The 57,671-nt window shown below is 44.5% G+C and carries 43 protein-coding genes (2 of these 43 only partly in view); 3 read left to right on the top strand and 40 right to left on the bottom strand.

Annotated features, from left to right (window positions below; genetic code table 11):
• The 31 genes from H509_RS0113160 to H509_RS0113015 all read right to left on the bottom strand — a co-directional run.
• Nucleotides 1-907, bottom strand: partial view of a glycoside hydrolase family 88 protein gene (locus H509_RS0113160; protein ID WP_051287065.1) — the 5' portion only. It extends 281 nt beyond the left edge of the window; 907 of the gene's 1,188 nt are visible here — the first part of the coding sequence; it begins with the start codon at nt 905-907; its stop codon lies beyond the left edge, outside the window.
• A gap of 119 nt (nt 908-1,026) precedes the next feature.
• On the bottom strand, nt 1,027-2,859 hold the full coding sequence (locus tag H509_RS25235; protein ID WP_245596036.1) for a DUF2264 domain-containing protein: 1,833 nt from the start codon (nt 2,857-2,859) through the stop codon (nt 1,027-1,029).
• A gap of 133 nt (nt 2,860-2,992) precedes the next feature.
• Nucleotides 2,993-3,799: a gluconate 5-dehydrogenase gene (locus H509_RS0113150; protein WP_028545493.1), complete on the bottom strand. Its 807-nt coding sequence runs from the start codon at nt 3,797-3,799 to the stop codon at nt 2,993-2,995.
• Nucleotides 3,800-3,834: 35 nt separating this feature from the next.
• On the bottom strand, nt 3,835-4,665 hold the full coding sequence (gene kduI / locus H509_RS0113145) for a 5-dehydro-4-deoxy-D-glucuronate isomerase (RefSeq protein WP_157277719.1): 831 nt from the start codon (nt 4,663-4,665) through the stop codon (nt 3,835-3,837).
• 219 nt (nt 4,666-4,884) lie between these two features.
• The gene (locus H509_RS25230) at nt 4,885-7,419 is read right to left on the bottom strand and encodes a glycoside hydrolase family 95 protein (protein WP_051287063.1); all 2,535 of its coding nucleotides are present in this window, start codon (nt 7,417-7,419) and stop codon (nt 4,885-4,887) included.
• A gap of 296 nt (nt 7,420-7,715) precedes the next feature.
• Entirely contained in the window at nt 7,716-8,357 is a 642-nt protein-coding gene (locus tag H509_RS0113135; RefSeq protein WP_036697033.1) for an L-fuculose-phosphate aldolase, read from the bottom strand.
• Between the two features lie 192 nt (nt 8,358-8,549).
• Nucleotides 8,550-9,215, bottom strand: coding sequence for a bifunctional 2-keto-4-hydroxyglutarate aldolase/2-keto-3-deoxy-6-phosphogluconate aldolase (locus tag H509_RS0113130; protein WP_028545490.1), 666 nt, complete (start codon nt 9,213-9,215; stop codon nt 8,550-8,552).
• Between the two features lie 60 nt (nt 9,216-9,275).
• Nucleotides 9,276-10,238, bottom strand: coding sequence for a sugar kinase (locus H509_RS0113125; protein ID WP_028545489.1), 963 nt, complete (start codon nt 10,236-10,238; stop codon nt 9,276-9,278).
• Between the two features lie 120 nt (nt 10,239-10,358).
• Nucleotides 10,359-14,498 (bottom strand): polysaccharide lyase family 8 super-sandwich domain-containing protein, encoded by a 4,140-nt coding sequence (locus tag H509_RS25225; protein ID WP_051287061.1) that lies wholly within the window; start codon nt 14,496-14,498, stop codon nt 10,359-10,361.
• Between the two features lie 134 nt (nt 14,499-14,632).
• Nucleotides 14,633-16,012 (bottom strand): ABC transporter substrate-binding protein, encoded by a 1,380-nt coding sequence (locus H509_RS0113115; protein ID WP_028545488.1) that lies wholly within the window; start codon nt 16,010-16,012, stop codon nt 14,633-14,635.
• A 154-nt stretch (nt 16,013-16,166) separates the two neighbouring features.
• A complete protein-coding gene (locus tag H509_RS0113110; protein ID WP_157277663.1) occupies nt 16,167-17,003 on the bottom strand; it encodes a carbohydrate ABC transporter permease in 837 nt (278 codons plus the stop codon).
• Between the two features lie 17 nt (nt 17,004-17,020).
• Nucleotides 17,021-17,968: a carbohydrate ABC transporter permease gene (locus H509_RS0113105; protein ID WP_028545486.1), complete on the bottom strand. Its 948-nt coding sequence runs from the start codon at nt 17,966-17,968 to the stop codon at nt 17,021-17,023.
• Nucleotides 17,969-18,142: 174 nt separating this feature from the next.
• Entirely contained in the window at nt 18,143-18,472 is a 330-nt protein-coding gene (locus H509_RS27680) for a hypothetical protein (protein WP_157277660.1), read from the bottom strand.
• 11 nt (nt 18,473-18,483) lie between these two features.
• The gene (locus H509_RS0113100) at nt 18,484-18,801 is read right to left on the bottom strand and encodes a transposase (protein ID WP_028545485.1); all 318 of its coding nucleotides are present in this window, start codon (nt 18,799-18,801) and stop codon (nt 18,484-18,486) included.
• Between the two features lie 623 nt (nt 18,802-19,424).
• Nucleotides 19,425-20,876 (bottom strand): 4-hydroxyphenylacetate 3-monooxygenase, oxygenase component, encoded by a 1,452-nt coding sequence (hpaB, locus tag H509_RS0113095; RefSeq protein WP_028545484.1) that lies wholly within the window; start codon nt 20,874-20,876, stop codon nt 19,425-19,427.
• Nucleotides 20,877-21,105: 229 nt separating this feature from the next.
• Nucleotides 21,106-25,707: an S-layer homology domain-containing protein gene (locus H509_RS26800; protein WP_245596070.1), complete on the bottom strand. Its 4,602-nt coding sequence runs from the start codon at nt 25,705-25,707 to the stop codon at nt 21,106-21,108.
• Nucleotides 25,708-25,793: 86 nt separating this feature from the next.
• Complete coding sequence (locus tag H509_RS0113085; protein WP_028545483.1) at nt 25,794-27,050, bottom strand: ABC transporter substrate-binding protein; 1,257 nt, start codon at nt 27,048-27,050, stop codon at nt 25,794-25,796.
• A gap of 111 nt (nt 27,051-27,161) precedes the next feature.
• Nucleotides 27,162-28,766 (bottom strand): response regulator, encoded by a 1,605-nt coding sequence (locus tag H509_RS0113080; RefSeq protein WP_028545482.1) that lies wholly within the window; start codon nt 28,764-28,766, stop codon nt 27,162-27,164.
• Nucleotides 28,763-30,559: a sensor histidine kinase gene (locus tag H509_RS0113075; RefSeq protein WP_028545481.1), complete on the bottom strand. Its 1,797-nt coding sequence runs from the start codon at nt 30,557-30,559 to the stop codon at nt 28,763-28,765. Before H509_RS0113075 ends, H509_RS0113080 begins: the two co-directional genes overlap by 4 nt.
• 120 nt (nt 30,560-30,679) lie before the next feature.
• Nucleotides 30,680-31,381, bottom strand: coding sequence for a beta-phosphoglucomutase (gene pgmB / locus H509_RS0113070; protein ID WP_211234335.1), 702 nt, complete (start codon nt 31,379-31,381; stop codon nt 30,680-30,682).
• Nucleotides 31,374-33,731 carry a glycoside hydrolase family 65 protein gene (locus tag H509_RS0113065; RefSeq protein ID WP_028545479.1) on the bottom strand — a complete coding sequence of 786 codons (2,358 nt, stop codon included), beginning with the start codon at nt 33,729-33,731 and terminating at the stop codon, nt 31,374-31,376. The genes pgmB and H509_RS0113065 overlap by 8 nt, the downstream gene beginning before the upstream one ends.
• Before the next feature lie 39 nt (nt 33,732-33,770).
• Nucleotides 33,771-34,586, bottom strand: a complete 816-nt coding sequence (locus H509_RS0113060; protein ID WP_028545478.1) for a carbohydrate ABC transporter permease — start codon at nt 34,584-34,586, stop codon at nt 33,771-33,773.
• Entirely contained in the window at nt 34,587-35,537 is a 951-nt protein-coding gene (locus H509_RS0113055; RefSeq protein WP_051287057.1) for a carbohydrate ABC transporter permease, read from the bottom strand.
• A gap of 274 nt (nt 35,538-35,811) precedes the next feature.
• The gene (locus H509_RS25215) at nt 35,812-37,275 is read right to left on the bottom strand and encodes a HAMP domain-containing sensor histidine kinase (RefSeq protein WP_036697029.1); all 1,464 of its coding nucleotides are present in this window, start codon (nt 37,273-37,275) and stop codon (nt 35,812-35,814) included.
• Nucleotides 37,251-37,952, bottom strand: coding sequence for a response regulator transcription factor (locus H509_RS0113045; protein WP_028545476.1), 702 nt, complete (start codon nt 37,950-37,952; stop codon nt 37,251-37,253). The genes H509_RS25215 and H509_RS0113045 overlap by 25 nt, the downstream gene beginning before the upstream one ends.
• Before the next feature lie 17 nt (nt 37,953-37,969).
• Nucleotides 37,970-39,265 carry a hypothetical protein gene (locus tag H509_RS0113040; RefSeq protein WP_245596068.1) on the bottom strand — a complete coding sequence of 432 codons (1,296 nt, stop codon included), beginning with the start codon at nt 39,263-39,265 and terminating at the stop codon, nt 37,970-37,972.
• 271 nt (nt 39,266-39,536) lie between these two features.
• Complete coding sequence (locus tag H509_RS0113035; protein ID WP_028545474.1) at nt 39,537-40,154, bottom strand: DUF3298 and DUF4163 domain-containing protein; 618 nt, start codon at nt 40,152-40,154, stop codon at nt 39,537-39,539.
• A 205-nt stretch (nt 40,155-40,359) separates the two neighbouring features.
• Nucleotides 40,360-41,091, bottom strand: a complete 732-nt coding sequence (locus H509_RS0113030; protein ID WP_028545473.1) for a phosphonate ABC transporter ATP-binding protein — start codon at nt 41,089-41,091, stop codon at nt 40,360-40,362.
• Nucleotides 41,092-41,305: 214 nt separating this feature from the next.
• Nucleotides 41,306-42,487, bottom strand: a complete 1,182-nt coding sequence (locus H509_RS0113025; protein ID WP_028545472.1) for an MFS transporter — start codon at nt 42,485-42,487, stop codon at nt 41,306-41,308.
• Between the two features lie 283 nt (nt 42,488-42,770).
• The gene (locus tag H509_RS0113020) at nt 42,771-43,112 is read right to left on the bottom strand and encodes a hypothetical protein (protein WP_028545471.1); all 342 of its coding nucleotides are present in this window, start codon (nt 43,110-43,112) and stop codon (nt 42,771-42,773) included.
• A gap of 31 nt (nt 43,113-43,143) precedes the next feature.
• Complete coding sequence (locus H509_RS0113015; RefSeq protein ID WP_028545470.1) at nt 43,144-43,404, bottom strand: DUF6794 domain-containing protein; 261 nt, start codon at nt 43,402-43,404, stop codon at nt 43,144-43,146.
• Between the two features lie 146 nt (nt 43,405-43,550).
• Between H509_RS0113015 and H509_RS0113010 the strand changes: the two genes are divergently transcribed.
• Both H509_RS0113010 and H509_RS0113005 read left to right on the top strand, forming a co-directional pair.
• The gene (locus H509_RS0113010) at nt 43,551-44,465 is read left to right on the top strand and encodes an ArsR/SmtB family transcription factor (protein WP_028545469.1); all 915 of its coding nucleotides are present in this window, start codon (nt 43,551-43,553) and stop codon (nt 44,463-44,465) included.
• A gap of 89 nt (nt 44,466-44,554) precedes the next feature.
• Nucleotides 44,555-45,331 carry an HAD family hydrolase gene (locus tag H509_RS0113005; protein ID WP_028545468.1) on the top strand — a complete coding sequence of 259 codons (777 nt, stop codon included), beginning with the start codon at nt 44,555-44,557 and terminating at the stop codon, nt 45,329-45,331.
• A gap of 86 nt (nt 45,332-45,417) precedes the next feature.
• Here H509_RS0113005 and H509_RS0113000 read toward each other — a convergent pair whose 3' ends face one another.
• The 8 genes from H509_RS0113000 to pdhA all read right to left on the bottom strand — a co-directional run bounded on the left by H509_RS0113000 (nt 45,418) and on the right by pdhA (nt 56,270).
• A complete protein-coding gene (locus H509_RS0113000) occupies nt 45,418-47,772 on the bottom strand; it encodes a type IA DNA topoisomerase (RefSeq protein ID WP_028545467.1) in 2,355 nt (784 codons plus the stop codon).
• A gap of 234 nt (nt 47,773-48,006) precedes the next feature.
• On the bottom strand, nt 48,007-49,494 hold the full coding sequence (locus tag H509_RS0112995) for a glutamate synthase subunit beta (protein ID WP_028545466.1): 1,488 nt from the start codon (nt 49,492-49,494) through the stop codon (nt 48,007-48,009).
• Between the two features lie 242 nt (nt 49,495-49,736).
• Complete coding sequence (locus H509_RS0112990; RefSeq protein ID WP_028545465.1) at nt 49,737-50,225, bottom strand: dihydrofolate reductase; 489 nt, start codon at nt 50,223-50,225, stop codon at nt 49,737-49,739.
• A gap of 93 nt (nt 50,226-50,318) precedes the next feature.
• The gene (gene thyA / locus H509_RS0112985) at nt 50,319-51,113 is read right to left on the bottom strand and encodes a thymidylate synthase (protein WP_028545464.1); all 795 of its coding nucleotides are present in this window, start codon (nt 51,111-51,113) and stop codon (nt 50,319-50,321) included.
• A 279-nt stretch (nt 51,114-51,392) separates the two neighbouring features.
• Nucleotides 51,393-52,808 (bottom strand): dihydrolipoyl dehydrogenase, encoded by a 1,416-nt coding sequence (gene lpdA / locus H509_RS0112980; RefSeq protein WP_028545463.1) that lies wholly within the window; start codon nt 52,806-52,808, stop codon nt 51,393-51,395.
• 4 nt (nt 52,809-52,812) lie between these two features.
• Nucleotides 52,813-54,111, bottom strand: a complete 1,299-nt coding sequence (locus H509_RS0112975; protein WP_028545462.1) for a dihydrolipoamide acetyltransferase family protein — start codon at nt 54,109-54,111, stop codon at nt 52,813-52,815.
• Between the two features lie 35 nt (nt 54,112-54,146).
• Nucleotides 54,147-55,124 (bottom strand): alpha-ketoacid dehydrogenase subunit beta, encoded by a 978-nt coding sequence (locus H509_RS0112970; RefSeq protein WP_028545461.1) that lies wholly within the window; start codon nt 55,122-55,124, stop codon nt 54,147-54,149.
• Between the two features lie 78 nt (nt 55,125-55,202).
• Nucleotides 55,203-56,270, bottom strand: coding sequence for a pyruvate dehydrogenase (acetyl-transferring) E1 component subunit alpha (gene pdhA, locus H509_RS0112965; RefSeq protein ID WP_028545460.1), 1,068 nt, complete (start codon nt 56,268-56,270; stop codon nt 55,203-55,205).
• A gap of 304 nt (nt 56,271-56,574) precedes the next feature.
• On the opposite strand from pdhA, the gene H509_RS0112960 reads away from it, so the two are divergent.
• Nucleotides 56,575-57,306, top strand: a complete 732-nt coding sequence (locus H509_RS0112960) for an alpha/beta hydrolase (protein ID WP_028545459.1) — start codon at nt 56,575-56,577, stop codon at nt 57,304-57,306.
• 241 nt (nt 57,307-57,547) lie between these two features.
• On the opposite strand, the gene H509_RS0112955 is transcribed toward H509_RS0112960, so the two are convergent.
• On the bottom strand, nt 57,548-57,671 hold the 3' end of the coding sequence (locus H509_RS0112955; RefSeq protein WP_028545458.1) for a low molecular weight protein-tyrosine-phosphatase. 356 nt of this gene lie beyond the right edge of the window; the window shows 124 of its 480 coding nt (coding positions 357-480); its start codon lies off the right edge, out of view; it ends in the stop codon at nt 57,548-57,550.

Below are 57,671 nucleotides of genomic sequence, written 5' to 3'. Positions count from 1 at the left end.
CTACAATCGCGGAAGCTGAACTATCACGATACGTACTAGCCGTTACAGGCGCATTGAAATCCCAGTAAGCAACACTGTCCTCAGGTAAATGTGCAAGGAAATAACGCGCCATCCGCTTAGCCGTGTCCAAAAATGCCGCATTTCCCGTATAACGATAAGAAAGGGCAAAGCCATATACGCCCCACGCTTGCCCGCGCGTCCATGTCGAACCGTTGCTGTAGCCCTGATGAGTAGCACCGCCGATGGGAACCCCGGTTTCTGGATTAAAGAAAAACGTATGATACGAGCTATCATCACCTCTAACGATATAACGGCGCGTTTTCTCTGCTTGGTTTTCTGCTATATCTCGATACTTAGGATCACCCGTCTGCTCGCTTGCCCAGTACAGTAAAGGTAAATTAAGCAAGCAATCGATAATGATTCGTCCTGCTTCTTGCTCGTTATTTTGCGCTCCCCAAGCCTGAATATAGCCACTGCCATCGCTTGTGTTCCGCCAGCGTGTCAAGAGATGATCTGCCGCTGCCAATGCCAGCTCACGAGATTGCTCATCACCTGTAATGATCCACTGCGCTTTGGCAGATAAGCTATACAAAAATCCTATATCGTGATGATCCAACACTTTTTTTTGCTGAAGCCGCTCTCGAAAACTAGCTACCGTAGCTTCTGCTGCCTGCCGATAACGTTCGTCTTGTGAGTACTCGTAGCACAACCACAAAATGCCAGACCAGAAGCCATTTGTCCAGTCGTCGTTGTCATTCAGTTGATATTTTCCATCAAGACTAATGTGCGGAAATTGAGCGCCGAACTTATCCATATTCATTAGCGTTTTCGCTAAAATATCTTCAATTGCTTGTGTGTAACGTTGATTAAGTTGTATATCTATTGTTTGTACTCCCTCTGTAGACATTTGCAATTCCGTCCTCTCTTTCGAAGTATACGTAATGCTTACTATATGATAGCGGAAACACACCGACACATGTAAGCGTTTTTTTATGCGAAAGTGTGCACAATTTTTACCTTTTGAAATTATTCGCTCGTCTGCTGTCCTTTGATCACCGTTGTTATTTGCCCGTTGTAGTGTACAATTATACGATCTTCCATCAGCTCTACAACTGGCAATTGCGACTCGCAGCCCGTAGGAATTCCCGCCATAACACTGACTAATACATGTGTGCCTGGCTGAAGTTCAGCACGCAGTGCAGGCATTAACGTGCGCTCGTAAAATAAATTGGTGTTGGGCTCAACGCGAATCATCTCTGCTTGTGTGAATCCTGTAATTGCCTTCGCCATCGTGTGACCGACGGGCGAATGGTAGCTTGCCCAATTCGTCTCGACTGCGGTTGAGTCTTCACTGCTTGACGCGACGAACGGCGCAGAGAAACTGGCATCGTAGGCAATGATGGCACGGCTCGTCTCCAACTCGTGAATACGCACGTGGCTGTCCCCACAAGGAACAATCGTACTGCGAATCGTAACACCCACTTGTGGCTGCCAGTTATGGACAAGTCGATCTTCATGCAGCTCATAGCTCGTATCTAGCGGTTTATCCCGAAAATGTACACCATCCTCACTAACTGCAAGCACACTGTCAAACGCACCCTCATAGTAGTAATAATTACTGCGTGGCACACTAAAGCCAAATACTGTCGAGTAAACAAATTTAGAGTATTTCGCACAAGCATGGTTCTGATAACCGATAAATTGACCTACTGGATACATAAGTGCATGCTTCGAATGATGCGTATGCTCTATCATCGCCTTCATGCTCGCAAGCGCAATTCGGCTTTGCAATACCTCTTGTTCAACTTCCTCTGCCTGCCAATAAGGATGGTCATCTGCCACAGCAAGCAACAAGAAACTTTTGAACGCCCAGTACGGGGAACCCGCCCCATTGTAGCCCTCACCCATTACTAAGTTCTGATAATGATAACCTACACTGAGCACACCATCTGCCGTAAAAATAGGATGATTCATCCAACTGCGCATATTACGTGCATACAAACCTTTAATTACACCCCAAGGCAGCGCTTCAACATCGGCCAGCACCAACGCACTCCAGAAGCTCGCTTGCGCAAAACGATAAGCCAAACTACGGCCGAATGGAATTGCCTCTCCGTTGCGATCGAACCAATACTGATAGCTGCGCGCAAACAGAATCGCTCGTTCTTTTAACCTTGCCGCCCGCTTTGGATCTTCCTCTGACATAAACGTAACATAAATTAAGCTATAGTAATGAAACGCCCAAGGAATGTAATAATCAAATTGCTGATCTACCCCGTCAAAATACCAGCCATCGCCGACATAACACGACTCTATCAGCTCAAAATCTTGCTCAATCAGCTCCTGTGAATAATTCATACCTAATCGTTTCAGCGCCACATTAACTAAAATACGAAAGAAATGCCAGTTGTTTGGTGGCAAACGATGCTCGTTAATTTGAAATAGCCAGTCTGCCACATGCTGCTGCTCCGTCTCGGACAACACATCCCAAGTTTGGTGTGGTGCAAGCAGCAGTGTAGTTGCGATAGATGCCATCTCAACTAACAATTGATCGCCATCCATCGTCTTGCCATAATAATGTTTGCTGTGCGGATTGCAGCCTGCCGCTAGTCCGTGCACCCATTGCTGCTGAAGCTGCTCGTCATCATAATGGACGAGAAAAGGCCCGATTCCCCATAACATTCTTAGAAATCCTTCCGCATCTCGGCGATTTTCCGTATAGATCGTGCCGTGGGTTCCTAAAGCCAAGTGTCCAGGTTGTTCTGCGAACTTCGACTGTAGCGGCTGCACTAACGCCTGTAATGCAGCCGCTATCTCGTCACGCTCATTCCACTGCATGCTGCCTATTTCCTTTATCACGATGATCTCCCTCTCTCAATCCGCATTGACCGCACAACAAACGTCAGCACTTCAGCTGCACGTATAATGAAAGTACAAAGACTAACAGTTGCGTGCTCCTGTTAGTCTTTGTACTTGGTTTTCCTATTCGAAATTAAGGCTGCTTGCCAATATAGGCCAAAATTCCACCGTCAACATATAAAATGTGACCATTGATAAAATCACTAGCAGGCGAAGCTAGAAATACCGCAGGACCTGCTAAATCATCCGTTTCGCCCCAACGCTCAGCAGGGGTCTTGGCAATAATAAAGGAATCAAACGGATGACGGCTGCCATCCGCCTGACGTTCACGCAACGGCGCTGTTTGTGGCGTTGCAATGTAGCCCGGGCCGATACCGTTACATTGGATGTTATATTTTCCATATTCAGAAGCGATATTACGAGTTAGCATCTTGAGTCCGCCTTTGGCAGCTGCATATGCAGATACCGTCTCCCGCCCTAATTCGCTCATCATGGAACAAATGTTAATAATTTTACCGCCGCCTTTGTTCATCATTCCAGGAATAACGGCTTTAGAGACAATAAAAGGACCGTTTAAGTCAATATCAATAACTTCACGGAATTCCTCCGCGCTCATTTCTATCATTGGAATTCGTTTAATAATACCAGCATTGTTAACTAGTATATCAATAACGCCCACTTCAGCTTCAATCTGCTGCACCATCGCCTGTACACCTGGCTCGTCGGTCACGTCACATACATAGCCGTGAGCCTCAATTCCCTGTTCCTTATAAGCAGCTATCCCACGAGCTACACCTTCTGGTTTACGATCATTAAATACAACTTTTGCACCCGCACGCGCCATTGCGCATGCCAATTCAAATCCTATCCCATACACCGCACCTGTAACGAGAGCTATCTTACCATCAAGTCGGAACCGATCAACCGAAAATTGTGACATGTTCTTACTCCCCTCTATTTACGATATCAATTGATTTACTTCAAATCGTTCATAGCGACCATATCCATATCGGTGTATGTGATATTTTCGCCGCACATGGCCCAAATAAACGTATAATTGCTCGTGCCCACACCAGTATGAATCGACCAGCTTGGACTAATAACTGCTTGCTCATTACCTACAACGAGATGTTTTGTCTCTTCTGGTTTGCCCATAAAATGAAACACTTTGTTGTCCGCTTCCAAATCGAAGTATACATACGCTTCCATCCGGCGCTCATGCGTGTGGCATGGCATCGTGTTCCAAGCGTTCCCCTCTTCCAAGTGCGTATAGCCCATTTGCAGCTGACATGACTGACATACATTCGGATGGATGTACTGATAAATTTTGCGCTTATTCATGGTGTTGTCCGCACCTGTCTCCATTGGCTTAATATGATCAATGGAAATCCGTACATTCGGATATTTATGATGAGCTGGACTAGAAGCAACATAAAATTTTGCTGGGTTACTCGCATCTGCGCTCGCAAACAGTACTTCTTTCGTCTCTTTTCCGATATAATAGCCATCCTGATTGTTCATCGCTTCACGTATACCATCAATCGTTATATATCCAGGGCCACCGATATTAATTACACCTAGTTCACGACGCTCCAAAAAATAATCCACACCTAAATCTTTACTCAGCTTAATTTCCAACGGCTCTTTCGCAGGGGTTACGCCACCAAAAATCAAACGGTCATTATGCGAGTAAGTCAAGCGAATTTCACCGGGAACAAACACCTGCTCCACTAAAAACTCCTTGCGCAATTCTTCTGTTGTCATGCGTGCGATTGATTGTGGCGCATACGCGTAGCGTGTCTCCATAGTTTGCATATTTTCTAGTTCCTCCCGATTTCATAGACTTGGAATCATCACAACGAACAATGCGATCATTCGATATTGGATCTACCACCATCATAGTGAATGCCCTTGGCAATAGTAAGCTAATTATTTTGCTCGGTTGTGAACTATTTTGACTTTATTGCCCGGTATTACACGTCTACTTCCTTATTTCTTTGTTTTGTAGTCCAAATTAATGAAAAACTACGCTAAGCTAACTGTAACTGTAGCTCCAAGCGGAATATTGAGCTGATACGTATGTGGCGTGGGCTTTGTTACGTCCACTGTCGTTGATGACTTCCCTTTGCACCGATCGGGCACTTGCTCCTCCATGTGGTCATCGTTATGCTCGTCATCCCCCCTACAAGTACGATTCATACTAAAAGCTAGGGGAATCTCGCTATAAATGATACAGGGCTTGCCAAGCGTAGACGTGATCTGCGCCTGCTGCAGCTTGCCCGCCTCCCATGTTATAGCAATAGTAAAGCCGCCACGGGCACGTAACCCCGTTACTTTTCCCCGAGGCCATGCGTGCGGCAATGCTGGCAACAAGCGAATTTCATCTCCGTGTGACTGCAATAACATCTCATGGATCGCTGCTGCCCCGCCAAAGTTAGCATCGATTTGGAATGGAGGGTGGTCACCAAACAAGTTCGGATGCACCGCTTTACTTAATAGACGACGTAAACTTTGATGCGCCTGATCTCCTTCATCTAACCTTGACCAGAAGTTTGCAATCCATGCTTGACTCCAGCCCGTATGTCCTCCGCCATTAGCTAGACGCCGCTGCAACGTGAACTTGGCTGCTCGTCCGAGGTCGGGGCTGCGATGAGGAATGATCTGTTCTCCAGGATGTAGGGCGAATAGCTGGGAAATATGCCGATGTCCTAGCTCTACTTCCTCGTAATCGACAGCCCACTCCATTATTTGCCCGTGGCGGCCAATTTGCGGCTGTGGCAACTGGCTGCGTACTTGCTGCCATTGTTGGATCAGCTGCTTTTCCTCTTGGAGCCATTGTTCCGTATGCCCTTCCACATCCTGTTGCAACAGCTCGCTTGCCCGTATACATGCAGTAAACAGCGCATACAAAATTTGCGAGTCCATTGACGGACCATAACATAGCGCCCCGACTTCACCCTGTTCGCTCCGATACGAGTTTTCTGGTGATAACGAGGGTACGGTCACTAGCTGTCCGGACGGTAATTCCAATAAGAAGTCTAAAAAAAATAATGAAGCTTCTTTTAATACGGGATACGCACGTTCACGCAAAAACGAAAGCGAGCCATTATACCCATAATGCTCCCACATGTGCAGTGCTAGCCATGCGCCCCCCATTGGCCACATATTGGCGCTCACATATTCACCATAGATGCCTGTATCCGCCCACATATTGCTGCTAGTGTGGGCGACAAATCCGCGTGCACCATAGATATTACGTGCGGTTTGTCGTCCCTTGATCACTAAACGTTCAATAAAATCAAATAACGGCATGTGACATTCGGCTAAATTTCCCGTCTCGGCAAGCCAGTAGTTCATTTGCAAATTTATGTTTAGATGATAGTCCGATTCCCACGGAGGCGTATAGCTATCGTTCCAAATCCCTTGCAAATTAGCAGGTAAAGTACCTGGTCGGGAACTGGCAAGTAGTAAATAACGACCGTACTGATAAAATAACGCCTCCAGTCCATTGTCAGGCGCACCTTGCCGGTATCGTGCCAGTCGCTCTGATGTGGACAAGCATTGCGCGCTAGGTAGCGGCTGCTCCAGTTCCGCCCCTTCCTCCGCTTCTAAATTCAGCGTCACGCGGTTAAAAAGCGGCTTATAATCCGCCAAATGCCGCTGCTTTAATGTGTCAAAGCTCACTTTAGCAGCTTGTTTTGCTTGTTGCCAAGCTACCGCATAAGCATCAACACAACGAAATGAAGTCTGTGCTGCTACAATAAGAGTCACTGCACGAGCTTGACGAATATCCATGTAATTGCCCGCCGTCTGACATTGTCCGCCCTCAATGACAGCCCGCAGCACAACGGCATATCGTACGCCATCTGCTCCTAATTGTCCTTGCATCGCAATAGCCTGCATATCAGCTGTTTGCACAACTTGACCGTTAAATGGTCTACGGTCAAGTTTAGCTGCAAAGGTTAAGCCGGCTTCCGCAGTTGTAGTCATCCGAATGACAAGCACTTGATCAGCGGCACTAGCAAATATTTCGCGGCTGTACGTAATGTCATCCTGCTGACCTTCATCCGTTGCCTTAGTTGGCAATGCTCCTTCCTTCGCTTCGTTTCCTGTTTCATAATCGACTTGCACCATTCCCTGATCCAAATTTAACTCACGACAATAACGCTTAACGGTGTGAGCTTCGTTATCGGTATCAAAATCCAGGAACAAGTTGCCCAAAGTCTGATAAGGGTTAAAATATTGCGGTACGTTTGTCATATGCTTTAATACTAGCTTTTCTGCCTTGCGTACGTTACCCTGTAGCAACAAGCTTTTTATATTCGGAAGTTCGGCTTGCGCCGACCTATTATCGTTATCCCTCGGACCGCCATACCAAATGGAATCCTCGTTTAATTGAATCTGCTCGCGCTGTATCCCCCCATAAACGACTCCCCCTAAGCGCCCATTACCAATTGGAAAAGCTTCTGTCCATTTGTTAGCCGCTGATCGCTCCAGTAAATAATTGCCGCTCTTGTTGCTGCGGGTGCATATGTGGCGTTCACACCTTAGATGATTCATAAAGCTACCCTCATTTCTTTAAGAAGACTGTGTCATAGCTCGTAATCTATCTCCATATCGTGCTTTGCCCCATTATATCGACATTGTAGCTCAAAATAGATGCACGATTATGACTATGTATGTGCCGTTTATTGACCTAACGTACACCCTAGCAGCTACTATCTACATCCACTCACATGATGATCCCCTGTTTGTTGCTGGATTCTGCTCACCATGCAGCACAAAAAAATCGGACAAGTCATATATGCTGACTCGCCCGATTCAAGGTCCTCATTTCGAATTATTGGACTGTTATATTATCGTTGCCCATAACATTTAAACTTGTCTGCCATGAGCCGCATTTCGGCATCTGGCAGCACTATCGGCTCACCGACACTTTTCGCTAGTACGTAAATTTGTGCGCAATATTCCAGTTCCTCCACGATGTTAAAAGCATGAAGCAAATCTTGTGCACCCGCCAATACGCCATGATTCGCTAGCATGACAGCTTTACGGCCCTCCATCGCTTTTGTGGCATTAACTGCTAGCTCATGTGTACCGAATGTAGCATACTCGGCTACACGTACGTTTGGACCTGCAACGGCAATCATATAATGGGTAGCAGGCAGTTCCCAGCGCAAGCAACTGAGCACCGTTGCATATATCGTATGGGCATGAATGACTGCATCCATATCATCACGCGTGTTGTATTGCGCTAGGTGCATTTCCCATTCCGAGGATGGCAGGCGTTTACCTTCAACGACTTGACCATCAAGGTCAAGAATGACGATATCTTCAGGCTCAATCTCGTAAAAATCAATACCTGTCGGGGTTATGGCTACAATCCCCTGTTGACGATCGAAGATGCTAAGATTGCCGCCCGTGCCTTTGGTCAATCCGTTCTGGACTAGCTTCTTGCCGTATTTAATCAATTCATACCTTGCTTGCTCCATTAACATCTGTCACTTGTTCCTTTCTATAAATGGATAGTTAAGCTCGTATGTAATCTTTGATGGCTGCTATAGTTTCATTTTGACGGATTGGGATTACGATATGCAAGTAAAAGTCTTACTCACAAACTCATGACCACATAATAGTGCAAAAAGAGCAAGTTACAAGGCGATAAGGCCTTGCAACTTGCTCTTTTTATTTTACACCTGTTTTGCTTGACGATAGGCGTTTACATAGGCGGCGGCTTTCTTTCGAATCAACGACAAATCGTTGTTTTTGACTGCTTCATTCGTTAAATCAGAGCCGATCCCAACCGCAACCGCTCCGGCTTTTATCCATTCACCAAGGTTATCCAGCGACACACCGCCAGTTGGCATAATGTTAGCCTGCGGCAATGGTCCTTTAATCGTCTTGATGACGGACGGCTCATACAGGTTGCCTGGGAACAGCTTAATAATATCGGCTCCAAGCTCAAGCGCTTCATTTATTTCCTTAATGGTCATCGTTCCTGGCATAACCGGTACACGATATCGGTTGCACAACGTTACCGTCTCAGCGCTAAGAGAAGGTGATACGACAAATTGGGCCCCGCTAATAATTGCCGCACGGGCAGTTTCAGCATCCAGCACAGTTCCTACACCAATAATTGCATATGTAGATTCATCTGCTGAATCCCATTTATAAGTGTGTGCCAGTTTCTCAATCGCTTTTAGCGCATATGGAACTGTCATCGTAATCTCTATCACCTTAATTCCGCCGCGTATTGCCTCTTCGGCCATCGCAACCACTTCTTCTGCCGTTTCTCCGCGAAGTACGGCAACGACACCTTCCTCCACAATTTTCTGAATCAGCTGTATTTTTTTCATGACGTTCTCCTCACCTATCCCATTTTCATATCCACATTGATATCTGTTCACTAAACACCTTTATCGCTCCACATGTAACTTACCAGCAAGCAAGTGCTCGATTTGCGCTCCAGTTGGAAGCCCTTCCCAATCCCCGACCGTCTGGATAACTTGCGCGCCGATCAAATTACCGAGACGAACCGCCTCTTCAAGGCTGAAATCCCGCAGCAAACCGGCTAGAAATCCGGCACAGAAGCCATCCCCAGCTCCTACAGTATCGACAACTTGATCTACCTTGTAATAAGGAACCGCTGACCATTTGCCGTTCTCTAAAATATAGGTTTTGTCCTCGCCACCTTTAACAATGCTCACAGCCGACAATTCCCCGAGCTTGGCAACGATCTCATCTATCGATTCTGTCTCGTATAGCAGCTTCAATTCATCTAAACCTGGCAAGAAATAATCCGCTTTTTGTGCCAACGGCAGCAGCACCTTTTGGGCTGCTTTCACATTCCATAACTTTAAACGTAAATTCGGATCGAAGCTCACTTTAACACCGTGCTGCTTTGCGATGTCCATAGCTGCTGCTGCCGTCGCCGCGCAGGATTCACTTAACGCAGGTGTAATCCCCGTAATATGCAAAATCTTTGCACCCGCAATATAGGCCTCGTCCAAATGCTCAGGCGTCATTTTACTGGCCGCCGATAGCTGGCGGTAATAATACACAGAGCTTCTGCCAATTGTATTCTCACGAATCATAAGTCCTGTTGGAGCTTCGTCTGTAAATGAAGTGCGTGTAACGTCTACGCCTTCTCCTCTTACCAGCTTATAAATGCGCTGCCCAAACGGATCATTTCCAAGCCGGCCGCACCAGCCTGCGGAATGTCCAAGCCTTGACAAACCGATCGCGACGTTTGTTTCCGCCCCACCAAATGACGGGGTCAAATTCGATGCATATTCAAGGCCCTTTCCTCCCTCAGTGATCAATAGGGCCATACTTTCCCCGAAGGTGACCACTTCCGGGGAAGTATTTTGCTGTTTCATTCACCTTCACCATCGCTTTCTATTTATCCGATATTTATCGATCATTTTCTGACGCTCGATAACCCAAGCATCAGTCCATCAGTCGATACATAGCACCTTTATACATGAAATGAACTATTGTTATTTCGAAACATTTAACAGTCGTAAAATTAAAGTAATTGCTTCGGCTCTCGTTGTAGCAGCGTTAGGTTTAAATTTACCGTCGCCATTGCCTTGAATTAGACCTGCTTCCACAGCGGCTGCAACATAAGGTTTGGCCCATGCTGGAATTTGATCTGCGTCCCCAAAAGTCAGTGTTACTTTTGGGTGCACTTCAAGCCCACGTGCACGAACGATCAGAACAACGAGCTCACTTCTCGTCATTTGTTTATTTGCACGGAATGTACCATCTTCATAACCTGAAATATAACCCGCTTTAGCAAGCGCTTGAATAAAAGGCTGCGCCCATGCTGGCGTTTGAGCTTGATCCGCAAAACTGAATGCTGCATTCACTCGTTCCAGTTTCAGCGCTCTAGCTAACATAGCTGCAAGCTCACCGCGCGTAATGATGCCATTCGGCCTGAACGTTCCATCCTCATAACCCGTTACAAAACCGAGTTCAGCTGATTTTTGAATAGCAGCCTTAGCCCAATGTTCACTGATATCAGACCAAGCTTGTTTCGTAGGTTCTGGATCAGCAGGTTTCACCGGCTCTGTTGGTTGGCTCGGTTTTGTTGGCTCTGGGTGAGTTGTCGCTGTTGTTGAACCCGATTCTGTTGCACCTGATCCTGTTGATCCTGTTGATCCTGATTCTGTTGAGCCTGGTGCTGTTGTCGTTCCGCCCCCCGTGGAATTCGCTTCTTTATACACCGCTAATACTTTAACTGCTTCGCCAGGCATTACAAACGAATACTTGCTCGTGTTCGTTGTATCCGGGGTTAATGTCAGACTCGTTGGTGTTACGTTCCACTTATCGAACACCTTTCCACCCGGTGTATCCAATGCTACTGTTACGATTTCACCCTTCTTGGCAGCCTGTTTATCAGCTTTTGCCCCGTCCACAGTGACCGTATAGGTCTTTCCGAGATCAAATGTTGCCGTGTACGTTTGGCCAAGTGATCCTGTAGTGTTAACTTCAATGCTAACTCCATCTTGTATCGGGGTAACGTTTATTCCCGCGCTTGCAGTTAGCAACGTCATGTTCGGTTGAAGAACTTCAATCGTCACGCTGTTCTGCTTTTGCGTTGGATCGGATAACGCAATGGTCATTTCACCGTTCTGTTCTTTCATGATGACGGCAGCAGCGGATTTGGCGCTCATCCTGCCCACAGAACCCGCACTCCAGAAATTTGCAGCGGTGATTCCCAACTGCTTGTTACGCGCAGCTTGCACGGTGGATGTATTGCTTAGCACTTCAATTGCTGGTTGCTCACTGTAAGCTTCTGTTTGTGCTGATGTCTTACCTGGAAGCAGCACATACTCGTAATTAGCAGCTTGGGGATGTGTCCCGTGTTCAAAAGATAAGCTTGCGTAATTACGCGTCAGTTGGTCTTTCGATTGACCGTTGTTAATGTCATACCATGCACCTGTTCTCGCCTCGCGTACGACATGTAATGTAGGCGCATTAGGGAAGTAATAGCCCATATCTGCACCAGAACCTGCACGATTGCCCGCCAAATGTGCCCATTGGACATTATTAACGTCTGCTTCATAATCCAATGCGGTAGGCACCTGTACACCGTTAAGCACCAAGGCGTTGTTTCCACTACTATTCAACTTCCGATTGTCTACAATCGTTTCTACCTGCTTTGTAGCGGCTGAAGTTTTACGAATATCTGCACCAAGAGCTACAATTTCATCATCAAACATAAACCATGATTTTTTACCACTTAAATCACTGCCTGTTACTTTGGTTAATGAGAAATCCATGCCGCTAGCACTGTACAAATGATCTAGTGTTGCACCGCCAACATGATTTTTTGAATTGTAATAATAAGCCCATTCGCCAGGCATCTTTCCTTCTCCAGAGCCGTCTGTTGTTGTGCCTGGCAAACGGAAACTGTTCACCGTCGCCCAAAATCCATCGCGATATTGCTGTAAATCTTCGTTATAAATATAGGTCATGCCAAGTCCGGTATCCCAGCCTTTTACATTTTCCTTATTACCCATTTCAAAGGCAGAAATGCGGTCTGAGAACAGACTAAGCCCAAACGTATAATTCGGGCGATGATGCGCAACACGCGCCATACCGTTAAACATGTAGCTGCGCGACAGCTCGCCGCGCGGTGCTACCGAAGTATCGTTCATTACTTTTTTCAGCAGCACGACACTTGAAATCGGCAAACCTTTATAATAATCGTCCCAGGTTGTATCCTTGCTTACCCATTCTTTAACCATGCTTCGAATGTTATCGTTAACTACCGAAGGCGCACCTTCTGCCAAACTGGCTAGAGCTACAATCGTCCCACGAGCTGTACCCGAATCTTTTCTGGAAATCCCTCGTCCGTTCACCATATCCATGTACAGCCCTTTGTAAATAACCGGTTCAAACGTATCACTTACCCACTTATATACGTTTGCTACACGCGGATCAGTCACAGGCCAAGGAGATTGGTTGAGCAAATAAGTGATATCCGCCGTACGGCTGAGCCAAACTGCACCATAACCCGCCGTGTAAGCGATATTCGCATGCTGTACCAATGAGCCATCCTCATATACGCCATCACCACTCGTGACATAGTTGAATTCTGAACCGATGGAATCCCGTCCTTGCGTAATTTTAGCGCTATTTTTACCTATTACACCCCGAACAGTAACAACAAGTGCTTTATCCAGTAAATTGCCACCGGTCTCGATGACGGAGCTATTTTGTACGCGCTTTGTTGGATTAGGACAATATTTATCAATGGTCCGCATAAAGTTGGCTATTAGCTGATCAGTCAACTCATCATACATAAGAATTAAACAGTCATTTAACAGCTGCGGTGCACCAATTTCAAACCCCCACCAGCTGCTGGCACTGCTATAGGATAAACGCTCGTTATATCGCTTAGCGTACATCCAATCCAAGGCCCCTATAATGGCATCCCGCAGCTGTGGATCTTGATAGAAGCGTGAAGACCCTGTGTGATAGGCAGTTGCCATCGTTTTAATACGCGTAAACTCAGTCACGATGTTGTTGGCATGCTTCTCTTTCGTATCAGCGCTATCCGTCAAATCTGACCACAAATAGCTGCGACTGGCATTATTCGCACTAAGTGTATCCAGATAACCGTTCTTCATCGCATTAGATATACTATTGTCCATCTCAGCTACTAACGCTTGAATAGTGGGATCAGCTGCTAGGCTGGCATCTGCCGCACCGACTAACTTCTGCTTCCAGCGTGAACGTAACTGGCTATAAGCAGCTGCTGTTTCTACCGAATCAACACCAATGTTACTTTGTGCCTTTATGAGTTGGTCTGCTGTTGCAACTGTGATGGTTGCCACCCCCGCAGCAACTGCTGTTACATGCCCCATTTGATCCACAGCAGCTATTTGCTCATCGCTGCTGCTCCATACAACTTGGGGGGATGGCATGTTATTGGGCGTGACGGTTAAGGTAAGCGGCTTTGTCTCCCCGACCGTCATCATCCTTGCTGCCGGTTCAAGCGCCAACCCTGTTATACCGTCATATTCCTCCAACAAAATGTTATCAAACCACGCTTTGCCAGTACTATTTTCAAAAAACAATTCAACAAAAAACTTGGCACCGCCTGTTGGAACCGTAATAAAAACTTGCTGCATCGTCCAATCATTTGTACCATACACTTTCGTTGAGCTTGGGCCGTCCATTAATTTGGTATTAGAAGCATTCTGTACAGAGGTGCGAAAATAAACGCCGCTGCCACCTGCAACATTTTCGGTTTTATACCAAACGCGTAACCGATACGATTTACCCGCCACAACAGGTGCCTTTGTATTAATAGACACACGGCTTGACTTAACTGCATCAATCAGCAACGATTGCTGACCATTATAAGGAGTATACGTATCAAGTGATACACTTACTGTCCTGCCAGCGGGCTTACCAGAACCTACAGGAATCCATGTGTCCCACTGAGCAGGTGCAGGATTCGTATCCGTATATTGCGTCCACGTTCCGCTTGGCGCCACTGCCAGTTCGAAATTTCCATTCGGAATTAAATTGTTGGCAGTTGATGCCAGCGCCATATTTGGACCAACAGGTAACAACGTGACTACTATCGTAACTACGAGTAACAAACTTAGTATTTTTTTCATCACTATTCACCCCATACCTAAGCATAGATTGCAAAGGCGTCCCTCTCCACGCTATTTAGGTTATATCTAGCATGGAATATAGAGACGCCTTGTTCAGCGGATTGCTACTTATGATGTTACTTACTGATTGTTACTTATTTGTTTTCTTTTTCCTTAATAATTTTTGTAGCTTCTTCAACCATCCATGCTTGTACTTTTTCAATCGGTTCGTTGCTAAGCATAAATTTGCTGAAGCCATCGCCGATTAATTTTGTTAAATCCGCACTTGAAGTAGTAAGCACTTTGGAAGCATCCAGATACTTAATGTCGTCGCCAAACAGCGTGTACTTCAATGATTCTACATCGTATTTATCTTTGTTTTTACCAATCATACGCTCCAACAGCGCTGTTTGATCTGCTTTTTTCCAGCCAGAGAATTCTTGTCTATTCGTTGAATCTGCTGTAGACATAAAGCGCATCAACTTGTAGGACTCTTCCTTGTGCTTTGTTGTGGAACCCATTGCTAATTGTGAACCCCCAACAAAATATTTGCCGCCCTCATATTGTTTAGGCAATGCATTTTTTGGAGGCAGCGGAACTGGTGCGAAAGCTGTCACAAAATCATGTGGGTACTGCTCAAGATTACCTGGGTCAGGAATTGTAAAGCTTCCTGTCATAATCGTTGCAGCACTTCCACCGAAAAATTCACTGCGGTAGTTAAGCTTAGCCGCTAAAATGTCAGCGTATGCTTTTGCAGACTTATCTACGCTCTCCATATCTTTACGCAGTTGGAAGAAGTACGGATAAGTCGGGTCAGCCAAAATAGTACTGCCGTCGTCATAGCGGAACGGATCTTTCATTACCGTTTGCGCCGGTGCATTCATATACAACTCCCACGTATGGAAGTAAGTACCGTAACGTTTATCGATCCCTTCGCCTTTGGTGAGCTTTTTCGCATATTCACGGTAGTCATCCCATGTCCAACCGAATTTAGGAACAGGCAGCCCAGCTTCGTCCAACGCGTTTTTGTTGAGCATGACATACGTATAGCCGGATGTATATTGCATACCGTAATATTTTCCGTCTACTTCTGGATTTACATAATACTCATCTTGTGCTTTCAAGCCTTCTTTATCATAGAATTCGTTTAATGGCGTAAATGCACTGCGAACCGCTCTTTCAACGACCGCTGATGAATTGGGTAATTGAACGACGTCAACTTCATCTCCTGACGAAATTAAAAAGTCCAATTTCTTTAACATTTCAAGTGAATTACCTGGAACGAGCACGACATGTTCCACTTTAATACCAGGGTTAGCTGCTTCAAACTCACGCAGCATGGCGTCTGTAGCCCCTTCTTGCGACTCATTGTCCCAGTTATAATACTTAAGTGTCACTTCTTTTGCTCCTGCATCTGCATTACCGTTCGATTGTGCTGAATCGTCAGCTTTGCTTCCACAAGCGCTCGTAAACATCATTAAAGCTAGCAGTATGCATGTGGAAATAAGAAGATTACGTTTAGCTTTACTTGCCATGTGCGAATTCCCCCTAAATGTGTGGTCTTAACCAAGAAGCTTGTTAGCGCTTACAGGCACAGTATATAACGTTTGTAATTTGCTTGCGTGTACAATTTTGTGCATGTGTGATAACGATTTTGACCTATTTGCAAATCTTGTGCGTCCGTATAGCTTAACCTTTCACACCACCAAGGGCAATCCCGCTTATCACTTGTTTTTGTAACACGATAAACACAATCAACAGTGGAATAATCGCTGACACGGCCGCCATCATCATAATCGCGTCGTTGGTCGTATAATCATCCCTAAACAAGGTCATACCTAGCGGAACGGTGTACAATGATTTGGATTGCAAGAAAATTAACGGATTTTGATAATCATTCCACGACCAGATGAACTTAATAATGGCCACCGTCGCGACTACAGGTCGACAAAGTGGAATCATGATCGAAGTAAATGTGCGCAAATGCCCTGCCCCATCAATTCTAGCCGCTTCCAAAATATCATCACTCACACCCGCCATAAATTGACGCAAGAGAAAAGTAAAGTAAATCGAGAACATCCCCATAAAGATAAGCGCGGCATGGGTGTCATACAAACCCATCCAACGAATAAGCATGAAACGAGGAATAAGTGTCGCTTGATCCGGAATAATCATCATCGCTAGCAGCACGGCGAATACGAAGTTACGGCCGCGAAATTTTAGTTTCGTAAAGGAGTAGGCTGCCATCGTTGATATAAGTAACGAAAGTAAAGTAACGATAACCGCCACTTTTATGGAATTCAAATAAATGATTCCAAACGGCACCTTTTGCATCCATACGGCTTTAAAGTTATGGATAACGTTGATGGAAGAAGGAATCCATTCGATCGGAAAGCGCATCACATCTTTTTCAAATTTAAATGCTGACGACACCATCCATAATAATGGAAAGATAAAGAGTACGGACAAGATCCCCATTAACACGGTAGCGACAATTTTAGAAATCCGATTACGTAAGTTTAGCATCATATTCTCCCTTTCAATTAAAATGATTCTTCCTGACGCAACTTCCAAGTTGCCGCTGTAATCAGTCCGATAATTGCAAATAACAGCCACGATATTGCAGATGCGTAACCCATATTGTAGTTCACAAAACCTTCTTGATAGATTCGGAATACGATTACCGTCGATGAATTATCTGGTCCGCCTTCCGTCAAATACGATATAATATCAAATACTTTAAATGAACCAATTAGCATCGTAATAAGCAAGAAGAAGGTCGTTGGTCGAAGCAGAGGAATCGTAATATTAAAAAACTTTTTCAGTCCCGTCGCGCCATCAATTTCCGCCGCTTCATACAACTCTTCGGAAATATTGGACAATCCCGCCATGTAAATAATAATAGTGTAACCAAGCCCTGCCCACGCACTAATAATAGCAACCGCAATCAAGGACGTTTTCGGATCAACGAGCCATTTCGGAGGATTTGATATCCCAAGGTCCATTAAAAACTGGTTGATCGGGCCAAACGAAGGGTGGAACAAAATACTCCACACTGCTGCCACCGCGATAATAGAAGAAATATAAGGGATGAAGAATACGACTTTAAAATAACTTTTAAAGTACACTTTACTATGAATAACAACCGCTAGCACAAGCGCTATCGCTATCGGTAAAGGTACAGTTAACACCGTATACACTAAGTTGTTGTATAACGCCTTCCATATGGTCGGATCTTGAAATAAATGAATGAAGTTTTGCAAGCCTGCAAATTTAATACCTGCAACCCCAGACAATAAATCCCAATCTGTAAAACTTAAATACAACGAGAATCCAAGGGCAAATACGTTAAGCAGCAGCATACCGACAATTTCCGGCATTAAAAACAGCCACCCAACTAATGCTTCCTTTCTCCGTGGCGACCAAAATTTCTTTACTACATGCTCCGCCTGCTGCGTAGAGAGCTGATAACTTGATTTTGTCTCTTCCACTTATGATGTCACCTCAGCTTATAATTTGTTGACTTCATCATAAGCCGCAGACAAGGGAGAACAAAGGATGGATTATGACCTAGTGTGGGTAAAATTTTGACCTTTGCTGCGATTAATTTAGCAGCTTCTGCATACAAAAAAGAGGTCGAGCAGCCGCACGACCTCCTTACTTTATTATGTGAATTTAGCACGACTAGTTGGCAGACCATTATTTCTTTTCTTCTCATTTCGTTTATACTTTGGTGTATTAGGCGATCCAAATAAATCGATAAATCGACTGCATATTCTGGTAGTGGGCCAATTCACTTCTGCTTTAATGATAGATTCCGCTTGTCTAACAACTTCCTCATAGGTTGAGTGGCGTATATTGTAAAGCGCTGAATCACCATTACTTGCAGAATAGCTTTCTTGTAATTGTCTCAATCGATCCGCTAATAAAGATGACGAGTCATTCCCACCTTTGTACATCTTCTCCAAAGAAAACTCGGAGCGATGGTCTTCCACAAACTGAAATCTTAGTTCTTTGGTTTGCTGAAGATGTGCACTGCTTTTTTTACGATAGCGAGTTCCTCTTGCGTGTCCGCAAGGGTATGTTCTTTCTCTTGAAGTAACCGACGCATTTCTTTGAGCTCAGATTCTAGTTCTTTCACTCGATCCACACTAGCTACGGGCTCATGTTTAAGTTCACGATACTTGCCCATCCACTGGTGTAATGTACTTTTTGGAATGTTTAGTTCTTCTGCTAAGTCTCCGAGTGTCTTGGTCTGTTCTTGGATAAGTTTTACCGTTTGTTTCTTGAATTCCTCGTCATATCGTTGACGCTGTTCTCCCATATGGAACACCTCCGTTAGCCTTATTATCCTTCTATCCGTTAACGGGTGTCCACTTTTTATTCTAGTTCCACCACTTTTTATTCTAGGTCCAGAGCGATGATATCTGGGTTGAATAGGCTGGCTTTGGTGGACAGACGATCCGTTATGTGCGGTAAAAACACACTTTGGGTGTAGCTATCGGACAGGAAATCCGCTATTGCCTCCAAACTACCGCCAAACGGGACGAATTACGCAAATAGCGTACCTCCTGTCCGCTAAGCGGCCAAATGATCCTTACATCCACTAAATAACGGATCTCTCGTCCGGTCACGTATTCCGCCCCATACCGCACCATCATACCGATGTTGATTTGGAGCGCTACGTTTATCCGGATTTATGTCGATGACGAAAGATCATATGAAAAACGGTCAATTGAAACCGGGCTGCGATGTGCAAATGGCGACCGAAAACCAGTTGAAGGTGCGGAGATCCGTTTTGCCACTTTCCAACAGAAGCATAAGAACCAAAAAATTGGACGGAAAACATGATGTTTCTCCGCCCAACTTTTATTTTAAAGACTTATTGGACAGCCCTTTCATACCAATGAACTACCCCTATCGAATATGAGAATGATCGTCCCGCAGCTATGACAAAAAGGTTTTGATCCGATCCACATACTTGTGTCTGCTGTCTTCATATTCGTTATAAAGACGCTTGTTCACGATTGAGGCATTTCCAAAAAAGAATCGCTCGTAAACCGCCTGCCGACCACCAAATGAACTGACACTAAGCTCCCATGCCAGTCTGGACAGCTGCACACTTTTTTTGGCATCTACATCAATACTTTTCAAATATTGATTTAATTGATCGCTAATTTCAGAATTAAAATCTTGTTCATCCAGGATCAACATCAAATTACTGGCACCAATTAATTGAATGATTTCAATCAAGCGTGGATACATTTTTTGAAAATATACGTTTGCCGCAAGCAGCGGCTTCTTATTCGGGAGCATAGACCCCCATCGATCTATAGATGCACCATTCTCGGCCGCAAGCTGAAACGCTTTAAGTGTCTCTACTGCTACGATCATCTCCGTAACCTTTTCAATAATGTGATCATGATTATCCAGTCCGCAAGCATCAACCATCATTTCAATAGTTCCAAGCAAAAACTCTGTTTTTGCAATGTTTTTACACATAATCTGAATGCCGGTATGCGTATGAAAATGACTTTCTTCCATTAAACGGGAAGCCATATTTTCGTCACCATACACAAAGACGCGGTCCCACGGCACGGTAACATCTTTAAATAGGACAAGCGTGTCCATTTCTTCAAATCTGGAACTAAGTGGATAATTGTAAGATGATTCTCCCCCTACAAAGCTTTCCCTGCACACATAACTAATACCTTTAAGGTTGCTTGGGACAGCAAAGGCAAATGCATAAGGACTTTCCTCATCGACTGACAAGGAGAATGGCGGAGGAAATACCAATATTTCATCCGAAGTTGCCCCTTGTGTATCTAAAAGAAAAGCCCCTCGAACTACGATCCCGTCTTTATTTTTTTCGACTACTCGAGCGGTTTCCGGCTCTTCGAAGGTCCGAAGAAATGTAGTGACTCGCCCCGCTCTAGGTTGAATAAACACATGAGAAAGCGTAATATCATTCTCCTGGCAGTATTCGTAGTATCGTTTCAGATTAGCAGCGTACTGAGGATATTTTTCTTTAAGCACCCCCGCTGCTGCGGAAAATGCCATTATGGCGGTATTCATGTAGTCAGGGGAACGCCCCAAAAAGCCATGATGGCAGTTGGCCCACGACTGCATCATCTGCCTGCGTAGGACGAGATCCTTTTTTGTTTTAGGCTGTTTGTAGGACAGTCCGACCGGATGGCCTGTTACCGGCGAACTATAAACCATTGCGGATTGCGATTCTGAGTCATGCTGCATGTCATACATGGCCGCTTGAGTAGCCATAAGACCTTTAAAAGCTTTATGTTCCGAAATAGGCCCTTGTACACGCTCTCCTCCGATCCAGACATCGGGGAGATTTTGATTTATCCGCTCTATATATTCGCTTCCGCTTTTTACGGGCATGAAAATCGCCTCCTCGTTTCTAAGGATACTGTATTCGTAACAAGGCAGATTGGCCTACACGAATACCTACACTCCGCTCCGTTTATGGAAGATGCTGCAGTTGGTACATTAGGATAGCTAGAAAGAACGGCCACCATCCTGAACGGTTTCGCTGCAAATGAAGACTTCTCAACAAAAAAACCAAGAGCCTAAGTGATAAACACTTCGCTCTTGGTTTGGAACAGCATTGTTAAGATGTCATTCTAAGCAGCAACGTTACAGCTTCAGCCCTTGTTACCGATTCATTCGGAGCTAAGCGTAGTTGATCTTTTCCTTTCAGCAGCCCAGCTCCGTACACTGCTGCCGCAGCTCCTTTCCCCCATGACGGGATCTGATTCGAATCTGCAAACGGCAATGTGGCTTTTGAGTCCTCCAGTTTGAGTGCTCTAGCGATCATGACAACCAGTTCCATTCGTGTCATTGGATCATGCGGACGGAACGTTTGATCGTTATAGCCTTTTATTAGTCCTGCTTGCACGGCACTGGTAATATAAGACTTGGCCCATAATGGAATCGTTGCCTCATCCTTGAAAGACAACACGCTATCTGCTTGTGGCAGCTTCAGTGCACGAGCAAGCATAACCGTCAGTTCACCACGTGTGACGACTGCATTTGGACGGAATGTTCCATTTTCGTAGCCTTTAATGAAGCCTTGTGCGACGGCCTTATTAATGGCTTCTTGTGCCCAATGCTTGCTAATATCCGAAAATGTCGGCTGCTTGCTTCCTTGCTCCTGCTCCGTATTGCCGTCTTTTCCGCCGTTATTGCCATTGTTATTCTCATTATTGCCTGCGTTATTTCCGGTAGTTGTCCCGTTACCGTTGTTGCTATTATTACCCCCACTACCGTTGTTACCGTTATTGCCGCTGTTGTCATTCCCACCATCCGGCAAATCACTTAACGTAATGCTAACCGATGTTGCAGTGAGTGGTACTGTAACGATCCCCTTGTTGTTATCCACCACACCCAATGAAGCATGCTTAATGTTATTTACCATGCTTGGCAGTTGGATGCTGAACGTGGCGTGAGTTGTGTCCGCTTTTGCTTGCGCAAGGTTAGTCTTCATCGTTACAACGAGCTTGTTCCCTTTTCTAAGGATGTCATACCCGACTCTTCCACCTTGGAATGCCGGATAGTTGTTCACGGCAGCAACGATATCGTTGTTGCTTGCGGCATCTTTCACCCATTCCTTAGGAATGCCACGGCCGATAATAAGCTCATATTTGTTGTTCTGCTCATAAATTCGCTCCGCAATCAAAGAGTCAACCAACACCTTCGAATTAACAGCTTGACCCCACATGTGCTGAGCGGAACCACCACCGCCTGGTGTTGATTGAATACCTAGCTTCTCGCTTGTTGGTGCCCATGGACTCGGATTGACAGGATAATTTACACCTTCCCACCAGCTGAATGGTCCGCTCATCGATTTTTCAATCATAAATTCGTAAGCTTTAATCCCCATGTCTCGATGCGCTTCACCACGCAGCGCCGCACTGCCGTAACCCGCATTATAAGCACTTGAGTAGAAACCATGAGGGTACCCACCAAAATTGTAAGGCGAATCCGTCGTTCCCTCATTGATACGTCTGTTGATGCCATAACTGTAGGTGTCATCTAACATCGTTAAGTTAATGTTGTTATCCGGCTGCTCTGCACCATACAAGTATCCATCCCACAACCATCTGCCAAATAAGAACATGGAAGCCCAGTTCGCATCTCTGGAGTCTTTCATGCGGTTCTCATCGTTGCTCTGTACGACAGACGCCGGAATGTATTTCAAATTTTTATCCTTTATCGTCGCTTGTAACTTAGCTGTAAAAGCAGCCAATAAATCGTCATACTGATCTTTTGCCCATTGGGCTTCCGTCAGGTACTTCGCATCCCCCTTCACCTTGTACAACTCACGGGCGATATATTCATAGGAGGATAAACCTGTCAAGGCGGAATAGTTATCAATTGTCCAATAACCTAAAGTATCGATTGCTTTCGTTTCCTTCATAATATGGCCGTCTCCAGCCCGATCGCTCACGATACTTTTTGCACCAAACTTCACTCTTTTATCAAATACGGAACCTATAGAGCCATCATCGGCTTGCATCGCTTCATCAAAGATGGAAGCATCTCCCGTTTTGCTTAAATAAACAGCATAGGTCCAAGGTAGCTTCCAATTGGCGTCCCAAAATTGATTCGGGTCCACTTGACCCGTTTCAATGTTAATGCCTCCGGTGAGAGGAATACTCTCCAAATATTCCTTTGCGTGCGCAAAATCACCGCTTTGAATCAATTGTACAAAAATCCCGATTGTATCGTGAGAATATAATCTTGCATAGCCATTTTCACCAACATGCAAGTAATTGCCGTCCTTAATAATCATGTTGTAAATATAGCCTGCTTTAAAAGCATGAACTAGTGCTTTGTTTGGCAGCTTGAGGTCAACTACCGCAGAAAGTCTAGTATTCCAGTAGTTTTTCATGTCTTTGTAGTTTTGCTCAAACGTGCCAAGACGAGATACTTGCTCTCTTGTTAAGGTTGTGAATGTTTGCTTGGTCGCGTCAAAGTATTCATATTTATCCGCTTCGATAGCATACTCTCTAATGACTGTTTCGCCTGGGCGGATCGTATATACGTTGTGCGCTGCGGCATTCATTGGAACTAGGTTTTCGGATACAACAGGCAGCAAACGTGTTTCATTTGAAACGTTAGTTACCGTCATTTTGGAGTAATTAATGACATAATCCTTGTTGGCGACGGTTTGTTTATTAGCAAACGATTCTATTTTGTATTTCATTTGTTCTTTCTCAAACTCATGAATAAATACAGGCAAATACCCTTCCGCGTTATACCACTTGATGTCTGCTGAGCTTGTTGCGCCAAAGGTTACCATTTGCTTAGGTGCAACAGGACCATGCTGCATCGGACGGGTGCCCCCGATCTGATAAGAGCCGTCAAGAAAAGCGAGCGTTGCATTTTTGTCTCCTTCAAAGCCAAAGCCTGCTGTCATCAAAGGATTAATTTCATATTGATACTTGTCTGTTAACTGTAACTGGTCTAACGCATTCAGGACGCCGGAATACGCCTTCATTCGTTCCTGCTCGGATGAAGCGGCTTGTAACGATGTTGCCGTCTGAACAGCTTGTTGTAGAGCAGCAGTTGACTGACTTGTATAGCCTTTTAAAACCGCTTGCTCTAACGTAGCAATTCGTGCTGCCACCTCATCAAGGGGCTTACTTAGCGTCAACTGGTTAAACGCATTTTGAATCTGAAGTAAAGTCGCATCAAGTGTATCCTGCTTCACATCCACGTCTCGCAGTTGTACATCGGCCTGACTCAAGGCTGTCTCTAAGGCTGACCATGTCGAGAGTGTAAAGAGATTTCTGTTGTAGTGCTTAACGTTCTCAATCATCGTCTGCAAAGGCGCTTTGTTCACATTGCCTTCCTTGACGATTCGCATAATGCCTGTGCCTAGAGCAGCTTCTGACTTAAATACGCCTGAGACGGTTTTACCAAAAAACTCATTCGCAGACTCCATATTTTTAGGCATAATCATCCAACGATATTGCCCAGAACCAAGCTTCTCCTGTGTTAAGGCGATAGCGTACCGCGTATTTGCAGCTAGACTGTAACTTAATTCAGCTGTTGTCAATCCGCCATCCACAATTGTATCTTTATTAACTATCGTTGAGGCAAGAGGGGCTCCTGTAGGCAGTCCCTCTTGGTTTACCGCGTACAATTTAATGACTAGGTTGCTGACCGGCTCTTTATTCCGTTTTACATTCACTTGCACATATTTCATCGCCACATCATCCTTGACCAAAAAGGTCTGATAACGATCTTGCTGGTCGGTCGTGGAACCAAAGGTATACTCACCTGTAGCTGTTCCTGTGTAATCGATTACAATATTGGATTCTCGTTTGACAAGCAAAGACTGTGCAGTCAGCAGCGCTTGGTAAGCGCTGTCAACATCTTGCTGAGTAGCTTCTATCCAATCGAGAATACGCTTGGCTTCCCCTTTTGCTGTAATAAGCGCCTGCCATGTGTTATCGGTATACAATCCTTGCGTCATGTAGCTAACTGCATTGTATTCATTTTGTAACGTCATTTTATCGGCCAGCACTTTGCTGCTTAAAGCGACACCCGATAAGGACATATTCCCGTTTTTCTTCTGTACATCCGTCAGCCGTCCTTCGACTCTAAGCTTCACATTTGCAGGTACGTTAACTTGATAGTTAACCATTTTAGAAGTTGCGTCTGCACTAACGACTTTTGATGCACTTAATACATCATTCGTATAAATATCAAACTGTACGTTAGCTTGCCACATCCCTACGCCAAACCATAGCGTTGAAGTTGTGGGCTGCGGCTCGACTTGAACGTTCCAGCCCACGTTAGTGTAGGCACCAGGTTCACGACTCGCACTTGGAAAAAATAGACCAAACCCGGTATCCTTCGCCCCGAATTCTTGGCCAGCCATCCCATCCGTCCACGTATAGGACATATAGTTAGCATCACTGCCTCTGCTTGTCTTCCCTTCGACTCCTGTATTTCCGTATACATCAAACGTAACCGATTGGCCGCCTGCTTTTTTCACCAGACTTAGCTTATTTAAATTATCCCCTCTAAGATGCAGCCAGTCTACATCCCCTGCTTGCGTCAGATTTAATGCATATTCACCCTGAACCTGTCCTTCTGTGACGTTTGGCCCAGTCGCTGCCTGAACTGTGGTGAGCGGAGTAATGGTCGTCACCAATATACTGAACAGCAGCACTTTTGATATGAGCTTGTGTAGTGACATATTCACTTTTTCTTCAACCTCCTGACAGTAGTTTATGAAGGAAAAAGGGTTGAACTTTAGTAGTGGTAAAGTCCAACCCAGGTCATCTAGTTTTGTCCGTATTTACTTTGGAGATCGTTTAGCAACTGCTCCACCGTCAAGCCATCTTTTTTGAAAATAATTTCTTCGACACCTTTAAGCAGATCCGCATGGAATGCTTTCGTTTGCTCTGGATAAGCAAAAGGCATACCTACTTTTTCCATGTTGTCAAACACAGGTTTCAGCTCTGGGTTTTTCTCCAAATATTTAGGAAGCAGTGCGGATACAGCAGGAGAGTAGCCCACTTCTTCAATTGCATTTAACTGTGCTTCATCACGAAGTGCATATTTGATAACCTGCATCGCTTCTTCTTTGTGCTTGCTGCCTGCCAAGATTGACAAACCGTGAGAATAAGCGCTTTGTGCTTCTACCGTTCCCTTAGGCATTGGAAGCGCAATCATCTTCATGTCAGGATTCGCTTCTTTTAGATGACCAACATACCAAGGACCCGCAGTAGACATCGCACCCTTTTCTTGACTGAATACTTCGCCGTCCCAAGGTGCACCTACCTCAATTGGAGCAATAGCCACTTGGTTGGTCAGGAACAGATCTACAAAGAATTGAACACCTGTAATGTTTTCTTTGGAATTAATCGTTTTCCCGAAGCCCCAATCTCCGCCAAAAGCATGAACATATTGTGTAATGTGGAAAGGATCAATACTGCCGATAATTCCCTTCACTCCATCCTTAGTCATCGCTTTGGCCAGTGCAACCACATCATCCATCGTTTCCGGCTGTTTCGTAATGCCGGATGCATCAAACATCGCCTTGTTGATCGCAAGCATAGAAGTGGAAGAATCGTAAGGGATGCCATACAGCTTATTATCGTCCGTCCAGCCTTTGTACAAGGACGAAGTTACACGTTCTTTCTCAAAGCCTACCTTGCCCATCAGATCATCAAGTGGGGCAAGAACTCCTTTTTTAATATATTCATAGTTTCCTTCATCGGACATCGCGATAATGTCAGGGCCTACGCCAGCTGCAATCGCTGCTGGAACCGCTTTCCAAAACTCATCGCTTGTTGGATACATTTGCATTTTCACTTTCAAGTTTGGATGCTCTTTTTCAAGCCCGTTCACCATAAACTCAAAATTTTTCTGTTCGGATGCATTGGCCCAGTAGGCCATCGTAACTTCAACGTTCTCCGTTTTATTTTGATCCGTCTCAGCACCGCTTGATTCACTTGAATTCGAGCTTGAGCCACAGCCTGCTGCAGTAAGCATGAGCAGGAGGGTACACAGTAACAGAACTGCTTTCTTTTTCATGTGTCACGACCCCTTTTATTCGAAATAATTCACCTTGTTTGGTGTTACCTTCATCTTAGCGATGCGGCCACCTCGCGCAAACAGAGGATATTTACATATCTTTGTGAATTTTTACTTCCCCAAACATGTTTTTCGATATTCATTTGGCGGGAGTCCATACATTTTTTTGAAGCTAATATAATAATTATCAATACTATTAAATCCGACCTTCTCCGCGATTTCATACGTTTTTAGATTGCCGTTCTTTAAGTACTCCAACGATTTTTTTACACGGTAACGATTAATATATGGAATCAGCATGGAACCCGTTTGTTCTTTGAAAATACGGCTGAGATAACTGTTGTTTAAGGAAACATAGGCAGCCAGCTCATTTAGCGTGAGGTCCTGATCATAGTGCTCATGGATGTACTCAATGACACGCTTTATCTTATAATTGGTTGATGTCGCCTCATCCGTATAACTCTCCTGCACGCTCTCCAGCTCACCTACAAGCAGCAAATGCAAATCCTCCAAACGCTCTGCCGCCATAATTTCCTGAATCCGCGTGTAGTCATCCTCCAAGTTGTCTGGCTTCATGTATGACTGAATAAGACAATGTGCATTCACACACATTTCCATAATGGCATGACGGTCAGCACATCGTTTGTCTTTGAGGACAGCAAACATTTCATGTACGAGCAGAATAGCTTCGGACACCGCTTTATTTTCCATCTGTTTACGGATTTGCTGCTCATACCATGCAAATAAGGCTTTACCATTTCCCTCGTTTACAGTTTTAGGTTCGTATATAACGACGTTTCCACGTTCCTCATAAAACAGTGATTCTACCGTCTCCTGTGCTTCATGATAGGCTTTTGGTATTTCTAGCAAACTTCTGTGCATACCACTAACAAGAAAACTAACTTGAATATTCAAAAACTGCTTTACCGTTTTTTCAATTTTACGAATGAGACCCCAGCGCTCCTCTAAAATTTCATTCATACTTCGTAATTCAGAATACGTCTTCAAAATGACAAGCTCTTTTGAGCTCATTTGCAGCAGTTCCAGCTCGGTGTACCGATGAAGCACTTCGTGTAAAATATTTAGTATGGAAAATCCTAGCAGATGCTCCATCCCTTTTTTGTAACGTTTTTTCACCTTGTCATAGTGATCAACGGACATAATGATACAGCATACATTCGGCTGTTTTAATTTCAGATCATAAAGTTGGGTCTTTTGCTCAATTTCCCACTCATGTCGCACGACTCCGATTACAAGATCACGCAAAAAAAGCGATTTCAAATCGTTGCGGCTTTTTTCTGTAGCAAGCTGCGGCGGCGCAAGTCGGTCATGCCCGATTTCAGAGCTCATTGACTTACGTACACGCTCTAGCGCCTCAAATACAGACGCTTGCGTCAAATTCGGCTTATGGATATAATCGCAAGCTCCGAGCAGAAGCGCCTCTCTTGCGTATTCGAACTCATTATGACTGCTTAAAATTATAACTTTGCAGGCATGGTTTGCACGCCGAAGCTGCCGGAGCACTTCAAGCCCATCAACCAAGGGCATACGTATATCCAAAAACACAACGTCCGGATGAAGCACGTCGATTTTCTCCAATGCCTCTTTACCGTTAGCTGCTTCACCAACCACATAATAGCCATGAAGATTCCAGTCCACAAACGTTTTAAAATTCATCCGAATAAAGGATTCGTCGTCTACAATCATAATTTTCATGCCGATCCCTCTTTTCTCTTCTCGATGCGCTCTGGCTGCTGTTCCATTGCAGGGATGAGAATGATAACTTGTGTGCCTTTCCCTATGCTGCTGTGAATGTTCACGCCGTACTTTTCTCCAAAATGAAGCTTTAATCTTCTGGACACATTACCAACGCCGATAGAATTCATAGTTTGTGTGTTTGACATTTCTTGCTGCATAAGTTCCGTAAGCCGTTCTTGCTCTACGCCCACACCGTTATCCGTAATGACAAACTGAACATCGTCGCCTGCTTTTTGCACTTGAATGTGCAAATGATAATTCGGCGAATCCCCCACAAACCCATGAAACACAGCATTCTCCACAAAGGGCTGCACCATAAACTTTAACGTCTTGCAACTTAGTAGGGTTTCATCAACTTCAAGCTCAAATTCAAACACATTGTAATACCGCAGCTGTAGCAATTCCAAATAACTGCGGATAAAATCCATTTCTTCTTCAATGTAAATAAATTCTTGTGTGTTGCGTGTCGAAAACGACAGCACCTTGATCATGCCGTCGATCGCTTCCGTGATGTTGTCTGCCATTTGCGCTTGCGACATCCATTTAATGACGGACAACGTATTGTAAATAAAATGCGGATTGATTTGATTTTGGAGCGCTTTCAATTCAGCACTGCGCTTTCTTTGTTCCTCCAGCTTCATTTGTGCAATCAACTCTTTAATTTCAGCCGTCATTTGGTTAAACGACCCCGACAATTGTCCAACCTCATCCAAACTTTCTTGCGGGGCAACGACATCAAAGTCGCCCTTCCTCACTTTGCCCATCAGCCGATTAAGCCGTTGGATCGGATTGGAGATGCTTCCCGATATAAGATAAGCTGTACAAAATCCAAGCACAACTAGTAACAGCAGCAGTAGAAGAGCAAAATTACGAATCTGAATAATTTCGGCTAGCAGCTTGTCACGGTGAACGATGCTGTAAAATTGCCATCCTGAAATGTTGGATTTATGCTGAACCACATAATATTTGTCCTGATTCGTTTCAATCTCAGACATTACTTGCTTATGCTCCACACCAATCATGGACGGATTGGAGCTAAACACAACCGTACCATTATCGTCGACAATAAATTGATTCACATCTTTTTTATGGTTCAGACCACTAAATAACTTTTCTAAATTTTCCATCCGAAAATTAATAAGCAGCACGCCTAGTTTCTTATAAGTTTCTGTATCTACGAGAATTCGTCCAACAGATAAAACAGGACGTGGCTTCGCATACATCTGTTTTTCTTCATGCATGCCAATAAGAACCGGACGCTCCGCATTGTTCACAATGCTTTGGTACCACGGCTCTCGTTTAGGCTGATAAGTATAGTTAAACGTTGAATCGTACCCCCGCCGATAAACTAACGGGCTGTTTTCCGGATAGATCAGGATGGAATCGATATCTGGATTAAAATGCATAAGCTCCTTAAACACGTTATCGCTAACGTATCGAAAATCCATACTTTTGGCAAACGTCTCATACTTCTCCGCTGCATAATTTTTAGACAAAATTTCGATCAATCTTTCGTCGTAGAACGGACGCTCTGAAGATTTGATCATATTACGGACAAACGAATCCGCAGTGGACACCATCTGCAGATTCGTTTCCTGAAACGATTTCTCTATCCTAGATTCAAACACGGACATGGCATAAATGTAAAAATAATTACATATGACCACGAGGGGAAGGATCATAAGCAGCGAATAGGTCAGAAATAGTTTTTGCCTTATGCTGCGGTCGCGAAAGCGTCTCCATGTATACATGAAGAAGCCCCCTCTCTCTGTAAAATAAGATCGAATGATGTCGAATTAATCTTATGCCATTATGAGAGCATGTTCAATAGTAATTCCTCATTTCGTTGTTGGCACATAACATTCCTTACATCAGCTCGTTTTAAACTTGTGCACCGTGTCGAACCAGTGTTGCTCGATTACAGCAAGCGAAAGTTCGGAAGTATCCGTGACAATGTAGTCTGCTTGTTTTAATATGTCATGTTCCCCTACGCCGATTGCAAACATGCCAGCGCTCTTTATCGCCTGCACACCAGCCTCTGCGTCCTCGATGCCGACACAATACTTCGGCTCGACTTGCAAGCCTGCTGCCGCAGCCAAAAAAATATCGGGGGCTGGCTTCCCATTGGCTAGCTGCGCCGGGTCCACGATCACATCAAAATAAGCTTCAACCTTGAGCTGCTGTAGCAGCGTTTTGGCATTACGGCTGGCCGAAGCCAGCCCTATCTGAACATTAGCCTGTTTGAGATCATCAAACAGTAACAATATACCTGGAAGAATCTCAGATTCATCCACGGATTGTATGAGGCGTTGATAGTTTATATTTTTCAGATGAGCCCAGATTTGTTTTTGCTCCAAACTGACATGAGCGCCGCCATCAGGACGTTGACTTAAAATTTTCTCCAAAGAAGCCATCCGGTCAATCCCTTTAAGCTGTTCATTAAATGCCCAGTCAAAAGGAAGCTCCAGCTCATCGGCCAACTGCTTCCACGCTTCATAGTGGTACTTGGCAGTGTCCGTAATGACACCATCGAGATCAAAAATAACAGCTTGAATGGCATCTGATTTATTCATCGCACTGCACCTCCGTGCTGACCGTCAGCATTTGATTGTTTAGCTCATATTCTCGTCCATACAGCACTATGGTCAACGGATGTGTCCCCGTAGAAAGCCGTTCCACTTGAACCTCGTTTCGCGTAACCGTGATGTAAAGCCGCTCTCCCTGCCAAGCAAGCGGATAAGCTAAACGCTCCCACGCTGCTGGCAGCTTCGGATGAAGTCGAAGCGTCCCTTCCCAAGAACGAACACCCCCAAATCCCATCACGACAGATTTCCATATCCCACCGATGGATGCCGTATGAATACCTTCATCACAGCTATGCATGTTGGGGCCTAGATCAATTCGAGCTGCCTTCGTAAACATCTCATACGCAAGCTCTAACTCATGAACATCACAAGCCAGCATGCTATGTGTAGAGAGACTCAGTGAAGAATCATGTAATGTTTTAGGCTCATAATAATACCAATTGGCTCTTTTCGTTTCCTCTGTAAACCAGTCCTCAAGAAGGTAGAACAAAACAAGAATATCAGCCTGCTTCGAAACTTGAATATCGCTGAGCTGCGTCATGCTGTAATCATGGAGAATCGTTGCCACCTGCTCTTGATTACGATATTTCGTTAAATCAATCACTTCTTTATGCAAATAAGTGTCATCCTGTGGAATAATTAACGATTTCTCATCAGGCTCAGGCAAGTATATAAGCTTTAATTTCTTTTCCCAATCTTTAAGCTGCTCAGACACATTTAACTGCTGATTCAGCCTGCTGTAAACCTCGCTGTCCGCTTGTATAAGCTGGTTTACACATTCAATCGCTTTTGCTATGTTCCAATAGGCCATATAGTTCGTAAAGGCATTGTTTGATACATGCTCTTTATATTCATCCGGACCGATAACATCATGGATATAATACTTCTTATCTTTAACGTTCCATTCTAATCGACTGGACCAGAAGTTAGCTGTCTCAATCAAAATCTCGTAGCCGTATGCGTCCATGTAACGCTGATCCCCTGTGGCCTGATAATAATGCCACACGCCATAAGCAACATCAGCAGTAATGTGCTGTTCGATCTTTCCAGTCCAAATATATGTCGGAGTTCCCGTCACAATATCGACAGGTCCCCATTCAGGCGTTTCTTCCTCGCCTGTTAAGGCAGATTCCCACGGATACATAGCACCACGGTACCCGTTATCCCGCGCCTTTTTTCGAGCTCCATTTAACGTGTGATAGCGGTATTTGACCAGCTTTCGAGCAGTTTCAGGAGCGGTATATAGGAAGTACGGTAAAATAAAAATTTCAGTATCCCAAAATACGTGCCCTTTGTACCCTTCACCTGTTAATCCTTTCGCTCCTACAGAGAAGCGGCTGTCATGCGCAGGCGTCATTAAAACCAGATGATATTGGGCAAAGCGAATCGCGAGCTGATCAAAGGCATTTTGGCTCTTGATTTCGATGTTGGCCTGCTCCCAGAAGCGTGACCAAGCGTCCTCATGTGCACTGAAAATCTTATCATAGCCCCCCTCTGCTGCCGCTCTGAGGTGAATACGAGCTGTGTTTTGTAATTCAAGCGCACAGGCATCCCCGTCCCATTTCTGATCGAGGCTCGTATATACGGACGCCATTTTGTCAAACACAAGTGTGCTCCCAGCTTGAACTAACCGCTTATAGGTTAACGTCACCCTTCTGCGATCCATGCTCGGTACAGGTTCGTCAGCCAGACGCTCGCCATTTTCTTGTAACTGGTGAACACAAGTATGTACAAACGTAATATTGGATTCCGTTGTTGTTGCTATATATTGAATAAGCTCCTTATCGAATATACGACGATCACCCTCTATAAAGTGCTGCGCCCCTGAGTTCGTCATCTGGCCGTTAATGCCAGAGCGGATCGATACATGAGCAGCCTGTGTTAGCGGAGTTATCTCGACTCGTAGAGCCATGAGATGCAGGTCATGCAAGGACACAAATCGGCGGAAGGAGAGCTTGTACTGCGCCCCCTGCTCATCCTCCCACAACACATTTCGCCGAAGCTCTCCTTGGCGCAAATCCAGCTCACGACGATAGCTGAGAATCCTCCCTTTTTCCAGATGAAAGGGCTGACCGTTTAGTTGAATATCAAGCTGCGCCATATCAGCAGCATTCGGAAGCTCTGTCACTTCTTCATTGGCAAAACGGTTATAGGTTCCTGCCACAAACAAATTACGTCGTTCTCCTGGATAACTTTCCTCCGTAGCCGCTCTCAGTCCCATGTACCCATTTCCCTGACAGAAAATAGTCTCGAATTTCGCTAAATATTTGGCGTTAAACGCTGTTTCTGCAACGATCCAACCGCTACTGCGCTCATCTAATCCCGTGTATTCAATCATGCTGCATCCTCCTAGTAAGCTCATTGTTGTTCTACACTTTTACCCTTTAAGACCCGTAGTAGCTATGCCTTGCACCATATGGCGCTGGAACAGCAAGAAGACGATAATGATAGGCACCGTCAGCAGCACAACACCAGTCATCGTAAGGTTAGGCCATTCAAAGTAACGGTTTTTTAAAGTGTTAAGTCCGACCGTCATCACGTACCAGCGACTGTCATTCACGAGTGTAACCGGCCATACAAAGGAGTTCCACGTACCTGTGAAGCTGAAAATAATTTGAGTACCGATTGCCCCCTTCGACAACGGGAGCATAATACGGAAAAAGATGCCGATCTTGTTAAGTCCGTCTACCTCTGCTGCTTCTTCCAGTTCTTTAGGTACAGTCAAGAAAAATTGTCGCATCAAGAAGACAAGAAAACCTTGGAACAAGAACGGAATAATCAAACCTTGATAAGTATTCAACCATTTTAGATCTACGATCATCGAGAAGATCGGAATAATCATGACTTGATAAGGCACCATCATCATCCCAATAACAAGGAAAAATACAACACCTCTACCACGATAATTCAGTCGTGCTAACGAATAAGCAGCCATCGTATTGACGATAAGATTACCGATCAAAATACCAAACGTAACGATAATCGAATTTTTGTACCAGATCAAAATGTCTGAAGTGGTAAATATGTCGATATAGTTTTCAAACGTCCATCGGCTAGGGAGTACAAGATGCCCGATGTCTGATTTACTTAGCAAAGAAGTATAGATCGCGTAGCCAAACGGCACGATAAAAAACACGGAAAACATAAACAGCAGCAAATAGCGTAAAAACTGAGCTTTGCGACTATCCGTCACCTAAATCTCCTCCTTCATAAAGCGTCTTTGCAGCATCGACAGCACAAGAATTAAAGCGAAAATAATAAACGCTGCCGCACTGCCGTAGCCTGAACGGTTAAAGCTAAACGCTTGGCTGTAGAAATACGTAACAATGGTACTTGTTGCGCCAGCTGGGCTTCCAAGTGATCCATTACGAGCTAACGCATACGGTTGGTCAAACAACTGCATGACGTTAATGATGCCTGACATAATAACGAGGTACGTAACAGGCTTCAGCATCGGAACCGTCAGCTTCCAAAATTGCTGCCAGCCATTTGCGCCATCTACTACCCCTGCTTCATAAATATCATTTGGAATCGTTTGCAAACCTCCCAAATACACCACCATATAAAAGCCTGTATATGTCCAGATCGTCAAAATCATCAGAAAAGGAAGTGCGTACTTTACGTTTGCGTACCAAGACACATCTGGAAATCCAAACCAAGTGAGAAACTGGGTAACAACCCCATCATTTTGCATAAACAAGTACATAAACACAGTAGTTACAGCAATCGTTGACGTAATATACGGCATGTAATACAACGTACGAAACACACCTTTAAAACGTAAAACCTTGTTCAGATTGACCGCAATGACCAATGCGATAATGGCTTGCAGCGGCACAGCTACAACCGTTAACAATAAGGAATGTCTAAGTGCTGTCCAGAAATCTTTATCTTTTACAATTTCAATGTAGTTGCTAAAGCCTACAAACTTTGCTGCATCCGGATTTAAAAAGCTAATATCCTGGAAGCTGTAAATGAATGACTGTACGAGCGGGTAATAAAACCAAATCCCCATCAGAATCAGAATTGGGGCGACAAATAAGTAGCCTACAAACGTCGAGGAATTGGCCATGCCGGTCAATCTCGTACGCAAGCCGCGCTTTTGTCTAGGCAGGGAACGATTAGTTTCTGCATTGGGCGTCATGCTGTTGCTCCTTCCACTTACGAACCTTGTTCGTGTAATATTGTAACTCCATCATAAGAAGTGGGTGTTTTTCGCGGAATAGAGGATATTTACATGACTCCGAGGATTTTTACATGAGAGAAATCGAAACATAAAAATAAAGCCCTCTCACCTTCCTGCAAGGAAGTGAAAGGGCTTTAGAGTGGTAGTAACTCGAGTTGCCTTAGCCATACGACAAAAGCTGACGCCAGTAAAGTGATTGTACCGCCGTCAGCTTGTCATGTTGCTGCTTGATCTATATACTTGTTCGATTCATCGCAACTGGCGGCTCATGACGACTCGGCAAAGAGACAAGCACTGTCGTGCCTTGTCCTGCCTCACTAAGAATCGTCATCTCGCCCCCGTGAACCTTAATAATCTCATCCGTTATGGCGAGGCCAAGTCCGGTGCCGCCACGATCCGGATTCACCTGATAAAATTTATCCATCACCTTCGTCAGATGGTCTTCACTTATACCAATCCCTTGGTCGATGACTCGGACCTCACATTGTTGATCCTTCCACTCCAACCTGACCGTAATGGTCGAATGCAAAGGTGAAAATTTAATCGCATTATCGATTAAATTAAGAAATACTTGCTTTAATCGGTTGGTATCGCCATACAACTCACATTCCGAAGGAAACGCTTGTGAATGCTCCAGCTTCAGTGTAATATCCTTCTGATCCGCTTTCATCTTCACCTGAAACAGTGTCTCCTCCAGCAAGGCATCCAGCTTAACAGGCTGCCAATGAAGCTGAAGTCGATCCTGCTGGAGCTTGGAGAAGTCAAGCAGCTCCTCTACGAGACCAATAAGACGATCCGTCTCCTTTGTAATAATGTTCAGCCCAAGCTTCATTTCTTCTTGGTCTGTCATACTGCCTGACTGCAACGTCTCGCTCCAACCTTTAATACCTGTTAAAGGGGTGCGCAGCTCGTGTGAAATAGAAGAAATAAAATCATTTTTTAATTCGTTGCTGCGTACGATCTCCTGTGCCATAAAATTCAGTGTCTTGGCCAAGTCACCAAGCTCATATTTATAACCTTCTTTGACTTTAATGTCAAATCTTCCTCGTGCCATCTGTGCAGACGCTGCTGTAATTTCATTTATAGGGCTAACAATGGAGTTGGCTAACCCCAAACTTACAATTAACACTAATACCAGCACAGAAATAGATACAACAATAGACAGCAATACGATGTTGTTTAGTCTGCTATTTACGGTTTCCATCGAGGTTACGAGTCTGAGTATATACTGTACGTCGCCTTTTCCCATTAACGGCGCTGACAGCGACATAACCGTTTCACCCGTACCGATCTGCTTGCCTACCCATCTCGTAGTTTTCAGATCTTGTGAAGCGGTAAGCACATCTGATGTCTTAATCACGTCACTGATCTGAAATCCACTTGAAGAAATTAGCACATTTCCGCTCTTATCCAATATTTGCACTTCTGCTTTTTCCAGATGAAACAGCTTTAACAATTCAGGCAGCCAAGTTCGATCATCCTCAGAATACAAAATGCTAACGTATCGTTGATAATAAGATGACGTCGCAGAGGCGTGATATTTGAGATGATTAGACACCGAATCATAATAATAAGTGCGCACAGCCAACATAAAGATGATTTCCAAGATTAACATCGTTAAAAACACAACGATAAAATAGTGCATTACGACAGAACGTCGAATGCCAGGTTTTATGAAGAAACGGTTCCCTTCCATTTGTATCCATGTCCCCAAACTGTTTCAATGTATTTTGGTGAAGAGGGCTCGTCTTCAATCTTTTGGCGTAAACGGCGCACGTTTACGTCCACGATTTTGGGGTCCCCCATATAATCTTTGCCCCAGACATGATCCAATAAAATATCTCTGCTAAGTGTCATTTCTTCCTTTTCCATAAAATACTGAATCAAGGAAAATTCCGTCGGTGTCAAATCAATAACTTCGTCGTGTTTGAGAAATCGCTTGGCAATCAGATCGAGCGTAAAGGGCCCCGAATGATAAATGACTTTCTGTGATGCTTGCTGGTATGAATGTACACGCCGCAATAAGGACTGAATTCGCGCAACCAGCTCCGTTGGACTAAAGGGCTTACTGACATGATCATCCGCACCGACAGACAAGGCGTACACCTTGTCTTGCTCCTGCACCTTTGCAGTTAAAAATATAATGCCAATTCGTTCATTTTGCTCCCGAATACGTCGACATACTTCAAATCCATCGATCCCAGGCACCATCACATCCAGAAGTGCGATATCAATAGTCGGGTCGATTAACAGTTTCTCCAACGCTTCATTACCGTTTGAAGCTTCCACCACCTCAAACCCATTCCGTTTTAAGTTGATGACAATAAAGCTGCGAATAGACTCTTCATCTTCCATAATTAATATTTTAGTCATCTCTGGTAACTCCCTTTCTACTTGGCTGCTTCCTCAGGCTTCGTTTGTTCTACAGTAGGCAGCTTAGGTGCACCGTCGTTCAACCGCAATTGCTCCTTACTGTATATCCCAATGACTTCATCACCGTAAGCAGCTAAATAAGTCCATTTATCTTTATAACGTTCCCACGTCTCCACGCTAAAGAAGCGAACCTCTGCTAACGTTTCATTGGTGTTAAAATCAATAAATCTTAAATACTCATTAATATTGGACTTCGTATCAATGGATACCCGGCCATACCAGGACACAGGTATTGTAAAATGAAACCTTTCCTTGTAATCCCTGAACTGCTTTTGAACAAGCCGTAAATTATTTTTCCCGTCCCACTGATAATAACTTTGGAAAAACGGGATCTCATACTCTTCATAGTAATCCTCCCAACCTTCAGGACGTTCAGGTATGGGGATTTCAATAATACCATCTGCGTTAATATCCGAACTTAAAATGCTTCGTTTCTTGATTGTTAAATCCTTCGGAAATACTTCCTTTAGCTCTCCTGATTCTGATAAGGTGACTGCAATTGTAAAGCTGTAATTAGCACCTGCGTTTGCATCCATCACGATGCCCCGCTTGTCCTTGCTGATAAAACCGGACATTACATTCAAGAAGCCGTTAATCTCATTGTCCATCACTTTCTCGGTAAATTTCTTTAACTTGTCCTCATCAAATTTATACTGACTAATGATCGGCGGCTTAGACTTTTGGTTCGTGACCACATACAACTCGTTCTTCATGTTCCGATCAAGATCGTCAATGACATACTGCGCATAAGGCTGCTCAAATATTTTAGTTAGTTGCTGGTTAGAAAATGAATAAATAATCATGCCCTTATTAGAATCTGATTCTGGGTAACTGTATCCAATCACCAAGTCCAGAGTATTGTCATTGGTCAAGTCCACGATATCGACACGATCCAGCTTCACGCCTTCACCATCAAAGTCAACCGTCTTGCTCCATGTCTTGCCATCACTTTGGAAAATCATCCCGTGTATACGAACTTCACGATCAGGCGTCTCGTAGAACACGATCGCCTCAGCTTGTCCATCGTTGTTTAGATCGGCAATCCGGATCGCACTATTGTCCGATGAATTTGTTGGACGAATAATAGCGCCACCCTCCGGCAGATGCGAAGTTATGATGCTCATCAGGCTTGCCTGTTCATCTGGCAGTCTTGGCACACTTAATAAAGATTTAGGGTCCTGGACCCATTCGCAACCGCTCAACAGAAAAGTGAACACAACGAGCAATATCCATACGCTGCGTCTTGAGCGCACGCTTTTCAATCTCATCCCTCTTTTCATCGCCTTATGTTGTTTACATTGTCCGCAAACGATACTTAATTATACGAGTTAATTGGTAAATGTGTAACAAGAATACATCTCCTAGCTAGTAGGCACCATGCTTCTCGTTTACCACATACCGTCGTAAGCACACGCTCTCTCTTCCACTTTCAGACGGCTCCCCACACACTTTTATCATTATAAAAAAAAATAGTCACCAATAGGTGACAAACCCATTACAAAGCTATGTTATTGCTCCTTCTGACTAGTACCATAGTGTATCTATAATACCATTTTCAGCCTTAATATCATTTAGATCATATATCGATATCGGAAAATATAAAAAGCCGTAAACATACGCGGCTAATTCGTATAATCCAAAAAATAAAACTAACGCTTTATCGGTCATATAAAAATCTTGATCAGGTTTGATCTTGGTAAAAGGCTCCAACGTCGGAATATCTCTTTGCTTGATCTGCTGACTCACATTGCCGCTTAACACCTCAACGTAAGGGGCGCCTGGTTTAAATAAATCTGACAACGTATACAACTTACCTGTATTCACATCAAACGTTAGGCCACGCTGATAAGTCATGCCATGCGCTGCTCCTGGCGGATAACCGTATACGGTTAACGTTAAGCTGAGTAACCCCCTTTCGTTTAGCTTGATTTCAAATGATCCCATCACTTCTGTCTGATCGTTCTCTTCATATCCTGTCATCCGTATAAGCTCAATGACGGTTTGGTGAATGATCTGATTGATCGTCTTAGCTGCGAGTGGAGCTTGAGCATTCCATATTTGCGGTACATATACTTCTAGCTTCGGTTTAATGATCTTGTGAGGTACGATAGGAACAGGAAGCGGATATAACGTCGTAGCCATCTTAACACTCCTTTAAACTATGCTAGTAAAAGAATATGACAGCAAACGGACATTATTAACAATCCCCATCATTACATTAAATAAAATATAATATGGATGCTCGAAAACACAACTAATAGCTTATTATTCCATCCTATACAAATAACCATCCCACCCTTGAAATGGCGGTTTAGTCCTTCCATTTAAATGAGCGAGATGGTTATATTTACAGTGACAATTTCATCTTTTCGCCTTGCAAGAGCTTGCGGCCGCGAATATCAACTTTAATCTCCCCGTCAGCCAAACCCCAAATTCTGGAGCAATATTTCTCTGCTAACTCGACTTGATGGAACACTGCGATGACCGTACATTGCTCGCGTTCACACAAATCTTTAAACGTGCTCAGAACGGACTCAGCTGATTTCGGATCTAATCCCAACACAGGTTCATCTGCCAAGATCACCTTCGCGCCGTGCACCAATGCTCTAGCTATGGCTACTCGTTGCTTTTCCCCGCCGCTAAGATGGGATGTAATCATATGGGCTTTATCGAGCAAACCAAGCTGCTCAAGCGTATCCATTGCCCCCATATAATCATCGTTGCGAATCATCCCCGTTATCATCCGCCATAACGGTGTCTGATGTGCTCTGCCAATTAGCACGTTTTTAAGTGCTTTTCGGTTAGACGAAAGTACTGGGTTTTGTTCCAAGTAAGCGCATTCTCGTTTAACTTTACTTTTCCCTGAGGAGCCCTGCTTAAAAATGTCTGTACCATCAATTGTATACTTGCCGCTTGTCCAGTTTTCCTGTAGTGCCAAACATTTGAGTAATGTCGACTTGCCACTTCCACTAGCACCTACAACGCCTATAAACTCACCTTGATGGACGTCTGCAAATACGTTACGCAGCACCGTCGTTGATGGTGGAAATTGTTTGTTCAGTCTCTCTATTTTTAACATGACTTGCGCTCCTCCCCAGCCCTAATCCATATGTACATGCTAACACTGATGCTACTTCAATTGCTGTTATTCATTCGTTATATGTAACTATCTTCACTACGACACTATCCTTAAATTATAGAAAAGGTCGTCACTTCGTGCAAGCGTCTTCCAACCCTTGTACAAAGTAACGACCTGAACAAATGTATACTGTATGATCGTTATAACAACAAAATTAGGATGCCGTTTCTCTTATTTTCCCACGAAAACGGAAACCTAGCAACGAGAATAAAATGTACCACATACCAAGCAAGTAAAACATACTGCCGATTGATACATATTCAATACCTAAGCCACCGAGATTCGGCCCCACAATACTTCCGATACTGAAATGGATGGAAGCTATAACATTGGAAGAAGGCAAGTATGCACGCGGCAATATATCTGCCGCATATGCCAAACCAAGCGAGAAAAACGAGCCCACTAATCCGCCCACTAACATAAACAAGACGAGTATCGCCCAAGGGTTGTCTCCAACTAGTGGGATAAGGAAAAATCCACCCCCGCCAAGTAAGCCGCAACTAATTAATACGGCTTTTCGGTTCACACGGTCACTGAGCATACCTAGTGGTAATTGAAGAATAAGGCCACCTATGCCGAAAAATGGCAGCAAATAAGATATCCAGTGCTGCTCAAGCCCGATACGTAACGCATAAATCGGAAAGTTGCTGTTCATTGATGCTTCCATATAGCCATATAACAGCGGCGGCAGCAATGCAAACCATGCCCACTGGTAGGAGCGGCGGTAACGCTTCTCCGGACGCTCTGCTCCATGAACTGCATCTGCTTGCTGGCTAGGCAGCTTCCACCACACGATCATAATGACAACCAAGAACATACATACGATCGCGATAAACGGAGCTGCATCGCTAATTTTTAACAAATTAATCCCTAAGGGTCCGAAGCTGAAGCCTACTCCATAGGCCATGCCATACAATGAAATATTACGACCGCGACGATTGGCAGGACTTACAGACACGGCCCACAGCTGCGTTGCATAATGCAAGGCGCTATCGCCCATACCAACAATAATTCGCAGCACAAACCATACACCGATGCTAGGAAACAAGGGGAACAATCCTAATGCAACCGTAACAACAATCATACCTCCAAGGAGCATCCGCTTGTATCCGACCTTAATTAGAATACGTTCAACTAAGAACATCATGCCAAAAACACCTACATATAAGGCTGTGGCATTTAGTCCGTTGACATCAGACGGAACTCCCATCCTCTCTAAAAATATTGTCAACAAAGGCAGCAATAACCCTTGGCTCAGCCCTGTGAACATAACAACTACGATTAAAATGACAAACTGCCACGTAGAGGATGTTGTGGGACGACGAGATGCTAACATTTCTTTCCCTCCACTTTATATCTATATCACACACAAAAAAGCATGGATACGACCCGACCCATGCAATGACAAGCCAACCTTTTAACATTATATGATGTGCGATGTACAAAGCAACCTTTTGCAGCTAGTTTTCCATTAGCGACTATATACAACAATCACAAAAAAGTCACAAACCCATGAGACAAGCAGACCACTCATGGCGGAGCAACTTCAACCAAATAGGCTTGAATTTAGTCTTATGAAACGAAATCTATATTGTCACTTCGATCTTTTTCTATCGATGTCACAGTTGTTTTATCGTATTCAAAGGAACTAAATATACGTCCATCTGGTGATCTTCTACAAGAGCCAAATGATCTTGCTCGTACTCGTGAAGTAACACAAGTGGTGTTTGTGCGGACAATCCCTCAATTGATTGAGTCAAAATTACATTTTTCTCTAGTTTACCCTCTGGATAGTAATTGGATATTTGAAGCAACTCGGCATAAATCTCATCTAATTGAAACGTTAACTCCGTAAATCTGTGGCGCAGCACTTCATCCGTTTCCTTTGAAGAAAGCTCATTATACTCCTCTGCTAACGCTGCAATTTTTTTGGATACTTCAAATGTATGTTTCATATTCATGTTCTCATCCCCCTGTATAATCAAATCATTCTCACAAGCTTTTGTTTAATTTTCTATGAATTTCTTCTAATACCAAAAGCGATACGTCGTCTCTATGAGTTGGGAAAAGTGAATTTCCTTCATCAAAAATAACATCATATTTATTCCGCACATGCATCCCTAATGTAAAATGCAAAGTGATAATTTCCTTCCTATCCAGATGAACAATATAGTCTCTTGTTTCTTCATCTAGGTCACTTTTTATGATATGATCTGCTGCCTCAGCAACAGAATTGAATCTCTTTCGAGACATGTAACATCTCCCTTATCAATCATCGTTTTTAAATTCTAATTAAAATCGAGACATTTTAACATTATAGTAGACAATCGTATGCAATTCAATTCATAATGAATAAGTAATACCGACCATAGAACCCTTATCTAAGGAGGTTCCAACGCATGTCGCTTCATGTTCGTATCGATTGCTCACCGATCTATGAGCTTATTGGCAGTTACATGCTATACGTGCATCGGAAATGGATTCGTAACGTGGAAGGCGGTCCGAATTGGATTCAACAAGTGGAAGCCCAACTATCGACAGATGCGATTGAACAATCCACCCTGCTTCGAAAATATTCCATGAATGAATTTGATATATTGTTTGCAGCCGCTCTGGAACGAGAACATCCACACGATATTCCATTATTTCTGACCCAGCTAGGTCGCATGTCCAGCGATGACTGGCTGCACATCATTCAATTGTACGGCCTGCCTTATGATCAAGCCTGTATAGATCGGATACGTCAAGTGTACATCCCTGCCCTCATACTGTGGCATGATCATTACTTAAAATGGTCTGTACCGTTATGGGAACCGGCATTAATTGCGGATGCGAATGAAAAGCGCCGACTTATGAGCAAAATGAATCCAGCAGAACTTATTGAAATTGCGACTAACGGTGTTGTATTGGATACCGATGGTGAAATACAAGAGGTCGTGCTTGCGCCGATGTGGCACTATCGGCCGATTAACAATACGTGCACATTTAAGCATTCCACGCTCATGCTGTATTCCATCGATTTGCCTGAGGACACGGAAGATACGCCTCCGCAATCGTTAAAGCGGATGATTTCGGCCCTTGCAGACGATACAAGATTGCGTATATTACGAATGATTGCAGTGAACCCTGTTACATTTGCCGAATTGTCTGAGCATCTTAATTTGGGCAAAAATGCGGCGCAGCATCATCTGGCCGTGCTGCGTTCAGCCGGCTATATTCGCACCTACTGGAGTGGAAAAGTAGAACAAATCGCATTAAGACAAGAAGGCTTGGCGGACTTATCCGTCTTTTTAGAAGATTATGTGCAACCTTGACGCTTTCGAGCATAACGCAGTTGACTTTATACGCTTTATAAGCTAAGTCATTTCCAATCGAACGTCAAGCAAGCTTGGAGGTGACTGAGATGCCTAACGCATCCAAACATTCAAACCAAACGATCCTGTTTGATTTAGACGACACACTTGTATACTGCAACAAATACTTTGACGCTGTTAGTGAACAATTCCTTGATTTAATGACGACCTGGTTTGCTGCTTATCGTGTTAACGCGCAGGACGTGCAACGTGTACAATCCGAATACGACATCACAGAAGTTCAGAAAACCGGATTTGTAAGTGAACATTTTCCACAATCGCTCCAACACACATTAATACATTTCAGCACGCTAACCGGAAGAGAAGTCTCTCAAGAAGAGCTGGACCTGCTATGGAAACTTGGCATGAGTGTGTATGAGACAGAAGTGGAACCTTATCCTGGCATGATTGATACGCTGGACAAGCTGCGCGACGAAGGCCACGAACTGTTCTTGTACACGGGCGGAGAAGCTGTCATTCAACAGCGCAAGATTGACCAAATGCAGTTGTCTACTTACTTTGGGGATCGCATTTTTATTCGTCAGCACAAAACAACTGAAGCATTGGAATCCATTGTCGATCACCTTAGACTGGATCGCCTAACAACTTGGATGATTGGCAACTCCTTACGTACAGATGTGTTGCCTGCCCTAACTAATGGCCTTAATGCCATTTATCTAAAGCAAGCAACGGAGTGGGCCTATAACTTGGTGGATCTCACCGTCAAGCCCCAAGGCGCTTTTGTTACGATTGAGAAGCTGGTGCAAGTGCCTCAAGTTATTCTGGATTGGCAATCTGGACAAGGGACTCCCAAGTTATCCTTGTAAGATTGAATGTCCGCCATCATAAAAAAGTTGATCGGAATAACGAAACGTTTTCCGATCAACTTTTTTTGTTGTGGTTCTCTGCCACATTATGTCTCAGCTTGTTCGATGCTGAGGTCACCAGTTGCTGAATTAGACAATATAAATCTGCCTTTAAATTTACTGCCTCCGCTAGTAAAGGTAAGGAGCTGCGTCTTGCCTTTCTTCAGCAGGTCTAGCAGCATCGTCTCTGAAATCGTCTTGCCTGACGCTTTTTGCTTTTTCCAAATGACAAATGTACATCCTTGCTTAAAATGCGTGCAGCCGTATCCTTTACGACCTTCAATAATTAGCCCCTCACATCCCGAGCGTGGGCATGTGCCAAAGCCTGTATTAGCGCGGAGCGGGGTTGAGCTGGAAGAATCACTTTCGGATAGCCCTTCTCGTGCTGAAGCGGTATTACTAACTTGTACTTTGCCTTTGGTCCGATTTGAGCTCGACTCTCCTTTAGACTTGCCAGCCGTCTTTGATCCCCGTTTCTTGCTTCCTTCATCTTCCATCTGCTGTACAAGCTCACCAGATAAAGGACGTTGCTTGTCCACACAATCTATCACATGAAGCGTAAACTTCCGTACTGCTTCCATAAACGTTACGTTGGACGCTTCTCCACGCGCAATTTGTGTCAGCCTGCGCTCCCACTGTCCCGTCATCTCTGGTGATGTCAGCAACTGGACCCCTGCATGACGGATGAGCTCCACAGCCGTTTTGCCCTTTAGCGTTAAGGTGATGCGCTTTCCCGTCATCCCTACATAGCCGACTTGCTTCAAACGCTCGATTGTTGCTGCACGTGTAGCGGGTGTACCTAATCCGGAATCTTTCATGGCATCACGCAGTTCTTCATTTTCCAGCTGCTTGCCTGCACTTTCCATTGCCTTCAGTAAAGTTCCCTCAGTGTACGCCTTGGGCGGCTGTGTTGTTTTCTTTTCTACTGCCAATTGCTTAACCATAACCGTGTGGGCAGTATCCACATGAAACGGTTTGTCCCCATTCCATTCTTCCGGCTCGTCCTGCCGACCTTTCTCTGCATCATCATCTGCTGCCGATCCTTGACTCTGCTTCTTGCTGCTCGCTTTAGTCCGTTCATCTTGGTCGTATAGTACTTTCCAGCCCCGAGCTGTCCACTGCTTCACATTGGTCTTAAACGTTTCCGTATCCACTTCTGTAAGCACCGTATATAAAGTAAATGTTGCAGGTGGATAAAAATGAGACAGCATCCGGCGCACAATCATATCGTATACTTTCATCTCATCAGGAGCCAACGTGCCTGGTCGCTTCTTGGTTGGTAAAATCGCATGATGATCTTCTACTTTAGAAGGCTGACAAATGGCCTTGTTACCAGTGTGAACACGATTAGGTTCTGCTTTTGCCACCCATTCCCGGTACTGTTCCATACTGTTTAGCATACGTAGTGCATCATGCATAGACCCGACATTCTGCTCCGTTAAATAGTTGGAATTCGTACGTGGATACGTAATGACTTTATGCTTTTCATACAGAGATTGTGCAAGGTCAAGCGTCTTCTTTGCTGAAAAGCCATACTTTCCATTCGCTTCTCGCTGCAATAACGTAAGATCATATAGTCGATAAGGAAATTCCTTTCCTTCTTTCACTTGATAATCCGCAATCCGGCCAGGCTTACCTGTTAGCTTAGCTTTCAGCCGTTCCGCTTCCTCTTCACTGCGAATTCGTTCCCCTACTCGTGTTCCTTTATAATTGAGCTCATGCTGTTGAAATTGTGCCGTCAACTCAAAGTAAGCATCTGATTCAAACTTGTCAATCTCCTGCTGCCGATCGTAAATAAGCGCCAACACGGGCGTTTGCACTCTGCCTACTGATAACAGCGTCTTGTGTCTGGTCGTAAAGGCACGCGACGCATTCATGCCTATTAGCCAATCCGCTTCACTCCGCGCCCGTGCTGCTGCTGTCAAATTGGCGTACGCGCTTGCGTCTTGTAATTCATCAAACCCTTTGCGAATCGTCTCTGGTGTCAAGTCAGATATCCAAAGACGTTTCACGGGCTTACGCCATTTCCAATACTGTTCAATCAAAGCAAAAATATACTGTCCCTCACGTCCGGCATCACACGCGTTTACAATCGAGTGGCACTGCTTGCCCAATTCCCCAATCGCTTTCAGTTGATCCATCGTCCTGCGCGAAGCTACAATCTTAAAAGCATCCGGCAGGATCGGCAAATCACGAAAATTCCATCGTTTATATTTAGGATCATAACAATCCGGCTCAGCAAGCGTAATCAAATGGCCAATTGCCCATGTGATAATATAACGTTCACCTTCTAAATGTGTACGATACTTTCTCGCTTTAGGTTCAATCACTTGTGCAATCGTTCGTCCCATGTCGGGTTTCTCTGCAAGGACAAGAATTTTGCCTCCATTCAGGCTGTCCATTCACGCCCCCCTCTCTGCTCATCCTTCTTAGTGTATCAGATTGCAGCACTTTCCGTCAGGCATAAATTACAGCAACCAACAAAAAAACTGCGCACTAGTAACTAGGCGCAGCTTCCTGCTGTCTTCTACAAAATTCGATAAAACAACATCTTTATACAAAACAAGCAGCTCTGTACGTTTACAGAACAATTAATCGTATGTCAATGCTCAATATAGCTAGGTGGATTAATAAAATTAAGGCAGCAGCGTTGTGCCCATCAAATGGCGATCCACTTCACGAGCCGCCTCACGACCCTCATTAATCGCCCATACCACCAGGCTCTGACCTCTGCGCATATCTCCTGCCGCGTATACTTTATCTACATTAGTTGTGTACTTACCGTAAGGAGCCTTCACGTTAGAACGACGGTCTGTTTCCAGTCCCAATTGCTCGATAATAGTTTGCTCCGGACCATCAAAGCCAATTGCGAGCAATACTAACTGAGCTGGAAATACTCGTTCTGTCCCTTCAATCGGCTTATATATTTTGCGTCCTGTCTCATCAACGATACGTTCAATTTGAACAGTATGAAGCTCTTTAACGTTGCCATGCTCATCACCGACAAACTTAGTCGTCATAATCGAGAATTCACGTGGATCTTCGCCGTACAGTGCCTTAGCTTCTTCATGAGCATAGTCAAGTGTATATACATTAGGAAACTGAGGCCACGGGTTATTGACGGTGTCTCGCTCAAGTGGAGCCTTGCTATGCGTACCGAACTGTGTAATACTGCGGCAGCCGTGACGAAGTGCAGTGGCCACACAATCAGTACCAGTGTCCCCTCCGCCGATGACGATCACATCTTGGTCCTTAGCGCTAATGTATTGCCCATCTGCTAGCTTGGAATCCAAATAGCTCTTAATGCTGCCGTTTAAGAAATCCATTGCATAATGAATACCTTTCAGCTCACTACCTTCGATGTTGAACTCTCTTGGTTTGGTCGCTCCGCCGCACAGTACGACGGCGTCATAGTCCTGCGTCAACTGCTCCGCAGCAATATGTTTGCCGATCTCCGTGTTCGTAACGAATTGAATGCCTTCCGCCTCGAGTAAATCTACACGACGCTGCACCACATCCTTCTCCAACTTCATCGTCGGAATACCGTACGTCAGCAAACCACCAATTCGGTCTGCGCGCTCATACACGGTCACCAGATGGCCTGCTTTGTTCAACTGCGCAGCACAAGCTAGCCCTGCGGGGCCAGAGCCTACGACAGCTACTCGCTTGCCCGTCCGCTGTTTTGGTGGCTCAGGACGTACCCAGCCTTCGTCAAATCCGCGATCGATAATTTCCTGCTCGATCGTCTTTATCGTGACGGGCTTGCCAATCAACCCCACTGTGCATGAACCTTCACAAGGAGCAGGACACACTCTGCCTGTAAACTCTGGAAAGTTGTTTGTCTTATGCAAGCGTTCCAATGCTTCACGCCATAACCCTCTATAAACTAAGCTGTTCCACTCTGGAATTAGATTGTTGATCGGGCAACCTGAAGTTCCACCCGTAATCTCGATGCCCGTATGGCAATACGGTGTTCCACAGTCCATGCAACGAGCACCTTGAAGTCGAAGCTCTTCTTCGTTCATATGCTTGTGAAATTCTTCCCAGTCCTTTAATCGTTCCAAAGGGTCACGATCAGCCGGAATTTGTCTCGTATATTCCATAAAGCCAGTAGGTGTTGACATCGTATTTATCCTCCATCCGTCTGTCCGTATCTCTATTCCCATGTAAATTTATTGAATAATATATACTTTACCGCGTCACTCTGCAACAATATTTTATGTGATTTTCGACAATCTATTTCACAATATCTTATTAGAAGCACAGTAGATTGGACATAGAGTAAACGTCCTAACATTTGCACTAAATGACGAATGAAAACGTATACTTTCATTAAAACGTTCGGCAATGAATCCAACTCATGACGTTAGCATTTTCGTTTGTAAATTGTAAATTGATGTGCATATCGGTTTCGCTCATCAACTACACCAGGGATGTGCTCTACTAATTCCCATTGCGCTTCATCATAATCGGGAAAATAATCATCCCCCTCAAATTCATGCTCAATCCGTGTCACATAAAGCTTATCCGCATAAGGCATCATCAGCCGGTAAATCTCTGCTCCTCCAATGACCATAATCTCTTTGTCCTTTGCCTTCTCAACTACGTCCTGAGCACTATGAACGACCGCTACGCCTTCATGAGACCAATCTACATTGCGAGTCATCACGATATTAGGCCGTTTAGGAAGCGGCTTGCCACCGATTGAATCAAACGTCTTTCGTCCCATCACAATTGTCTTGCCCCGCGTCTGTTCGCGAAAAAAGGCCATGTCATTAGGCAAATGCCACGGAAGTCCATTGTCCTTGCCAATTAGTCGGCGACGATCCATTGCCCATATCATACTAATACCCATATCTAGGCACCTCCTTCCCTACTTCATGCAAACATCCGATCGATGTGATCTTCCATCCTGAATAGTTACTGAAACTGTTATTTAAAAATGAAATCACACTGCCACAATAGCTTTAATGGTCGGATGGTACTCATATCCTTCAAACTCAAAATCTTCAAACTTATAATCAAAAATTGAAGCAGGCTGACGCTTAATTACAAGCTTGGGTAACGGGAACGGCTCTCTTCCAAGTTGGGTGCGTACCTGCTCCATGTGATTGGAATATATATGGACATCGCCACCGGTCCAAACAAACTCACCCACGTCCAGCCCGCACTGCTGGGCAACCATATGGGTAAGCAGCGCATAACTTGCAATATTAAACGGGAGCCCCAAAAACGTATCAACAGAACGCATATTGAGCATACAGCTTAGCTTCCCATTAGCTACATAAAACTGAAATACATAGTGGCAAGGCGGCAATTTCATATGTTCCACTTCGCCTACGTTCCAGGCAGATACGAGCAAGCGACGAGAATCGGGATTTGATTTGATCTGCTCAATGACGTTTGTAATCTGGTCAATGACACGACCATCCTTCGTTTCCCAATGTCGCCATTGCGAGCCATACACTGGACCAAGGTCACCGTTCTCATCTGCCCACTCGTCCCAAATGCGAACCCCATTCTCTTTCAGATAACGAATGTTAGTCTCTCCGCTCAGAAACCAGAGCAGTTCGTGAACAATTGATTTGAGATGCAGACGCTTCGTCGTTACAAGCGGAAATCCTTGCTGCAAATCAAAGCGTAGCTGCCGCCCAAATACGGATACTGTACCGGTGCCGGTTCGATCCTCTTTATGTACGCCATTGTCCAACACATCTTGCAGCAACTCCAAGTATGATTTCATTTCTTTATTTCACTCCGTTCTAATTCCTCAAGGTTGAGTTTCATTTTAACATTGGTAACCTCAAAAAGTCACCAATTTGGACGAATCGTATATTTGGTAGCCGTAATAAAAACAATTAATCACTTTTGCTCTTGACTATGCTGCATTAACGCTTTGATCATGCACTTAGCAGCTAGCTGATAAAAAAATCCCCCGCAGCTCCAGAGCTCGGGGGTATCAGCATTATATATAGAACCGTAAACAGAATTCAAACAGAACCTTACAGAAAGAGTGAGACAATTATTTTACAGTGTGAATCGGGTGACCAAGAACAACCTCTGCTGCTTCCATCACGATTTCACCAAGTGTTGGATGCGCATGGATCGTCAACGCCAAGTCTTCCAAAGTAGCAGCCATCTCTACAGCCAAGCCAAGCTCAGCGATCAAGTTGGAAGCTTCTGGACCGACGATTTGAGAACCAAGCACTACGCCTGTTTCCGCATCAGCAACGATCTTCACAAAGCCATCTACACTGCCGCCAAGGGAAAGTGCACGTCCGTTGCCCGCATATGGGAACTTACCGGACTTCACGTTCAGTCCTTTGCCTTTTGCTTCAGACTCGGACAAGCCTACGCTTGCACATTCAGGATCTGTGAAGCAAACAGCAGGCATTGCTTTGTAATCCACCACGCTAGGCATACCGGAAATTGCTTCTGCCGCTACTTTACCTTCGTAAGAAGCTTTGTGCGCAAGCGCAAGACCAGGTACGATATCGCCAATTGCGTAGATGTGTGGAATGCTTGTGCGTCCTTGGTGATCCACTTCGATCAAGCCACGGTCTGTCATTTTCACGCCGATCATGTCAAGACCAAGTTCTCCGTCAGTGTTTGGACGACGGCCAACTGTCACGAGCAAATATTCAGCTGTTACTTCTTTAGTTTCGCCGCCAACAGAGAACTTAACAGTAACGTCTTTGTCTGTTTGCGTAGCGGACTCCGCTTTAGCACCCGTAAAGATTTCAACGTTCGTTTTCTTCATGTTTTTGGATACGATTTGAGTCATATCTTTATCGAAGCCTGGCAAAACCATGTCAGCGCCCTCGATAACAGTTACTTTTGTTCCGAACTTGGAATACATTTGGCCCAACTCAGCACCAATGTATCCACCGCCGATAACGATCATGCTTTTAGGAATTTCAGGCAATTCAAGCGCTTCTGTCGAGGACAAGATGCGGCCGCTAAACGGGAATGCCTTCAATTCAATCGGACGGGAACCTGTAGCGATAATGCAGTTGTTAAACTTGTAACGTGGTGCTTCTTGGTCGTTAAACAAACGAGCTTCTGTCTCATTGATGAACATTGCTTCACCTTTGAAAACTTGAACTTTGTTTGCTTTTAAGAGTGCGCCTACGCCGCCAGTCAATTTTTTAACTACGCCTGCTTTGAAATTTTGGACTTTTGAAAAGTCAACCGTTACGTTCTCAGCCGTAATTCCAATTTCAGAAGCATGCTGTGTAACTTCATATTGATGTGCTGCACTGATGAGTGCCTTGGATGGAATACAACCACGGTTCAAACATACGCCACCAAGTTCAGACTTATCAACGATCATTACGCTTTGACCCAGTTGTGCGGCACGAATAGCTGCAACATAACCCCCAGGTCCTGCGCCAATTACCAAAGTATCAATATTTAAAGATGCGTCTCCCACTACCATTCGATTACACCTCCATAACAAGCAACTCAGGATTAGCAAGCAATTGCTTGAGATAGTTCATAAAGTTTTGTGCTGTTGCGCCATCGATGAGACGATGGTCAAAGCTCAAGGACAGAGCCATCACTGGTGCTGCAACAATCTCACCATTTTTAACGACAGCTTTCTCGGAAATACGACCTGTACCCAAAATAGCAACTTCTGGATAGTTGATGATTGGCGTAAAGAACATACCGCCAGCAGAACCGATATTTGTAATGGTAATCGTGCTGCCTTTTAATTCGTTAGGACCCAATTTGCCGTCACGACCGCGACCAGCAAGATCTTTAATATCATCCGCAATCATCCAGATGCTGCGACGATCTGCGTCTTTAATAACCGGTACGATAAGACCATTGTCTGTGTCTGTTGCGATACCGATGTTGTAGTATTTTTTGTAGACGATTTCTTGAGCTGCTTCGTCGATCATCGCGTTCATAGCTGGGAACTGACGGCAAGCTGCTACCAATGCTTTAACGATAAATGGCAAGTAAGTAACTTTCGTACCTTTCTTCTCCATGATCGGTTTCAAGCGCGTACGGAATGCTACGAGATCCGTAACGTCTACTTCATCCATAATTGTAACGTGTGGAGCCGTGTAAGCTGATTTAACCATTGCGTTGGAAATCGCTTTGCGGATACCTTTAAATGGCACACGCTCTTCTTCAACGTTACGATCTACAGCAGCAACAGGAGCTGCTGCTTTAGCTGCCGGTGCAGCTTCTGTAGTGCTAGCTTCTGCTTTAGGTGCTGGCGCTCCGCCTTTAGCGAATGCTTCTACATCTTCACGAGATACTTTGCCGTTGTTGCCAGTACCTGGAACTTCAGCAATGTTAACACCCAGTTCACGAGCCAGTTTGCGCACGCTAGGTGTCGCCAACACTTCGTGATTAGGTGCAACAGGTGCTGCTGCTTGTGCTTCAGCTTTAGGAGCTTCTGCTGCTGGAGAAGACGTCGTGTCAGCTCCACCTTTAGCTGCTTCTGCTTCTGCTTCTGCTGCTGGAGCAGCTTGCTCAGGCACGTCGCCTTCAGCATCGATAATAGCGACAACTTCGCCCATGTGCATCACTTGACCGTCTTTAGCCAGCACTTCAAGCACTGTACCGTTAACAGGACATGGCACCTCTACGATCGCTTTATCGTTTTGTACTTCCATGATGATATCGTCGTCCGTAACTTTATCACCTGGTTTGATAAGCATTTTGATGATTTCGCCTTCATGCAATCCCTCGCCAAGCTCAGGGAAGCGGTATTCAAATTTTGCCACTGCAAATTACCTCCTCTATCTGTTGCGGTTCTATATTAGAAGTTCAAGACTTTGTTAACCGATTCTACGATGCGTGCTGGAGTTGGAAGCCATTGATCTTCAATTTGTGCAAATGGATACACTGTATCAGGACCTGCAACACGAAGTACTGGAGCTTCAAGGTGAAGAATCGCTTTCTCGTTGATTTGAGCGATAACTTCTGCTGCAACACCAGATGTTTTTTGAGCTTCTTGAACGATGATGCAACGGTTTGTCTTCTTGATAGAAGCAACGATTGTATCGATATCAAGCGGCATCAAAGTACGCAAATCGATAACTTCTGCTTGGATGCCTTGCTTTTCGAGTTCAGCAGCTGCTTTCATGGATGTGTGAACCATCAAGCCGTAAGAAAGGATCGTTACGTCTTTACCTTCACGCACAACGTTTGCTTTGCCGAGTTCTACTGTATATTCGCCTTCAGGCACTTCATCACGGAAAGCATGGTACAAGTTCAAATGTTCCATGAAGAAGACAGGGTCATTATCACGAATCGCAGAGATGAGCAAACCTTTTGCATCATATGGATTCGAAGGAATTACAACTTTAATACCTGGCGTTTGCACCAACAAACCTTCCAAGGAGTCGGTATGCAATTCAGCCGCTTTTACACCGCCACCAAAAGGTGTACGGAAAACGATTGGAGAATTGTAACGACCGCCGGAACGGTAACGCATACGTGCAGCTTGTACGCACATTTGGTCGAGAGCTTCATAAATAAAGCCTACGAATTGGATTTCAGCGATAGGACGGAATCCTTGAACGCCAAGACCTACAGCCATACCACCAATTGCGGACTCTGCCAGCGGCGTATCGAATACACGATCTTCACCAAATTCTTTTTGCAAACCTTCTGTTGCACGGAATACCCCGCCTACATGACCTACGTCTTCACCGAACAAGATTACGTTAGGGTCACGTTTCAATTCTACGCGCATTGCGTCACGAATCGCTTCTTTCATATTCATTTGAGCCATTGCTTCGTTTCCTCCTTACCGTTATCGCAAAGTCCTTATGCTTTGCAGTCCCGTTCAAGCTGTATCAGCTTCTGAAATTTATTTAAAATCTGCTTTTTGTTCTTCCAAATGTTGTGGTGTCTTTTCAAACATAGTGTCGATCAGACCCCCAATTGTCATTTTTTCGGTTTGCTCAGCGCGTTTGATTTCTTCATTGACTTTCGCTTTTGCTTCGTCTTTTACGCGAGCCGTTTCTTCTTCAGTCCACAGACCTTTTTTCTCCAAGAACTTACCGAAACGAACGATTGGATCTTTGATCGACCATTCTGCTTCTTCGTCTTTCGTACGATACTTAGTTGTATCGTCCGCCATGGAGTGAGGACGGAAACGGTAAGTCAACGCTTCGATCAGAGTAGCACCTTCGCCTTTGCGTCCGCGCTCAGCAGCGATTTGAACAGCTTTAATAACAGCCAACACGTCCATACCGTCGATTTGCATGCCGTGAATACCAGCCGCAACTGCTTTGTGAGCGATAGACTTCGCCGCAGTTTGCTTAGCAAATGGCGTTGTAATGGCATAACCGTTATTTTGTACAAAGAAAATAACTGGCAATTGGAATGCGCCTGCGAAGTTCAAGCCTTCGTAGAAGTCGCCTTCGGAAGAACCGCCGTCACCTGTGTACGTAATTGCAACTTGTGGCTGCTTTCTTAATTTAAAGCCCTTCGCAATACCCATAGCGTGCAAAATTTGCGCACCAATGATAATTTGCGGCATAAGGACATTAACGCCCTCTGGAATCTGTCCGCCGTGCTGATGACCGCGGGAATACAAGAATGCTTGATACAACGGCAAACCATGCCATACGATCTGAGGCATGTCACGGTATGCAGGAACAACAAAGTCTTCCTTTTGGAGCGGATACACGCTACCTACCATGGAAGCTTCTTGACCAGATACTGGCGCGTAGAAGCCCAAGCGGCCTTGACGACCTAAGTTAATCGCACGATCATCCCATGCGCGTGTAAATACCATACGGTACATAACTTCTTTTAATTGCTCGTCAGTCAATTCAGGCATCATGTCTGGATTGATGACTTCGCCTTCCGGAGACAACACGGATAATGGTTGTACATCTTCCGTCTGAACTTCAAATGGGAACTTGCTCATCATTTTCACCTCAATAAAAGTTTGAAGAATTTGTTTCTCTGTTATAGAATTATTATACACCTGTTTTAGTCGATTGGTCAAAACATATCGCGAAAAAAGTGAATATTTTGAGAATTGTTGTTATAACAGGCGTATTTAAATACTATAACAGAGTGCTACAAAATTGTCTAAGTTGTGAAAAATAGTTGAAATCACATTCACCCTTTTCACATGTTTTCAACCCTTTTAATTACATGCGGTATGTACATCATACTGCGATAGTGTTTCCTAATTTGGATAAAATATTGCATAGGTGGTGCTTAACATGACTGATTCTGCTTATCTGAAGCGTACTGTCGTTAAACATGAAATAGCCTGTCCGCTATTGGCAAGCGGCAGCCGTCCCGTTCGGGTCTATTTGCCGCCAGGCTATCAAGAAGTACTAAGTTATCCTGTTGTCTATTGTCAGGATGGCGAAGACTTCTTTAATTTTGGGCGAATTGCAACAATCGCAAACAAGCTTATATTAGATGAAGATATTGAACCCTTTATTATTGTAGGCGTCGATGTCGACAAAAAAATCCGAACAGAGGAATATTCCCCAGATGGGGAACGCTTTGAATCATACACACGGTCATTTGCTGAACATATCGTGCCTGCCATTGAGAATCTGTATCCCGTTCGTACGGATTGGACAAATATCATCGTCGCAGGGGATTCGCTTGGCGGTACGGTATCTCTTCATCTTGCGCTGCTATACCCTGAGAAATTTAGACAGATCATCTCACTCTCTGGTGCCTACTACGCTGCATCGCAAGCTATCATTACTGAGCAGCACGACTTGAGCTGGCTGCATCTGTTTATGATTGTTGGTTTGCAGGAAACAGCTTTTGAAACAGATCGTGGCACCTATAACTTTGTGGAATTAAATCGTCAAGCAAGAAGTTTGTTTGCTGACAGAGCAGCTAACTTCCACTACGAGGAACACGACGGAAAGCACCAATGGGGTTTCTGGCAACAGCATATCCCGCAGGCCCTTCGATTCTTTCTGGAATAAATATAGTGCAGCTTTGTAGATACGCTCTTTATATGACCCCTTTTAATTGAACCAAATGAAAGAAGTGACATACAAGGATGTATGTCACTTTCTCAATTATATGGTAATTGGCGATTATAATCGTTAGTTATGGTCACAACTTGTCCTAACCCTATCCTCATGTCTAACAAACATTAACAAATCAGTTCGTTGACCCGTTGACCGGAATAAGCAATAAGCAACTCGCAGCCGAACCCCTTCCTTAAGCTAACAAATGATGTTCACGAACAATCTTCGCCAACAGTTGCTTGCAACCTTCTGATACTAGACGATATACTTCATCAAAGTTGCCCGTATAATAAGGGTCCGGCACGTCTGTTAAAGGT

The organism is Paenibacillus taiwanensis DSM 18679 (assembly GCF_000425125.1).
GTDB classification, from domain to species: Bacteria; Bacillota; Bacilli; order Paenibacillales; family Paenibacillaceae; genus Paenibacillus_B; species Paenibacillus_B taiwanensis.
Note: the sequence above shows the minus strand (reverse complement) of the source record. Positions and strands in the feature narration are given on the sequence as shown.

Bases quoted from the DNA above. Each gene is read 5' to 3' on its own strand.
- thyA (WP_028545464.1), bottom strand. From the start codon at position 51,113: ATGAAATCATACTTGGAGTTGCTGCAAGATGTGTTGGACAATGGCGTA.
- H509_RS25215 (WP_036697029.1), bottom strand. From the start codon at position 37,275: ATGGAAGGGAACCGTTTCTTCATAAAACCTGGCATTCGACGTTCTGTC.
- H509_RS0113135 (WP_036697033.1), bottom strand. From the start codon at position 8,357: ATGTTAATGGAGCAAGCAAGGTATGAATTGATTAAATACGGCAAGAAG.
- H509_RS0113075 (WP_028545481.1), bottom strand. From the start codon at position 30,559: ATGTATACATGGAGACGCTTTCGCGACCGCAGCATAAGGCAAAAACTA.
- H509_RS0112960 (WP_028545459.1), top strand. From the start codon at position 56,575: ATGACTGATTCTGCTTATCTGAAGCGTACTGTCGTTAAACATGAAATA.
- H509_RS0113100 (WP_028545485.1), bottom strand. From the start codon at position 18,801: ATGGGAGAACAGCGTCAACGATATGACGAGGAATTCAAGAAACAAACG.
- H509_RS0113055 (WP_051287057.1), bottom strand. From the start codon at position 35,537: ATGACGCCCAATGCAGAAACTAATCGTTCCCTGCCTAGACAAAAGCGC.
- H509_RS0113005 (WP_028545468.1), top strand. From the start codon at position 44,555: ATGCCTAACGCATCCAAACATTCAAACCAAACGATCCTGTTTGATTTA.
- H509_RS0112995 (WP_028545466.1), bottom strand. From the start codon at position 49,494: ATGTCAACACCTACTGGCTTTATGGAATATACGAGACAAATTCCGGCT.
- H509_RS0113110 (WP_157277663.1), bottom strand. From the start codon at position 17,003: ATGCTAAACTTACGTAATCGGATTTCTAAAATTGTCGCTACCGTGTTA.
- H509_RS0112970 (WP_028545461.1), bottom strand. From the start codon at position 55,124: ATGGCTCAAATGAATATGAAAGAAGCGATTCGTGACGCAATGCGCGTA.
- H509_RS0113010 (WP_028545469.1), top strand. From the start codon at position 43,551: ATGTCGCTTCATGTTCGTATCGATTGCTCACCGATCTATGAGCTTATT.
- H509_RS25225 (WP_051287061.1), bottom strand. From the start codon at position 14,498: ATGAAAAAAATACTAAGTTTGTTACTCGTAGTTACGATAGTAGTCACG.
- H509_RS26800 (WP_245596070.1), bottom strand. From the start codon at position 25,707: ATGTCACTACACAAGCTCATATCAAAAGTGCTGCTGTTCAGTATATTG.
- pgmB (WP_211234335.1), bottom strand. From the start codon at position 31,381: ATGAATAAATCAGATGCCATTCAAGCTGTTATTTTTGATCTCGATGGT.
- H509_RS0113065 (WP_028545479.1), bottom strand. From the start codon at position 33,731: ATGATTGAATACACGGGATTAGATGAGCGCAGTAGCGGTTGGATCGTT.
- kduI (WP_157277719.1), bottom strand. From the start codon at position 4,665: ATGGAGACACGCTACGCGTATGCGCCACAATCAATCGCACGCATGACA.
- H509_RS0113020 (WP_028545471.1), bottom strand. From the start codon at position 43,112: ATGAATATGAAACATACATTTGAAGTATCCAAAAAAATTGCAGCGTTA.
- hpaB (WP_028545484.1), bottom strand. From the start codon at position 20,876: ATGCCCGTAAAAAGCGGAAGCGAATATATAGAGCGGATAAATCAAAAT.
- H509_RS25230 (WP_051287063.1), bottom strand. From the start codon at position 7,419: ATGAATCATCTAAGGTGTGAACGCCACATATGCACCCGCAGCAACAAG.
- H509_RS0113125 (WP_028545489.1), bottom strand. From the start codon at position 10,238: ATGAAACAGCAAAATACTTCCCCGGAAGTGGTCACCTTCGGGGAAAGT.
- H509_RS0112990 (WP_028545465.1), bottom strand. From the start codon at position 50,225: ATGGGTATTAGTATGATATGGGCAATGGATCGTCGCCGACTAATTGGC.
- pdhA (WP_028545460.1), bottom strand. From the start codon at position 56,270: ATGAGCAAGTTCCCATTTGAAGTTCAGACGGAAGATGTACAACCATTA.
- H509_RS0113085 (WP_028545483.1), bottom strand. From the start codon at position 27,050: ATGAAAAAGAAAGCAGTTCTGTTACTGTGTACCCTCCTGCTCATGCTT.
- H509_RS0113080 (WP_028545482.1), bottom strand. From the start codon at position 28,766: ATGAAAATTATGATTGTAGACGACGAATCCTTTATTCGGATGAATTTT.
- H509_RS0113045 (WP_028545476.1), bottom strand. From the start codon at position 37,952: ATGACTAAAATATTAATTATGGAAGATGAAGAGTCTATTCGCAGCTTT.
- H509_RS0113150 (WP_028545493.1), bottom strand. From the start codon at position 3,799: ATGTCACAATTTTCGGTTGATCGGTTCCGACTTGATGGTAAGATAGCT.
- H509_RS0113025 (WP_028545472.1), bottom strand. From the start codon at position 42,487: ATGTTAGCATCTCGTCGTCCCACAACATCCTCTACGTGGCAGTTTGTC.
- H509_RS0113015 (WP_028545470.1), bottom strand. From the start codon at position 43,404: ATGTCTCGAAAGAGATTCAATTCTGTTGCTGAGGCAGCAGATCATATC.
- lpdA (WP_028545463.1), bottom strand. From the start codon at position 52,808: ATGGTAGTGGGAGACGCATCTTTAAATATTGATACTTTGGTAATTGGC.
- H509_RS0113000 (WP_028545467.1), bottom strand. From the start codon at position 47,772: ATGGACAGCCTGAATGGAGGCAAAATTCTTGTCCTTGCAGAGAAACCC.
- H509_RS0113035 (WP_028545474.1), bottom strand. From the start codon at position 40,154: ATGGCTACGACGTTATATCCGCTTCCTGTTCCTATCGTACCTCACAAG.
- H509_RS0113030 (WP_028545473.1), bottom strand. From the start codon at position 41,091: ATGTTAAAAATAGAGAGACTGAACAAACAATTTCCACCATCAACGACG.
- H509_RS0113115 (WP_028545488.1), bottom strand. From the start codon at position 16,012: ATGGCAAGTAAAGCTAAACGTAATCTTCTTATTTCCACATGCATACTG.
- H509_RS0113130 (WP_028545490.1), bottom strand. From the start codon at position 9,215: ATGAAAAAAATACAGCTGATTCAGAAAATTGTGGAGGAAGGTGTCGTT.